Here is a 57,671-nt window from a genome sequence, read left to right as displayed (position 1 = left end):
TGTAGCAGCAACAGAAGATATTACAAAAGCGATGCAAGTAGTGTCGGAGGGAGCAGAATCTCAAGCAACTGATTTAGCCCATTCCTCTAATTACTTAGAAGAAGTATCACAAGGCATACACGAAACAACGAAATCAGTTCAAACGGTAACTGACTTAAGCCTTCACGCAAAAGAAACAGCTCAGTCTGGTAATGCCGTTGTCCAACAAACACTGCAACAAATTCAGACGATTCAACAAACGGTCGATCATGCTAATAATGTCGTGTCTCACCTCGGCAATAAATCATCGGAGATTAACCAAATTATTTCGATCATCACCGATATAGCAGATCAAACGAATTTACTCGCTCTTAATGCAGCGATTGAATCCGCAAGAGCTGGAGAGCATGGCAAAGGCTTTGCTGTCGTGGCAGACGAAGTCAGAAAACTCGCCGAGCAATCGGCCCACTCCGCTAATGATATTCGATTATTAATCAACGAAATTCAAGTGGAAACAGAAAAAGCCATTCAATCCATGACAGGTGGTATAAAAGCCGTTGAAGTAGGTAGTAATCTTGCGATGAAAACGGGCGATGAATTCCAAAATATCACAAACATTATCGAAGAGATTTCTGGAAAAACGGTGAATGTGTTTGGTGTCGTGGAAGAAGTTAATACAAATACAGCCAGCATTGTAGAAACAATTAACCATATCACTTCGATATCTGACAGCTTAGCAAATAATGCACAGGAAGTTGCAGCAATCGCAACGGATCAGTATGAATCATCCATTGAAATTTCCACATCTGTTGCTCACCTAAACGATATGGCAAAAGATTTAAAAAATACAATTAGTGAATTTAAATTATAGAAAACGCCGCCATAAATGATTCATAGGTACTTTCCCATCTCGTATAAAAGCTGTTATGCCAGCTTTTATACGGGTTTATTTTTATAAATGCGAATCATTTTTCTTATCTCCTCCAATATCCCCAATATTTTTTGAATCCGCACACCTTATAAAACATTTCAACTAGATAAATCTCTAATTTAGCTTATGTAATTTTTTTACTTAATTCTTTTGATTCATTTCTTATGTATCCCCTCTCTCTAAATATCAACAGTGTTATAATTAGATATTATTAGGAATGGAGGGGCGTACAATGAAGCAATGGTTACATATTTTCGTCATTGGTATTGTGCTGTTAAGCTTTGCACCAACTTCTCAAGCAGCTACTCTACAGAATAATGACTCCTTTTATAAAACACAGGTTTTTCCTGATGTAAGTCCATCAGCATCCTACTACAACGCCGTTCAGTGGGCATATCATAATAAAATCATCTCAGGGTCTAACGGGAAATTTAACCCGACCGACACATTAAAAGAGGCACAATTTGCAAAAATGTTTGCAGAGTTTTTCCAGTTCCCTATCTCAACACAACAAAACTCAAATGACTGGACTGCTACTTATTACAATCGGCTCATAGCTTACAATGTTCCTTTAAATGGCTATAACTCTACAGCTGTTCGGAATCAACCGATTAATCGTGGGTTAGTAGCACGCATGATTGCGCATGCATTAGGGCAAAAATCAGATTTAACAAGCGCGGTTACTTATTTAATGGAGACAGGGATTTCAACTGGACAAAATTTAAACGAAACAGATCCCGTAAAACGCTTCGGTGCCTCTAACACATTAACGCGCTCACAAGCGGCTGCCTTTTTATACCGCATGTATGAAAATGGCTATGTTGAGCTAAAAGCAACAGCAACGAGCAATGCTAGCGGTACTGTAACGAACAATCCGACTAACTCAAAAGAATACTTTATGGGCGGTGCTGTTACGGCACGTGTCGTAAACAATGATTATAAAAGTTATGAATTAGCATTTGTTTCAAATCATCAAGTGATTGGCGGCTATTTAACAAAAGATGGGGCAACTTTTGAAGGATACACAATCGGTAGCGCTTTATCTGGCAATAAAAACGTCGAAAAAAATGGTAAAAAGATTACCCTCTTTGTAGATACACACGCAAAAAATAAAATTGATGCGATTTATTGGACAGAAGATTCTAGTTCTGCAGATTTAAAATTAAAAGCTTTACAAAATGATACATCCGCAAAAAAATATGAGCAATTAGCACGTTTAATGGTCGAAATCACTAATATTTCACGCGCAAAAGCTGGCGTTGCTGCACTTACATACGATACGAAAGTAGCCGCCGTAGCAAAAGCGCACAGTGTAGATATGGTGACTCATAAGTATTTCTCTCATAATTCACTAAATGGTTCAACGCCTTTTGATCGTATGGAAGCAGCTGGACTTGATTATCGAACGGCTGGTGAAAACTTAGCAGATGGCCATTCAACCATTTTCCATGCACATAATGGGCTATTTAATTCACCTGGCCACCGAAAAAATATTTTAAATAAAGAATTTAAACATGCCGGTGTAGGGATCGAAAATCGAACGTACACAATGAATTTCATCACCTACTAAGAAAAAATCAGATTATCTCCATGTCTCATATGAACCATCCTTACACATAATGATGGGTTTTTGTATATCGGGGTTTTTACGCGGGTTTCTTATGGTTTTACGCGACTCTGCTATTTTATTCCCCTCTTTCAATTAGAAACAATGTATACTTTCCTATCTTTGAAAGCATAAAAACGCTGGCTACTCGCCAGCGTTTTCTTCTGTGTTTAACTCTTCGCTTACAAACTGTAAAATCAATGCTTCTTCGTCTTCCTCTAAAGCAAAGTCTAACATTTCATTATTTGCTTTATCGATTAAAAAGTAATTCAACATACGAATTTCTTCGTTATGCTGTGCAATAATGACACGTACTTCAATGCCAGCTTCTGAATATAGTTCGTCCTCTTCATCAATTTCCACGTCTAATAAAAGTTCGTACCGTTTCCCTTCAATAATATTCGTTGGATCTTTAATTTCCTCTACAGAAAAAGCTGTAATTTCCATGTTCGTCGCTCCTTATTTGCGCAATCTCTCCTCTTAATGATAAACAAAAAAATGTTGGCGTCAAATGAAGGATTCTTTCAATGTGTGCGATACAATAGCGAGTAAAGGAGTGAGGCACATGAAAGACTTACTATATTATCAAGATGCAACGATTAAACAGTTTTCAGCGGACGTTATTAAAACAGGAAAAGATGAGCAAGGGCCCTATGTTGTCCTATCCAATACCGCATTCTATCCAACTGGTGGCGGGCAACCACATGATACAGGTTGGATCAATGATATGGAAGTCATCAACGTAGAAAAAGTGGACGAAGAAATTCGCCATTACATACAAGAAGAAACTACGTTAAGTGGACTCGTGGAAGGAAAACTGAATTGGGTACGTCGGTTTGACCATATGCAGCAGCATACAGGGCAACATATTTTAACGGCTGCTTTTGTGGAGTTATTTGACTATCAAACGGTGAGCTTCCATTTAGGCACTGAGCTCGTGTCTATTGATTTAAATACAGTAGCCGTGACAGACGAACAATTAGCTGCCGCGGAAAAACGTGTCAATGATATTATTTTAGAAAACCGTCCAATCCAAACAAAGTGGGTAACACAAGAAGAACTGGCACAATACAACTTACGAAAAGATGTCTCCGTCGAGGAAGATATTCGTTTAGTCATTATTCCTGACTATGATTACAATGGCTGTGGCGGAACACACCCCACATCTACAGGCCAAGTACAGCTAATTAAAATTATGGAAATCGAAAAAATGAAAGCGAATATCCGTATCCACTTCGTATGCGGCAACCGTGTACGCGAACAACTAGCGATGCGCAAAACGGTCCTAACCGATGTGGCACGTCAATTAAGCGTCCCTGAAAAAGAAGCAGGCGATGCGCTCACAAAACTGATGAAGGCAGCCAAACAAACAGAAAAAGCGTTAGCAGAGGCGCGCGATGCATTACTTGCTTTTGAAGCAAAAGATTTGGTTCATACAGGGGAAAGCATCATTGCGAAAACGTTTGAAAATCGTTCGATTCAAGAGCTTCAAAAGCTCGCCCGTTCTATAACAACAGAAAAGCCCGATGTGATCGCACTCCTTGTAGCCAACAATGAAGACAAGCTCCAATTTGTTGCCGCGCGCGGTGCCAACGTAGACGTCTCCATGAAATCTATTTCAACAGCAGCCCTTCCTAGCATTAACGGAAAAGGCGGCGGAAATGACGTACTCGTTCAAGGTGGCGGGGAGAAATTAATTACACCCGAACAACTATTAGAAGCAATGAAAAACGCTCTATAATATTAAAAAGGCTAGGTACCATTTGTTATGTATGAAGCAATGGTGCCTGGCACTATATCCCCTAAATTTTTGTTTTATGTAAATATATGGTATAATTTTAATAACAACCACTCTATAAAGGGGGAAGAAAATGAACAAAGGTCCTATTTTTAAAATATTATGGCTAATTGGGTTAATCATACTAGCCTACGGAACTCATCAAGTCCTGAATGATGTAGAAAAGCAGGTCCATTCCGCTTTTAATCCAACCGTCATTTATTGGGTAAAGGTTACATTTGATATTTTGATAGGATGCTATCTTTCTATTTTCTTTGTTCACTCTAGAAATATTAAATTAAATAAACAATTACTCTATTTAATCTCTCTTCCCTGTTTAGTTCTGTCATTTTTATTTCCAATCATTTCTTCATTATCCACTATAAATGTAATCGCTCATTGGCTTAATAAAAGTAATCTCCCATTTTATGAGCTCTATTTCATGAACATTTTTGGGATTGTAGGTGGATTAACCTTCATTTTAAGTATATTCAGCGGTAATAGTAAAAAAAGAAAATGAGTATAACACAACGGATTGTTTGTTTATTTGCTACTTCTACAAAACTAGCCATTTAAAAACCTATGAGCATTTCACGTTGAAATGCCCATAGGTTTTATTGTTACTGCTCGTTTTGTTGTTGCATCATCATTTCCAGTTTGCCTGCATACGGCGGCATAATAAATGCCTCATAATCTGCCGGTACCGCTGTAAATACTGCGCGACTATGTGAAAACTCCTTAAAGCCATGAATGCCGTGATAGCTACCGATCCCCGAACTATTAACGCCGCCGAACGGTAAATTCGGGTGGGTATTATGGGCAACAATGTCGTTAATCGTTACACCACCAGAAGATGTACTTTGTAATATATGCTCGACTAACGCTGGTTGGTCGCTAAAAATATACAATGCTAGTGGCTTCGGATTTTGACGAATATACGCCAGTGGCTCTTCAATATCTGTGTACGGTAAAACGAGCAATAACGGACCGAAAATTTCTTCATGTAAAATGAGCATATCTTCCGTCACATTCGTTAACAATGTTGGTTCGATGCGACGTGTATCATCATCAACATGACCACCCGTTAATACTTGTGCCCCCTTTTCCACTGCATCATTCAATAAGTTTTTCAATCGGTTATAATGCGCCGTATTCACAATTTGTGTACGGTCTTCATTTTGAATCGTGCCATTTGCATCATAATATGCTCGATGCACATGCTGTTCAAAATGTTGGGCAAATACCTCAACATCTTCTTCATGTATACATACATAATCAGGTGAAATACAAATTTGGCCACTATTGATCATTTTGCCCCACGCTAATCGCATCGCTGCTCGCTCCAGGTCTACGCCTTGGTCAATGATGACTGGGGATTTTCCACCAAGCTCTAATGTAACAGACGCTAAATGCTTCGCAGCAGCCGCCATTACTAGCTTTCCGATTTTTGTACCACCCGTAAAGCAAATATGATTGAAAGGAAGGTCTAATAATTCATTCGCAACGTCCACGTCTCCAATGACGACAGCCAGCTCCTGCTCATCAAATGTGGCTGCAATGACTTTCTGCAATGTTTCACCAAACGTTGGCGTCAGTTCAGACGGCTTTAAAATCGCACAGTTTCCTGCTGCGATTGCCTCTGCTAACGGATGAATCAACACCGTAAGCGGTGCATTCCATGTACCTAAAATACACACTACCCCTTTTGGCTCGTACATAATTTGCGCTTTTGTACCTGGCTGACTTTCGACAACATCTGGCTTCATCCACTCTTCTACATTCGCTATAGCATATTCAATGGCGCCGATGACAGCTACCACCTCATTGACTACTTCAAACTGTGGCTTTTGCACATCTTGAATCGTCGCCGCTACAATCTCCTGCATATTGTCTTTTAGTGCCTTCGCGAGTTTTCCGAGTGTCTCTTTACGTGTCGCTGCATTCGTTTTACGTACTTCCCATTGATACGCCTGTTGCTTTTGAAAAATTTCTTGTATGCGTGTTACTGTCGTTTGTTGCATAACAATACCCCTTCCAAATTTGAATTCGCGGCTCCTGTAAGCTTGTCTCCAACATCAACCCTCTATATAAATGTATTACATTAATATGCTAAATATTCAATCAAAAACTATAATTCTCTTATATTAAAAAATTTATTACTGAGATTTACTTCACTCCATCTACGATTAGTCAATATAGCTACTATTAAACAAAATTGATTTATTGTTCTTCGCCATTCGAAAATATGTAGACTTAAGTAAACATACATTAACCTCCTTATGTGCATACGTAATATAATAAATGCCATTCTATCCTGTAGAGGAAAGAACGGCATTTATCGAAAATCTTTAAATGTTTAATAGGTGTATTAGCAGCAACAACCTATATTTCTAGCAATAGTAAATAGAGATACTATTGCAAAATCTTCTGTCCATAATTGCTTGATACCCGTGAAAAGCCAGACATTAGGAGAGGTACTTTTTTTGCACCTTAAAACCCTTGCGACTCTAAAGCGGATATTTATGAAATTGAATAACTATAAATTAATGTCGGTAAAGCCTTCACAAGTAAAACGAACATCTGTTGAGATATAATTTTTAACACCTGTTTCGACATTAATTATCCCGCCCGGCTGATGTATGTGAAATGTGTCCTCTTTACCTTTTGATAAATAAATACCTAATGCGAGACTTCCGGATCCACATGCTTGCTCGAAAAATCTAGATCCCGTTTCTTTAACGCAAACGAATGGCCATATCTCATATTCTTTTTCCCTTAATCTTCTGTAAGGAATAATCCCAATTGCTTTATTTTCAATTTTTTTAGAAACCTCTTCAATAATAAGATTAAAATCATCCTTGGATGGCCAATAGTCCGTTAAGAAATGAGTTATGCCATCTAGTTGCACACAACTACCTGAAATGCTTTTTCCATTAAGATTAAAAACAATATCTTGAATAGAAAGAGGATCTGGCATTTCAGCTTTCGCGTCAAAATGATTAGAAGATTTCGCTTTAACTAAACATGTAAGTGGTGATTCTGCGCCAGAAGTTTCTAACAAGAAATTATTTTTTTCTGTTAGCCCATTGTAGTGACAGTATGCAGCAGCCCCTAAGAGTGCATTTCCGCAAAATTCCCCTCCCGACATTTCTAATCTAATTAGGGATTCCTTACTTTTCGGTGTACCAATAAAGCCTACCTGTTCCGCATTAACATATTCATAGTCCATAATTGTACTGGCGATTTGCGAATAATGAGTAGGATCAACATAGTTAGTTATTAAAACGGTCATATTTTTTGAAGGACTAATCTTTACAAAGTTAAGCTTCATTACAACTAATCTCCTTTTTTATTAAATAGCTATTAGTAAATTTTTTATTTAAATGATGTATCAATCTGCTTAAAATGCTCTAGTAAAAACAATCAGAGGGACTGCCTAGACCTATGGCAAGTCTTGTTAGTTTATGCAAAAGGAAAGTTCACTTTTGAACTGTAGCTGTAATTCCCTATGTGCTATAGCGTTCTTTTATCAGACTTAGTAAATCCATACATTACCAATTTACTGATTATTAAGAAAATTCTTAACATAAAATCCCTTTAATTCCAAGATTATAATCAGTATCGATTAATGTTTTGACTAATGTACACCTTATAACTGGTTTAATCAAATTGATTTTAAAGCACCATTGCAGCAATGAGACCAAAAATAAATAATGGTATGTTATAGTGCAAGAAGGTCGGGACACATGTATCCCAAATATGATTGTGTTTTCCATCAGCATTCAACCCTGAAGTCGGTCCAAGCGTACTGTCTGATGCTGGTGAACCTGCATCTCCAAGCGCTCCAGCAGTACCAATTAATGCGGCAGTCGCCAATGGAGAGAAACCTACGGCTGCACAAAGCGGGACGAACAAGGCTGCAAGAATAGGGATTGTGCCGAATGAGGAGCCGATTCCCATCGTGATTAGTAAACCAACTAGAAGTAACATGGTCGCAATAAACATTTTATTATCCCCTAACATCTCTGTTGAGGACTGTACAAGGCTTTCAACAGCGCCTGTTTCTTTCAAAATCGTTGCATATCCAGAGGCAATCAACATTACAAATGCGATCATCGCCATCATATTAATCCCTTCATTGATAACCTTTTCCCCTTCTTTGAATGGGACTACCGTTAATAAAAACATGAGGACAATACCTGTAAGCGCTCCCAAAACGAGTGAATTACTTACAAGTTGCACAACAAGCGCACAAATAGTTGCAACAATTGTAAACATGTGTCGTGATGTAAATGACAATTCCATCTCTTCAGATGCTGCTATCTCATTTACAACCTCATATTCACTTAAAGACAGTCCCGCGCGTTCACTAACAGGCAGTTCACGATTCTTCCGATAAGAAATAAAAATCGCAACGAATAAACCAACGATCATACCCATTCCCGGTATTAACATCGAAGAAGTAACAGATGTAACAGCGATTTCCATACCGTTTGCTTTCATTTCATCGGCAATAATACCATGGAAAATTAAACCGAAACCTGCAGGAATCATAATATATGGAGCCTTCAATCCAAACGTTAGCGCTGCGGCCACACCTCTGCGGTCAACTTTCATTTTATCAAACAGGTGGAGTAAAGGTGGGATTAAAATCGGAATAAACGCTATGTGTACAGGAACAATATTTTGGGAACAACAAGCTACTCCAGCAATTGTCAACAATAAAACTGAACGCTTTCCTTTTAAAACGCTTACAAGTTTTTTTACAAGAAATCCAGTAATTCCCGAATAGCCAATCATAACTGCGAATATTCCAAGCAAAACATAACTTAACGCTGTATTTGCTTGTCCTCCCATTCCGGAGATTAACATACTCATCGTATCAGACAGCGACAACCCTTCCATCAAACCTGCAACACAAGCTGCAAACAAAATTGTCAACATTACATTAACCCGAAGAAGACTCAATACGACCATGACTATTACTGAAACTACTACAGCATTGAACATCCAATCATCCTTTCTTAATTGAAGCGTTTAGTATTTTTTTATTTTATATAAAGAGAACCATGCTGGTATACTGAACATTAACATCCCATTGCGTAGATTCCTATATAACAGTTCTCATATTTTTTGCAAAACTGTTTAGGTAAAAGAACATTTCCAACCATTACTCTAACTCTTTTTATAGTTTTAATGATTGGATTTCTAGGAGGAGTGTGGCAATAGGATAAGCTAACGAGTTTATTCTTCGTCATGCTCAAAATTCCCACACTTCTCCTACACTTTGTATTATCTTCTATAATTGTCTTGGTCCATTAATCTATCTTTTTAATGATGAGTATTTGATAGATTTTTATCAAACAGGAAAGTACCAACTTTTAACCAATTATTCATTGCTTCAATATCCTTTGAAAACACTCTATCTTCACTAATAAACGGCACGATTTTTCTACCATTTTCTAAAAACCCTCTTGTTGCAGAAGCCATTTTTTCTTTACCGCGAATTTCTGCTGCCTGTATTGCACAAATCGCTTCGATTGCTAATACACGACGAGTATTTGTAATTACTTGATATGCATGTCTTGATCCAATCGTCCCCATACTCACGTGATCCTCTTGGTTTGCTGATGAAGGAATGGAATCTACACTTGCAGGATGTGCGAGTGTTTTATTTTCAGATACAAGAGATGCTGCGACATACTGCATGATCATTGCCCCTGATTGTAAACCTGGTTCAGGGCTTAAAAATGGCGGTAGGTCATTTAATTGTGGATTTACTAAACGTTCAATTCTACGCTCAGATATATTTGCTAGCTCCGCTACAGCAATTGCTAAGAAATCCATCGCAAAGGCAATCGGCTGTCCATGGAAGTTACCACCCGATAATACTTTTTCACCATTATCAAAAATTAATGGATTATCAGTAGCTGCATTCATTTCAATTTCTAATTTCTCTTTTACATAATTTAATGTCTGCCATGTTGCTCCGTGTACCTGAGGAATACAGCGAATTGAGTATGCATCTTGTACACGTATTTCCCCTTGTTTTGTTATTAATAAGCTGTCAGAAAGATGTGCGCGAATTCGTTCAGCAACCTCTACTTGCTCTTTATAGCCACGAGCCAACTGAATATCTTCGTCAAATGCATCAATAATTCCACGTAATCCTTCAATCGTTATGGATGCTATTAATTCTGTTTGATACGCTAATTTTTCTGCTTCCAAATATGCAACTACACCCATTGCGGTCATTGCTTGTGTTCCATTAATAAGCGCTAATCCTTCTTTTGCTGTTAATGTGATTGGGAAAATATCTTCTTTCATTAATGCATGAATCGCTGATGTTTTCTCCCCTTTATAAAAAACTTCACCCTCCCCTATTAACACAAGAGCTAAATGTGAAAGGGGTGCTAAATCACCACTTGCACCTAGTGATCCTTGTTGAGGAACAACCGGATGAATACCAGCATTTAATAGCTCAATCAATTTTTCAATAACGACAGGTCTTACACCTGAAAAACCTTTCAGTAATGCATTTGCTCGAAGCAGAATCATCGCACGTGATACAATTTCCGGAAAAGGTTCGCCAACTCCACAAGCATGTGAACGAATTAAATTTAGCTGTAGTGCTTCAACATCTTCTTTGCCAATAAAAACATCACTAAATTTCCCAAATCCTGTCGTAATGCCATAAACAATACGCTCTTCAGCAACGATTTTTTCAACCGCTTTTCTACTTTCTTGAACTTTTTTCATGCTCTCTTCAGTAAAAGTAACTCTTTCTCCATCCAAAAGGACTTTTCGTACCTCATCTAAAGTAAGCTTATTTCCATTTAATGTGACCATCTTATTGTCTCCCTTCCATTTCCTTTAGTTAAGTAAAGTCATAATAGAAAAGGGGGCTATATCAATGAAATCACACAAAAAATGATTTCACGATATAGCCCCCTGTTAACTAAAAAACTATGGGCAAATTATATATGATTAATTCCTAAACCAATTGTTTCATGCTCCGATCCCTTAACCGGTGCACCAATTGTTCCATATAAAGAAACGGCAACCCAATCTCCCTCTTGCTCATTATCATATGGATTCCCACGTAAAACAGCAAAAGATAAGCCAACAGTTCTAAGTACAGATCCTAATTGTACCTGACCTCTTGTTACACCATGTAGTGCTTCAATAATGGCATGGTATAATGCATGAGATTCACGATAAACGTCCGTCTGGATAATCCCGTTTTTCTTAGCTGCTGTTTCAATTGCAGCAACTATTTTTTGAGAGTCCATCGAACCAACTTTTCCTGTGCATCCCTTCCAATTCCCCTGCTCAAGTTTTGCTAATTGTTGAGTTGAATCATCTGAGAATAAAAGAAGAATGGATAATCTACCTATACAACGATTTTTACTCAATGCCATATTAACACTCTTTCTATTTTTTAGCTTATAAATTCTAATGACTACTAACTAGGTATCGCGTAATTGCTTTCTAAAATGACTACTAACTAGGTATAGTGTAATCGCTTTCTAGAACAGTGTCAATAATATTTTTTGAATAGTAAAACTATTTTGATATATAAAGTTAGAACCTTACTATACTATTGAATATAATAAGAGGAAAACATCTTCTTCAATAATTTTTGGTTGCTAATTCAGAAAAAATAGGCAAAAAACATACCGTTCCTTTTTTGGTTTATCTCATATCCAACAGACAAGAGTGAATTTTAATCCACGTGTATATATGCTTGTAACAGTCGGCGGAGTGCCGAAAAAGTTAAGACCCACTGTTCACCATTTTAGGTGCCTTCACGATTGAAGAATAACTTCGACAGATCTTTCTACTTCACTGTTATTTATTCAAACATTTTATGGATGAAGCTGCTCGCTTTTAAGGTTTACATACATTTGGCTTTAATTAGTTCAAAAACTTGAAAACTTAAGTTTATAACTGCAATTAGTAGGGAGAAAAGATTCAACTACGGTTTCTTAATGCAAAACTATTTATAAACTCTCTCATTTCATAATTTATTTTATTGCATGTTAAAATCAGGTCACCTATAATACCCCTATAGGTATAAAACAAAATGGAGGTACTCTACATGAAAAAATGGTTATTCGTTATGATGGCTCTTTGTATAGTAGCACTTGCTGCTTGCAGTAATGAGGAAGGAAGCTATGAAACGATTGCACTCAATGAAGTCGAGGGAAAAATGAGTGAAGGGTATATTGTACTCGATGTACGTGAACCGAATGAATTTGCGGAAGGGCATATTCCATCCGCCCAAAATAAACCGTTATCTGCCCTACAGCAGGAAGATTTCAGTGAACTATCAAAAGAGGAAAAATACATCGTCATTTGCCGTAGTGGCAACCGTTCCCAAACAGCAAGTGACATTTTAGTCACGGAAGGCTATGATGTCGTTAATGTATCCGAAGGGATGTCTAGTTGGACAGGGGATATCGAATAAAGCAACAGCGAGGGAGCCATCTCAAAATGTCTTTTCAGACAGCTCCTTCGCTTTTTCATTTCCGTGTCAGCCATTCTTTCCGCAACATGCCGTAAACAACGTGATCTACATAGTGATTGTATAGCCATTCTGCACTTCGAATCGTTCCTTCCTGCATAAACCCAAGCCGCTCCGGGATGGCACGACTTTTACGATTCCCTTCTGCTGCGTGAATTTCAACTTTATGCAAATCGTATTCAAATAGGGCAATATCAATCATCGCTTTAACAGCGCGTGTCATAATTCCTCGCCCTTCATATTTCGAACCTAACATATAACCGAGCTGTGCTGTTTTATTTGCGTAGTTAATGACATTAATACTAACTTTCCCAGCCATTTTCCCCTTATAAATAATCGCTGTATCCAATGCTTCGTTCTGGATAAACTTCTGTAAATTCATATCAATCACTTTACGTGTCACACTCATATCAGTAGAAAAATCCAGCCAACCTAGCCACTCTCGTAGATGCTCACGATTTTCCTCTATTAAATCAAACACCTCTTCTGCATCTCGCTGTGTCACAAGCTTTAATGCTACTTCATCATCCACTCGATATGTAAACATGTCCGCTCCCCCTTATGTGAAACTAAAAATTCCCTACTTACATAGTAAATGATTATTTCTACCATTTTTAGAATATACATTGAATTAAAAATAAGAAAAAGCGTACCACTTTTGCGATACGCCCTCTTCTACCTATAATTTAAACTGACTAACGGCTACACGTAGTTCCACAGCCATATTGTTTAGTTGTTCCGCTTGCTTGCCCATTGCTTCTACAGCGTCTCGTTGTAAGCCTGTCGATTTTGTTACTTCTTGAATATACTCTGTGGAAGCATTGGCTGTTGCGGCCATTTCCTCAATCGATGCGGTTACTTCCTCTGTATTGGCACTCATTTGCTGAGCAGAAGAGCTTAGTTGTTCAATTTCACGTGTAATTTTCTCAACAGAATGGACAATTTCCTCAAATCGAGACTCTACTGAATGAATCGTCACCAATCCTCGTTGGACATTTTCTTCACCCGACTCCGCTGCTTTGACGGCTTCCGTCGTATATACTTGCACTTTGCCAATGAGGGCATTAATTTGGGCAGCTGATTGTGCTGTTTGTTCAGATAATTTTCGGACTTCCTCTGCTACGACTGCAAAGCCTTTTCCAGCATCGCCCGCACGAGCTGCTTCAATGGACGCATTCAGTGCAAGCAAGTTCGTTTGATCAGAAATATCCGTAATCATTTCTGAAATTAGGCCAATTTCTTTCGATTCATTTTCTAGCTTCCGAATCACTTCAAGCTCAAGTGTTGTCCCTTGTTGAATGGCAGACATTTGTTGAATAGATGCACTGACTGCTTGATGCCCACTATGAATTTGATTTTCAATTTGCTGTGTATGCTCTGCCACTGTACTCGCCACTTCCGCAACCTGCTGTACACCTAGTGCCATCTGCTCCATCGCATAAGCGCCTTCGTCCGCCATTGTAGACTGTGCTACCGAACCGCGCTCTACTTCCACAATCGCATTAGAAATAGCACTCGTCATTTCTGTTACTTTATTGACTTCGCTCATTAGCTCATTGGAACCGTTCCCTACATTGCTTGCATTATCATTGACTTTTGAAATCATTTCTTTCATGCTACCGACCATTTTAGACAATGAACCCGCCAGTATCCCTAGCTCATCGCCTCTTTTACGATAGCGCTTCGGTACCTCATGTTGAAAATCACCTAGCGCTAAATGTTCACTAATATTCACAAGCTCTTTAATCGGTTTACTAATAGAACGTGATACGAAAACCGCAAAACCAATCGCAATTATTAAAAAGGCAATCGTTGAAATGATTAAACTGCGTGTTAAGTCGCTTAGTCCCTCAAGCATTTCATGGCGGTCTGCTGTCACAGCCATTGTCCAACCATTATCTAACGTATGATACCCGACTAATCGCTGATGCCCCTCTGTATTCTCAAATTCAAAGAACCCTTTGTCATTCGAAATCATTTCTTGGATGGCTGTTGCTTCGCCAACCCACTCCCCTGTTTCCTCCGCCTGTGTCATAAAATTCATTTGATTTTTTACATACTCTCGGTTCGTATGCCCTTGAATCGTTCCTTCGTCATTCACAATAAAGGCATAACCCGTCTCACCAACCTGAATTTCATCGACGACATCCGATAACACATAGCCATCGATACGTGCTAATAAAAGTGCCTTTTCACCTGTCACTGTATCAATCGGTGTAGCAATGATAATAACGGGTTCATTTGTCACACGGCTAATTAAAATATCTGACATCGCTGTCTCACCTTTGAATGCATTGATGACATACTCACGGTCAGATAAATCAGCTGTTGTGCCATCTGAATAATAGGAAGTACCGTTTTCATCAATAATCCCAAACGCTAAATAGTCTGCTCGCTCTGTTAGTTGGGAATTTAAATAAGCAAATTGTTGTTCAAGATTCATCTCTTTTAAGACATTTTGATCAGCAATCGATTCTACCTCTATAAATAAACGTTTAAATACTTCTTCAATATAATGCGAAACATCTTGCGCTTTCCCACCTAGGTTTGTTTCTACTTGTTCTTGTAAAGCTGACGAGCTATTCAAATAACTAGATATCCCCAGCGCTATACAAGTAGTAGCTAATAACATAATAATAGATGCCGTTAGCTTGACACCAATACTTTTAAATTTCATAGCAACCTCCCTCAATCAAAACGTTATTTTTTATTTTTTATTTTTTCTGTAAACTTACTATACATTTATACCTATAATATACAAATAACAGGAAGTAGTAAATGCCGTTTCATAATAGGGGTTCAAAATAACAGGCTTATCCCCGCATGAAATAATTCCTCCTAACTTACTAAAGGGCATAATAAAAAGGAATGTCTGAAAGGCTAAAGCCTTCCAAACATCCCTTTCTACGTATCATCAATCGCTACTAAAATACTTCGGCCCTACAGTAGTACCCGTCTAACAGCAAAGACGTCATCCCACACTCATTACCGTGATTTTAGCTCGACGGCCACGATTTCCGGCAAGTTGAACAATCGCTGTGTGACGATGCTATTCCCGAGCCCTCTGCTAACAATCATCTTTGTCTCTTCTGCTTCATAAATGCCACTTGTATACGTTGGCAACCAGCCTTGCCCTGGTGCCACAAGCCCGCCGATAAACGGTAAACGTACTTGCCCACCATGTGCATGTCCCGTAAATGCAATGTCTATTACATTCTTAACATATGTTTCGAATTTTTCCGGTCGATGCGACAGTAAAATTTTATATGAATTTGGATGAATTGTTGCCATTGCTTCATCTAACATCTGTTGTGGCTCTTTGCCCATTAGCGGATCTTCAATCCCGATAATCGTTAAACGCTCCCCGTCGCGTTGTATTTCCAACGATTGATTCGGCAATATTTGTACGCCAAGACGCTCAAGTGCTTCGTAAATTTCGTCTACCCGATTTACTGCTACTTCATGATTGCCTAGTACATAATACACATCCGCAAATGTCACAAATTGTGCCACCGCCTCTAAACTATTTTGCAAATCATAGCGACGACTATCGATTAAATCCCCTGTTAGAAAAATCGCATCTGGATTGGTAGCCCGTACTTTTTCTACAAGTCTTTGTTGGTTGTCGCCAAATGTGGCATCGTGTAAGTCGCTGATTTGCGTAATTCGGTAACCATCAAACGCTTTTGGTAGTTTCTCCGATTCAACCACATGCTCCGTTACGACCAATAACTGATTATTGGCATATAAAAACAACAAAAAAACAACGACATAACACACTATCTTTACTAATTTTTTCACATCGACCGCTCGATTCTCATTCGTTTTAGGGTATATATATACCGCTACTGTTAATGATATGCACATCAGCCGGAACATTCAAGTATAGAAAACGCATACCGAATGATTGTCTTTCAAAGCCCTCCCCGACAAATGAATGATAACGTTGATTTGCTACCTGAATAGTAGGTTCAATTTGCATATATTGAATCTCTTCTGCAGTAGCAGTTAACCTAAGGGAAAATGTATCATCCGCTAAATCTATTTCGGGTTGCTGTATATAGCTTGATAAATCAACCCCGTAATGTATATACGGCGTTTCATAATATTTCACGACCACTTCTTTTACTTCAGAATCTCGATTTATCTCTATCACGATGTCATAAAAAAGAGACTGATCCTGGATATCCAGTGTTAATGTATCACCTTGCATTTCATAAACGAGTGTTTCCTTTACATATTGTTCATCTAACTTGCTATAAGCTGCTCTGTCTAGCTGTTCTCGGAAGGACCATTCATTTTCTTGCAGCACGTTTAGCTCTTCCTCTGCTAAAATCACAACATCCTGTTCAGATGTTGTTAATACAATCATCGCAATTATGCCCGCTGCCATATATATTGCTAGAAACCAGCCAATTCTTTTCGGCGTCCATATTTTCACTTTCGTTAACAATTTTCGAACGAGCCATATCGAAACACCCACTATACAACTAATTATGATAAATAACATCCAAATACTCGTACTCATCGTCTGCTCACCTCCTGCAGATTACGAATATAAATGGCGACCCCATAAATCACTGCACTAATACTTAGGCACTTAAAAATAAAGGGCCACATGCCTGTATTCGTTGCTAGCGCTTCTTGTGCTATAGGTACGGTAGACGTGTTAGTTGCGATAAATGCATACAATCCAATTACAATCATTACCCCTATACTGGAAATGATCCATTTATTCATCTGTAAAAAAGAACCAGCAAAAAAACCAGCAGCTGATACGATGACAAGTAAGCTAAAAAATAAAAGAACTGTCTCTACTTCAATAATACGACCAATTAAAAATTGTGCGTCTGAATTTCTCAGACGATGGATTAAGGAGGATATATAAAACGAGCTTAACGCTGTCCACGTAGCGATGAAACAAATGACTAATTGGGTAATAACCGTTGAAATCGATGCGGTCAATCGCGTTGTGACAATACTAAAGTTTTCCTGTGTCATCTGCTTACTCGCAAGCATCGTACTAATAATAAATAATGTAAGCATTGAAAACATGAGTATACCGTCCAAAGTATAACCTAAGATTAAGATTCTTAGATGAGAAGAGCCTGAAGTTGATTGAGTTGTTCCATTTGAAAAAATAAGCGATGCGATGATTTGTATAGCAATGATTGTCATAAAAGCGGAACTATAGGAAGAAAGCTTCCATCTGACTTGATTTTTAATATTGTGCATCATCGATACATTATTTAAAGACACGGTCGATGCCCTCCTTCTTCTCGCTCGTAATCAATTGGCATACTTCACTCGCCGACACATTTAACACAAATACACCTTTTGCTTGTAGTGCTTCCACATTGAGCTGTGCTGCTGGCACTACCACCTCATAAAATGGGGCTTCATCATATGCATGCAGTACTTCTAAGTGTTCAATGAACGGTGCAATTTGTGCTTGGTCTCCTCGTAGTCTAACAGCAAATGTCTGGATTTCATCTAGTGGTGCATGTAGCTCTACTACCCCTCGGTGAATACATAAAATTTCTTCTATCAAATGCTCCATTTCGGATAAATAATGGCTTGAAATGATGATAAGTCTCGGATAAGTAATATACTCCTTTAAAATGGCTCGGTAAAAATCTGTACGAATCGCTTCGTCCATACCGTTCATCGGTTCATCCAGTAGCGTGATTTTAGAACGAGTGGCTAGTCCATACACTAAGTTAAAGGTAGCCCTTTGCCCCGTCGATAATTGCTCATGATAGGCATGAAGTGGAATGTTCGCATAAGCAAGCAATTTTTCTGCTAAATCTTGCTGCCAGTTCGGATAAAATGTGGCCCCTTGCTTTAAAATATCTGCTAGTGTAAATGGGGAAGGAAATGTTAGAGACTCTTCTATTAACACCGTATTCGATGCAACTTGTAAACTATTAAAAGGATTTTCACCTAATACCTCAATCTTGCCAGCAGTTGGTTTTAAATGACCGGCAATTAAACGAAGCAATGTCGATTTCCCTGTACCATTTCGACCGATTAACGCCATAATTTTCGGTTCAGTAATTTGCAGAGAAACATTACTTAACACCGTACTCCTACGAAACTTCTTTTTGAGTTGTTCACAACGAATCATTTACGTCACCCCTTTTGCTGTACTTTTTGAATCAGATCCATTAGCTCTTCGTCTGACACAGCTAGCCTTCTTGCCTCCTGCACAACCTCTTCTACAAGCTGTATTAATGTATGTGTCTTTCTCATCGCTAAAATTTTGTCTTTCGCATTTTCCACTACAAACATGCCAAGTCCCCTTTTCTTGTACAAGATGTCTTTTTCAAGCAAAATCGTTAAGCCTTTTCCTGCTGTCGCTGGATTAATATTGAACATTTCTGCTAGTTGGTATTGCGAATAGACCTTGCCATCTGCTACGAGCCGATTGGCTAGTATTTCATTTTCAAGCCATTCTGCAATTTGGATATAAATCGGCGTTTGGCTATTCGGATTCAAAATCAAAGAGCCCCCTCCTTCCACGCAAATCAGTACATTAGTGTTGTAATGTACTATATATTATGCAGCAACCTTTGTCAATTTACCTCATAATGTGGATAACTTTTCACAAATTTTCTAAAACTTATCCACATTCTGTACTTCTCCACAATGTTATCCTCAAATTTGAGCGCTATCCACAAAGCTTGCCCTAAACCGCTCGTTGCCCGCTGAAAACTTATCCACAAAAAAGGCGTGTCCGAGAAGGTATTCTGGGACACGCCCTTTGCGACCACCGCAGGAGCAATCATTTTTAATCAATCATTATTTAACGCGTAAAGGAGGTGTTCTGAAAGTAAAAACTTTCTAAACACCTCCTTCGATTACATATCTGAACGCTTCTCTCGTTCCATTGCCAAGTTTTCTTCTACTGCTTTACACGCTTCGCTTCCATCCTGTCCAAATAATACTGGCTTTAACGCATCATCGCCTGAGCCTTCTGCTAGCGGTACGCGCGAACGGTACGCTGCACGACAAACAAGATGCCCAGCGACGGGAGCTGTAATAAAGGTAAACACAATCCCTAAAATTAACCGAATACTAACAAATCCATCATGACTCCAAAAATAAATAAACGCCCCAACTAAGCAACATAAAACAGAAAGTGTCGCACTTTTTGTGGCCGCATGAGAACGAGTATACACATCTGGTAGCCTCAGCATCCCTAATGCACTAATAACACTCACAATGGCCCCTAAAAGCATTAATAGTACCGCAACCCATTCAATCGCCTGATTTTCGTTCAACGATAACGCCCCTTTCGATATACTTAGAGAACGCAATCGTGCCAATAAACGCCAAAATCCCTAAAATTAAAATCGCCTCTAAAAATGCCTTTGTATTCAACACAATCGATACAATCGCAATGGCCGAAATTAAGTTCACACCAATCGTATCCAGTGCAATCGCTCTATCTGGCATCGAGGGTCCCTTCACAACACGATATAATAATAGGGCAATGGCTACCATAAATAGCGCCAGTGACAGTAGCATTACTTTCTCAATCATTGCGTGTCACCTCCAATATCGCTCGTTCAAACTTGCCAATCGAACGCACAATTGAATCCTGGGCTTCTTCTAAATCCATTGCGTGGATATAAAACAGATCGCCCTCTTCCGATACTTCCATTACGACGGAGCCCGGTGTTAATGTGAGCAGTAACGCCAATATTGTCACTTGCCAATCACCTTTCAGCTGTGTTTTGTATGTGAAAATACCAGGCGTAATCGTTAACTTCGGTGAAAGTACCCAGCGCAGCACAGACATACTAGATAAAACGAGCTCTTGAATAAAAAGGAGGATAAGCTTCAGAATTTTTGCTACTCGCCGCAAATAAAAACGTGTCCCAAAGAAACGATGCATCGCATATAAAATGACGACCCCAACTAAAAAGCCAGCAACAAAATTGGAGAAATCGGCATTTGGATCATCTTTTAATAAAAACCATAATGCCGCAATAAATAAATTTAATATAAATTGTCCTAACATCCACTGCCCCTCCTTTACTCCATATTCCCTAAAACCGCTTCAATATAAATGGCTGGATTTGCTAATGTTTTCGCTGCATTTTCCACATACGGGGCCACACCTTCTGCCGCTATCCCGATACCCACAATACAAATAGCAAGCAATACAAATGATGTCATGGCCAATTTAGGCAGTGGCTTTTGGTGATCTTCACTAATCGTTGTTTCCCCAAAGAAGGAAGCTAAAAAAATACGCAATAATGAGTAGAGTACGATAACACTAGAAGCAAAACCGACTGCTAATAACACATAATTTTGTCCTTCAATAGCACCTTGTCCAATGAGCACTTTCCCAATAAATCCGCTTAATGGTGGAATCCCGGTTAACGCGCACATCACAACAAAGTAAATCCACCCAAATAACGGGTAGTTACGAATGAGACCGCTCATATTTTTTACAATGATTTCACCGGTTAAATAAATCATTGTCCCAATGAGTAAAAATAGTAATGCTTTTGCTAACATATCGTGCATTAAATAATAAATCGCACCGGCAAATCCTGTTTCTGTACCTGATGCAAGCCCAATCAAAATAAATCCTACACCGATAATGACATTATACGTGGCAATCGTTCGCACATCTTTTCCTGCTAATGCCCCCATACAACCGGCTACGATTGTCGCACCTGCCATGATCCCAATGAGTACATGCGTCACGTCTTGATTTAACGGGAACATGAGCGTAAACGTACGGAATAATGCATAGATGCCTACTTTTGTTAAAAGAGCGGCAAACAACGCTTGTACAACCGTTGGCGGCACACTATAAGAACCAGGTAACCAAAAGAATAGAAGTAACCCCGCTTTTAGTGCGAAAACAATTAAAAATAAAATCGCCACTACCGTTAAAATAGGCTCTTGCCCTACTTCGGCTACTCGCTGTGCAATATGCGCCATATTGAGTGTTTTTAATGTGCCATATAAAAAGGCAAGTGCTACTAGGAAAAACCAAGAAGCAACAACATTAATCAATACATATTTTAACGATTCACGTAGCTGAAACTTCTCTCCGCCAAGCGCTACTAATACGTAAGAAGCAAGTAGCATTACTTCAAAGCACACAAATAAATTGAATATATCGCCAGTTAAAAATGAACCGTTTACCCCTGCAATGAGAAACAGCACAAAGGGATAGAAAAACATCCGCTCATGGCGCTCACCAATTGTCGCAAATGCATAAAGTAAGCAAATCGCTGTAACAAGGCTTGCCGTTAGTACAAGTAACAATGCAAACGAATCCGCTACAAATAAAATCCCATACGGTGGTAGCCAGCCACTAAAATCAAGCTTTATAATGCCTCGCGTTTGTACTAAATGCAACATCAGTACTGACATACCACTAACAAACACCATCGTCGTGATACTAATAATCCGTTGTAGCCTTATATGATTTCGTAAAAACACGAGTATAATAGCGGTTATAATCGGTACAATCATCGGTAATACAATCATATTATTCATCAGAAGATCCCCCTAACTTTCGGAAATCGTCTGTTCCATTTGTGTTATACATACGGTACGCCAATACTAGTACAAAGGCTGTTACAGCAAAGCTAATGACAATCGCCGTTAAAATTAGCGCCTGCGGTAAAGCATCTGTGTAAGGACCATCTGACTGGCTCAGGAGTGGTACATCCCCTCTTTTTAATCCCCCTACGGTCAAAATGAGTAGGTGCACCGCATGAGACAGTATGGCCGTTCCTAAAATGACACGAATAATTGTACGAGAGAGGACTAAATAAGTGGCTACGGCTACTAAAATACCAATCAGTATCATCATTAAAGACTCCATGCTATTCATCCTCACTTATACTTAAAATAATCGTCACTAATGTCCCAATAACGGTTAATGCAACACCTGCTTCAAAAAGCATGACAGTGGATACATGTGTTTTTCCAAGGAGCGGTAGATCGAAGTACTGATCTGTTTGCGTTAAAAAAGGTGCATCAAAAAAGAGAGACCCGACCGCTGTACCCGTTGCTAATAAAACACCGAATGCAGCGACATTTTTAAAATCGAACGGCATGCCCTTATGTACGGTTTCAATATCAAATGTGATATATAAAAGCACAATACCTGAGCCTAATACAAGCCCGCCGATAAAGCCCCCTCCTGGCGCATTATGCCCAGCAAAGAAGAGATAGACACCGAGCGTTAAAACAATAAATACAACGCCTTTTACAACCGTTCGCAAAATAACATCATTAATTTTCAACGTCTGCATCCCCTTTCTTTGCCTTTAATTTAATGATGGTGTAAATGCCCAGCCCCGCAATAAATAGCACCACAACCTCTAGCATCGTATCGAATGCACGGAAATCCCCTAAAATCGTATTCACGATGTTTTTTCCACCTGCTAATTCATAGGCATTTTCAAAGTATGTTGAAATGGCTGAAAACTTTTCATAATGCATCACCGCAAGACCGATGAACGTGACCGTTGCCCCAACGCAAATAGATACAATGGCTTTTGACAATACGACTTTTCGTGGTGCTTTTTCCGGTCGTAAATCCGGTAAAAACTTAAAACTAATGAGGAATAGAGCGGTCGTTACCGATTCTACAACTAATTGTGTTAACGCTAAGTCGGGTGCACGGAAAATGACGAAGAAGAATGCCACAGCGTACCCTAGTACCCCGTTTAGTAAAACTGTTGTAATGCGCCCTTTTGCAAATAAAATCATCACTGCTGCAAATATCATGACAAATACTAAAATCAATTCGTAGTAGTCAACCGATGAATCTTGTGTCGGGTCCCAACTAAATGCATTTGATAATAAGAAATAGCCTGCAACAACGGCAACAAAGAAAATATAAATATACATAAAGTAATACGTTAAATGACCATTCATATAACGACGCGTTATGCTGCCTGAAACGGATTCACTCGTCTCAATCACGCGTTCATATATGGCATTAAACGTATAATTTTCAGGAAACACACGATACATTGGTCGCCATTTTTTTAATGTCACATACAGCACAATACCGACAATGACGACACCGATCGTCATGAATAATTCCGGCTTCATGCCATGCCAAGCATGAATATGTGGCGTTAACTGTTCAGCGGATGGAAACGTTGGATAAATACTAGCCATCGCTGGTTGTAAAATATAGTGGCCCAATATATTAGGAAATAGGAATATACCTATAACAAAGCCAACTAATAGAAATGGCGAAATGAGCATGCCAACTGGTGCTTCATGGGGTGGCTTTTCCAAACGCTCTGGCTGTAGTTTTCCAAAAAATGTGCGTACAACGATCATCGTGCAGTAGACAAATGTAAACACACTGGCAATCCACGCCACAATCGGGAATAAGAGCCCGAAAGTTTCCAGGGAGAAAATATCTAACTGTGTCACATGTAATGTCGCGACGAAAAACATTTCCTTGCTTAAAAAACCGTTGAACGGTGGAAGACCTGCCATTGAAAAACTACCAATCACCGCAATGGTAAAGGTCAATGGCATTAATGCCATTAATCCACCTAAACGCCGAATATCACGCGTCCCGACTTCATGGTCTACAATACCGACCATCATAAATAGCGCACCTTTAAATGTTGAATGATTCACTAAGTGGAATAACGCTGCAAAGACTGCTTGCGTATAAATAACAGACTCTGTAGAATAACCGAGGTTTAATGCCGCGGAGCCAAGACCAAATAAACACATAATTAGCCCGAGTTGACTAACCGTTGAAAATGCAAGTACCGCCTTTAAATCAAACTGTTTGACTGCATTAAAGGAGCCCCAGAAAAGCGTTATTAGGCCGGCTAAACTGACGGTCCAGAACCATACTTCATGTCCCCCAAAAAGAGGCGTTGTGCGAGCGACGATATAAATACCCGCTTTGACCATCGTAGCGGAGTGAAGATAGGCTGATACAGGAGTAGGCGCTTCCATCGCATCTGGTAGCCAAATATGAAATGGGAATTGGGCGGACTTTGTAAAAGCACCGAGTAAGACGAGTAGCATCGCAGGAATAAATAACGTATGCACCTGTAATAGTTCAACATTCGCAATCATTTCTCGAACACTAAACGTACCTGCCATCGCATACAGCATTAAAAAACCAACGAGCATCGCAACGCCACCAATCACCGTGATCGTCATGGCCTTACGTGCCCCTGCGCGAGAAGCTTTACGATGATGCCAAAATGCGATTAACAAAAACGAAGAGACACTTGTTAACTCCCAAAATGCATACAATACGATTAAATTATCCGATAAAACAACGCCTAACATCGCTCCCATAAAGAGCAACAAGTAGCAATAAAAATGATGTAAAGATTCTTTTTTGGATAGATAAAAAATTGAATATAAAATGACTAAACTCCCGACACCTGTAATGAGTAAGCCAAATATCATGCTTAAACCATCTAAGTATGTCACAAAGTTTATATGGAACGAGGGAATCCACTCCATTGTATAGGTGTAGGTATTACCCTTCGCAATATGAGGAATATATGTAGCTAATAAGCTAAATAAAAGCACTGGTACCGCTAGCACGAACCAGCCAATATGCAGTTTTGTAAATCGCCTATAGATAAGCGGGATACAAGCTGCAACAAGAAATGGAAGCATAATGGCCAAAATAATTGTCACAAACTAAAACCTCCTAACACAGCTTAAAATATGAATTTTTAAAGAAAAAACGGAAATTCTGAACAGGCTTGACTAACGATATAACTCACTTCATAATAAGGTGTCATATAGATGAAGAAAAACCAATTTCGTACGTAACATTTGGTTATTTATCAAAAATCACAAAAACATTACATACTGTTAATAAGCCATATAAAATATAGTATACAATACAAATGTGCTCGTTGCACTGCAATCGTTCTAATTAAAACGGAAATTTGCTATTTCTATCACATTCTTGCTCATATGAACAAACAGATAGATTTTATTATTTTAAAAGAGGTGCAGACTAAGATGAAGCATTTGAAAGGTCGAATGGATGAAAGTATTTTAGTTTGTGTGTACTACGGATTAAATGGAGAACGTCTTATTCGTAGAGGTCATAAACTAGCCACATTACTCGATTGTCCATTATATGTATTAACGGTAGATCCAAAACCACTTGATGCATTCGATGCTGAAAAATCTGGCTACATTGAACGTTGGAAACAACTTGCCGAAGAGCTTCAAGTAGAAAAGTTTATTCTATTAGATAATGAAAAACGCCCTATCCAAAAAGTCATTAATGAAGTAGCACGCAACTATGACGTTACACAAATTATTGTAGGACAAAGCGCCCAAAGTCGTTGGGAAGAAATCACAAAAGGCTCCTTCTTAAATGTCTTATTAAAAGAAGTACCATTTGTTGATTTTCACATCGTTGCCATTAAACGTCCTACAGAAGACGATTCCTATGATATTTATGAAAAGGGTGTTCGCGCTTATTTAATAGAATCGGAAGAGGACTTTAAAATTGCATTTACATGCCCAAAATTTGCGGCGATTGAAGGGATTTTCTTCAAAGAAATCGGCACAGATTTTGATAATGGGATTTTCAAATTCACTTATGCGAATAAGATGAATGAATTGACTATTACAGAAGGGATTGTCGTGAATCCACAAAAAATCCCGGTCGGTGCTAAACCATCATCTAACCCTAAAATGTAGCTGTTTCCTTATGGAGACAGCTTTTTTAATAGATGGCCCCCCTAAAAAATAAACTGAGGTTTAAGCACATACTTAAGCCTCAGTTCATAATGTTTCTCGTAAATTATCCTCTCGCTACCTGATCTTTCGGTAGCGCAAATGCGACCAGCATAAGAATAGGTAGGAATGAAATCACGATCATCGTTGTTTCTATTCCTATTTTATCCATAAGTGTACCGATGGCGACCGAACCAATGGCCCCCATGCCAAATGCAAGTCCTACCGTTAAGCCCGCCATTGTGCCAATTTTAGATGGTACTAGCTCCTGCGCATAAACTACCATCACAGAAAAGCTAATCATGAGCAGCGAACCGATAACAATTAATAACACGACAACTAGCCATAGTGGAACATATGGTAAAGCTAAGCAAAGTGGGATTGGTGCCACAACGGACAGTAAAATGACATTTTTACGCCCGATCCGATCTGATAAAGAGCCGCCGAAAAATGTACCGACTACCCCAAAAGCCATAAATAAGAAAATGAAAAGCTGTCCTGTCTCAATCGGCAAATGATAGTGATCCGTCAAATAAAACACATAAAAGTTCGTAATATTCGTTGTATAAAATGAACGGGCAAAAATAATGATTAACAGTAAGCTAAGCGCAATTCCTACTTGTTTTTTTGTTAATGGGGCCAGTGAAGAAATAAGCCTCTTTTTAACGTTCGAAAGCTTCTCTTCTTCTAATTGCCCTCGATACCAAACGGCAATTTTAGTCAGCATAAAAATACCGATCGCCGTGAAAACTAATACAATCGATGCGCCATACATACCAAATGGCAAAATTAAAAATGCACTAATTAAAGGGGCGAGCGCCTGTCCAGAATTACCTCCAACTTGATAAATAGACTGAGCGAGCCCGCGTTTATTCCCTGCTGACATAAAGGATACACGTGAACCTTCTGGATGAAATACAGCTGAACCGAGCCCTAAAAATAATACTGCTATTAAAATCATCCAGTAGTTTGGTGCGAAAATAAGCATGGCAATACCGATGAACGAACTCACCATTCCAAGCGGTAACGCAAATGGCATCGGTTTCTTATCCGTTACTGCCCCCACAACAGGCTGCAATACAGAGGCAAACATATTTAATACAAATGAAATAAATCCAAGTTGGGTATACGTTAATCCCATATCACGTTCTAATAACGGAAACATCGCTGGAATAACCGATTGCATCGTATCATTGATTAAGTGACAAACACCGATAGCAATCATCATCGGATACACAGGATTATTCGGTTTAGTCATAGGTATAGCTATCGTCATTTTTTTCACACTTTCTCTACATAAAATATCCGTATAATTTACCTTTTTTCGCTCATGCTACTCTTGAAGGAGGGAGTATTATGGAAATAAACGTTGTTGAAATGCTTCTACGAACAACAGGCGCATTTTTTGCGATATTATTTTTAGCACGGATTATCGGCAAAAAACAGCTTAGTCAATTAACTTTTTTCCATTATGTTACAGGTATTACGTTTGGCTCAATCGCAAGTGAAATTGCTGCACAAGCTGAGACACCTTTTTGGGACGGTTTTATTGCTCTTATTTGGTGGGGAGTATTAACCCTACTTATTAGTTACTTATCCCTTAAATCTGTTAAATTACGTACACTTTTTGATGATAAACCGACTATTATTATCCAAAATGGTACTATTCTTCCTAAAAATCTCAAAAAAGCCCGACTCAGTATTGATGAGCTATTAATGCTACTACGCGAACAAAGCGTATTTTCAGCAGCAGAAGTTGATTATGCTGTGTTTGAGACGAATGGTGAACTGAGCATTATGAAAAAAGTAGCTATGTCCACTGCCACAAAACAAGATGTTAAAGCTAATACAGCCCCCGCACAATATATCCCAATGGAATTAATTTGCGACGGAAAAATTATATCAAAAAATTTAATTGAACTAAATTTAACCGAAGATTGGCTCATGAAAAAATTAAAAAAGAAAAATATTACGAGCGCAGAAGATGTTTTTTTAGCCCAAATATTAGAAGATGGTTCCCTTTATGTAAGTAAAAAACAAAATACACCTCTTAATCTACCTTCATAATATCGAGAGGTGTCACAATCCCAATGAGTTTTTGCTGTGGCTTCCCGTGTTCTGTTATTAGTAGCGCTTCAAAACGGCGACCACGCTCTACGCCTTGCTTAAAAATTTCTTCTGCTTCATAAATGGTTATGTACCTACTTATAAATTTATAGTTTACTTGATTTTTCTCATGGTGCAAAATATCTTGCAGTATCGGTGTTTTTTTCGGTAAACACGCGCCTACCATGGAAGTAGCTAACCAGTTTGTAATACCTACCGTTGTAATAAGACCTTGAAACACGTTTCCTTCATATACCGGAAATTGCGTATACCTACGTTTACGAATGACCTTCAACGTATGTTGCAAAGAATCCGTCGTTTGAAAAGACATGACATGCTTTCTAAACATTTGGCCGACAAGCTTTGGACGAGCAAGGACTTCATCAATATGTTCAATTCTTTCTACGACTTGATTATGTGGCTCTGCGATTACATATTCCGGTGACGTACGATGGTGAACAATCGCGTTTCGTAAATCCGCATAGGAACGTAAATCATCCTCATATTTTCGAATAAGTGGACTTTTCTTCTTCGCCTGATCCACTAACCGATAAAATGGCATAAAATCTTTTGCTCCTATAATATTACGCATTGTATGATCAATCCGATTAAATGCCGTTAAAAACCGATCCGAATTTTTGACTGTCATCACTACTCACCTCCCTTCTGTAAAATCATTAGTAATCTGTACCTAACATTATTATATTCCTAATTTTCTTACATTTAAATATCAATTAAGTCTCAGCGTACTTACGTCAAGAGGGGTCCCTTCATTCAATAGCCGCAGCGCTTATTAATAGTACAGTGTAAAATTAATTTCTTTACTCGTAATGAGCAAAAACACATCCTAAAAATACCAGGTAAATAATAAAAGGTATATATCATAGCCTCCGCGCTTTGCCACAGCCTACACAGGAGCTAAAACAGGCACGGCCTGTTTGGATCTCCTGTTCCTGCTCCTGACGCTGCGCTTTCGTCGCAAAGAAAATCTTGGCTCCTGTGGCTATGGCGCGCTACGGCAAAGTTAAGTGCTTCTTAATATTCTAAACAAGTATTTACCTTCGCTAAAAGAAATCAATTTCTTTCCGTTTAAACGTAGCGTCGTTTATTCTCTATTGTCATCAATGAGAATCTTTTATTATTTTTGAGCAACAGATTATTTTATGGAACAATAGTTGCTTGTAGTGGAGGCACGAGAGTGTAGCTGACGACATGCGCCTTTCGCTACAGAGCAAAGCTTCCTACGGGAAAAGCGAGTCAATCAAGACCCCGCAGGAGCGAGGTACGAGCGACGAGGAGGCTTGATTTCGCCCGTGGAAAGCGAGTGCCGAAGCGGAAAGCAACGGTTACTCAAATGGTAATATATATTTCTTAATTTGCTTGTTATGATTCTTTACTTTAACTACATGCCTTTAAAGCAGCCAACATATTTGATCGTAATTAACTAAAATACACATATCTCCGGTCTTCTTTAGACCAGGGATATGTGTATTTTACTTTTAATGCGATATACTTCAACTGTACTTAAAAAGGACTAGCAATCCAGTCATTTAAATCTACGTGTTATTACATAATCCCGCCCGAGAGCTTTTACGAAATGCAATATATTTTAGTTTCTTCTACGCGTTAATAATTGGAATAAAAATTATTTTATCATCTCAATTAATGAACCTACTACCTCCGATGGATCCTTCTCTCCTTGAGGATTTGCTTCTGATATGACATTTTGAGGGTCAAACAAATGAACTTCAATTCCATTGTCTTTCTCTTCTTCGGCAATAGTTTTCATGAGCGATTCAACACCTGCTTTGCCTGCTGAATAAGCACTAAATCCGTTCATATAAAAATGGGCCATAGCGGAGGTAACAGAAACTATTTTTCCATTTCCATTCTTGCGCAAGGCAGGTAGAAATGCTTTTGTCACTAAAAATTGGCTCGTTAAGTTTTTATCAATAACCTGTTTCCATTGTTCTAACGTCAAATCATCGACCCGCCCCATTGCAGGAACACCCCCGACATTATTCACCAGCACATCTAATTTCCCGCCCGTTAGTTCCAGCAGTCTGTTTCGAAGCCCTTCGACACTTTCTTCGTCTGTTACATCGGCTGGAATAACAATGACTTTGGCTTCCCCCATTTCCTTTTCGACTTCTCTTAGTTTCTCTTCACGTCTGCCGCTTAAAACAACAGTAAACCCTTCATTTACCAAAGCTTTTGCAATTGCTCGACCTAGACCTGTTCCAGCACCGGTGACGAGTGCTACTTGATTAGCTAATTGTGTCATGTTCAACATCCCCTTTATCGAAAAATTGTAAAAATTAACTTATAATGATATTTTAAGATGGAGATAAGAAGAATGTAAGTATGCACATTTTTGTGACCTAGTATCAAAAAGGGTACTAAAAGGAGATGAATAATTTGAAAAAAGATATGGATCCTCATCAATGTGAGGTCGTAACTGCCCTTAGTACATTTGTTGGTAAATGGAAACCCCTTATTCTGCTACATTTATTTGTAGAAGGAACGCTTCGATTTAATGAATTAAGAAGACGGATACCTGATATTAAACAACGCATGTTGACACTTCATCTCCGTGAGCTTGAGGAGCAAGATTTAATAAAACGTGTTGTGTACGCACAAGTCCCGCCCAAAGTTGAATATTCACTTACTGAATATGGTAAAACACTTGGTCCCCTTATGGAGGCTTTACATGAATGGGGGGAAAATCACATTAAGCACCTTGAAAATAAGAAAAGTTCACCTTTCACTAAAATGTAAACTCGCACCCAGTGATGCATAATTATTAACAAAAGGCGTCATGTGATTGATGTAACGAATTGACATTATACAACATGGTACAACTAAAAATATTCTCCAGTATAATGCTAACCTCAAGATATTAACTCACCATTGAACTTTTATATAAGACAAGAGAAAAAGGTGCTTATATTCCGTAAGCACCTCAAAGTCATTTATTATATTTTCGTTGTGGCAGCATTCTTTTTCGTAAATACTATTCCGATAATCATCGCAATCACCATTAATATACATGTGAAAATGATTGTGGTTGTATAATGTTCACTTGTACTACCACTAATAAATTGTACACCGTATGTGGCAAGTTTCCACGGCGTCACGCTCCAAAAACTGCCGATGAGTGAATCGATTATTAACCCAATCGGTAAGAATACAATTGCCACCGTGATTGCAATCGCTGTTTTAAACATGGCGCTTAACGCTAGCGTGACTGCCGCTACAAATAAAATCCACACACAGTATGTGAGCACCATTTTGATAAATGCATCTATTTCCACCGTGCCGTACAAAATCGCTGTATAGTACATACTCCCTGCATAACCAGCAATAGCACTCATGATGCCGAGTAGGCTAGCAACTGCCCACTTACTCATAAAAAATGTCGCAAAGGATATCGGTCTTACATAGAGTAGTGTCGCTGTACCATTTTGTCGCTCCCGGCTAATAGCACCTGCAAATGTTACGACAAGAACAATTAATCCAATAGATTGAAACTGACCAGTAGAAGCATATAAAAGATCAATCGGTAAATAATTCGGCAATGTAATCGAAAAACCTTCTGGTACATTACCAACTGTATTCAAAATATCTTCCATGAAATAATTCATGAGCGGATCACTTATACCTAAAACAATAAATAGTAAGGGCATCCATAAAAATTTAAATCCACGCCATGCTTCACAGCATTCTTTGCTAAATAATGTAATAAAATTACTCATTGTCCCGCCACCTTCATAAAAATTTCTTCCAGTGTGACGGTTACACGTTTCACTTGTTTCACATGAAACGGTGATGCTACTAATTGTGCCATTAATTGCTGCATCGTTGGACGTTCTTCATTGATTTCAACATAAACACTATTGCTCACTGCTGTGGCAACAAATTCAGATTGGGAAGCAAATTGCAAGGCCTCAGTTTCTGTTTCAAATTCAACTTTGTAGCGTGGCACATCAAATTGCTCTCGGATGTCTGCTAGCGAGCCTTGCTCAACAATCGCCCCTTTTCGTAGAAATAACAGCTGGTCTGTCATTTCCTCCGCATCATTTAAAATATGCGTAGAATATAAAATCGTCGTTTGCTGTTGTAACTCTTTTAATAAATTCATCATCTCACGGCGACCGACTGGATCGAGCGCTGATACTGGTTCATCAAGTAATAATAACTTAGGCTTATGGACAATGGCCTGTGCTATTCCTAGTCGTTGTTTCATACCACCTGAAAATGTCGATGTTTTTTTACGCATTGCCTCTTCAAGTCCAACAAATGATAGTACCTTTTGTGCTTCTTTTTTTACCTCTCGACCTGACATACCACTCAATTTGGCTACCATCTCTGTAAATTCAAGTGCTGTTAACCACGGGAAAAACTGTGGGTACTGTGGAAGAAAGCCAATTTCTTTTCGAATATCCTTTATCCCTTCCATTTCAACTGTACCATTTGTTGGTGCCAGTAACCCTGTTAACATGGATAAAATCGTTGTTTTTCCTGCCCCATTCGGACCAATTAATGCTGTCGATGTGTTTTGTTCAAGCGTGAATGACACATTGGATACCGCGGTTTGTGTACCAAATGTTTTAGTTAAATCACGTACCGTAATCATGACGTTTTTCTCCCGAAAATAAAGTAAACGATTGGACCGATCGTATTAATGAATAATACAACTAACACCCATACCCATTTTGGACCATTCGTAGCATGAATACGTGCTAAGTCAATTAATGCCACGATGGCTAAGATCACTTGGATTACAATTAACGGTGCAATCAGTCCCCAATTAATATTCGCTAATTCCTCTAACATTCATTTTCCTCCTCTATTTTTAAATGGTGTTTCAAATTCGCTATTATCGCCTTATATTTTGGATCATCGTATAACGGTGCAAACACAGGTTGCTGCGTTAAACTATTGACTAAATCCTTTTTAATGGAAAGATTATCACGCGGTGCTTGCCCGCCTAGCTGTATATGTTCTTCCATCCAGTCGGATAGTAAGTAAAAATAAGCATCCCCTTGAAGTTGAATTGGAAATTTTAATTGATAACAAATACGACAATACGCTTCAATCATTTCAAGTGCACGTTCTAAACGATTTTGCATCACATAGCCCGCTGCTGCTTTTAAATAAAAAACAAGCGGGGCATTTACATTTAAATGTTCCACGTGAAAAATTTGGATAAAACTTTTCGTGCGGTGTACAGTTTCATCAAAGTTCTCTACATGCCCTACTTCCAACATTAAATTTTCTGTTGCACATGAAATCATATGCATGACATGTTGATACATACTGACTTGCAACGTTTCTTTTGCTTTCGCTGTATCCCCAAGCATCGTGTGTGCCATGGCAATGAGTTGTTCCGTACCAAATTGAATAGGCACATCCTTCCCTAAAATATGAAGAACCTCTTGTGCTTGCCCCTGCATGAGCATAGCAGATGCTTCAATCATCACGGCTGCATTGACTAACTGATAGTCTTCACTCAATTCCTTTACTCTTCCGCAAAGCTCCTGCACCCTTGTTAAAATCGTATTCGGCTGTGTTGCTTGTGTATGATAATTCAAGTAAAGCTGGGCCATTTTTAAGACGAATGGAAAACAAGCGTAGTACTCTGTTAGTAACTGCTCTATTTCTTCTTGCACGGTTTCAAATGACTGCTGACTAAATTGGTTAGCAAGTTCACGATACATCATCGTAATCCGTTCTTTCGTCAGCTGTGGCTCATATCCAAGTAATGTATCGATTGACACATTGAAATATGTCGCCAACTTCGGTAATAACGTAATATCAGGATAGCTTAGTCCCTTTTCCCATTTGGAAACAGCCGCTCTTGATACGCCTACATACTCCGCAATTTGTTCTTGTGTCACCCCAAGTTCCTTACGCCTTGTCGAAAATACAGATGAAAATTGAAAGTGTTTCATATGATCAGCTCCTCTTACTAGTACTATATCCAAAAATACACGAGGAAAATAGCGATTGATCGTTTACTTTATTAGCATTTGTCAACTAACAGTTTACTTGTAATATGTAAGTTAGGATGAATATAAAAAAGCAATGACGTGTGCTCTAATACGTTCATTGCTCCTGTAAGTTGAGATTTATTGTGTTGTATAGCCACCGTCAAGTACAAGCGATTGCCCTGTCATCCCTCTCGCCTCATCGCTCGCCAAAAATTTAGCAACAGCAGCGACTTCTGCTACATCCAGTAATCTTTTCTGAGGAATTAATGGATATAACACTTCCTCTAATACTTGCTCGGCAGTCATATTTCTTGTTCGTGCTAAGTCCTCAAATTGACCACGTACTAGCGGTGTATCTACATACCCTGGACAAATGGCGTTTGCCGTAATATTATAATGCGCTACTTCTAACGCTGTTACTTTCGTTAAACCGATAACCCCATGCTTGGCCGAATTATACGCTGACTTCCCCGCAAACCCAATCAAACCATTAATGGAGGCAATATTAATAATTCTTCCGAAATTGCGCTTCTTCATATAAGGCAGAGCGTGCTTAATCGTTAAAAATGGGCCAACTAGCATAATTTTAATCATTTGTTCAAACTTTTCAGCAGGAAAATCTTCAATGAACGCTACATGTTGTAACCCTGCATTGTTAATTAAAATATCAATTGTTCCAAATTGCTCAATTGTATAGGAAATGGCTTGTTTTACCTCTTCTTCTTTTGAAACATCACATACGACCCCTTTTGCATTTCCAGCAAGTATTTTGACAGCATGATCTAACTGATCCGCATTTATATCTGAAAGCATCACCTTTGCTCCAGCCTCTAAAAAAGAGGTAGCCATTTGATAACCAATGCCCCCTGCAGCACCTGTAATGAATACAACCTTACCCTTCACCTATTTCCCCTCCCTTTGTATACCTACAATAAATTGCTTACGTTTGTCATGTATGTGATTTAACATTTCTTGACTTCATAGACAAAATCCTTGCTCATTCCTAATTTCTTTTTAGTAGGTAGCTTGCAAACAAAGGAAATAATTTTACGAACTAAAAAATCCATCATAAAAAACAATGGGGACTTGCTAACTAGAAAAGAGGTAGAAATGGAAGCATACTACTTCGGCAAAGTATTTCAAACAGAGGATGTAAAAGAAGGCGTTTTTGCTTTTCTTGAAAAACGTAAACTTATTTTTAAAAATAAATAAGAAATCTGCATTTCCGTTTAAAAGACAAATCCTAATCAAAATTGATAATATCAACGAACAAAGCCGCCCATCAAGGGCGGCTTTGTTCTAATTTATTTATATAATTTTTCTAATGCTTCACGCATGTTGGGGCGAATGTTTACTTTTGGTCTCGCCTGTTTAGCGATCGCCTCTGCTTCATCCAATGATTCCGCTACCCCTAGCTCCATTAACGTGGCAACAGCCATGACACCTGCTCGTCCACCGCCACTACCACAGTGAAAGTAAATTTTTTCTCCAGCTTCGTAAGCTTTTACGACTTCCTCGACCCCTATTTTAATCGAGTCTGCAATGTGTTCACTTTCATCCGCAATTGGCTGATGAATATATGTGTACTCTACCGGCTCTACTCGACCGTTTAAGCGTACATCCATCACTTTATCGACCTGTTTGTCACGGATGACTTGCTCTGTATCATCCGCACCTCCAAAATAGACGCGTCCTGCAATTAGTTCATCGTACATATGACCACACCTTATAATAAGTTTTTAATCTCATCATAACGTGGAAGCGCTGTTAATGCACCTGGTTTTGTTGCAGCCATTGCCCCAAGCTTGTTCCCAAAGGACACGCAGTTATCGAGAGATTCCTTCGTTGTTGGTAAACCATTATAGTGAACGTAGCGCATGATGCCTGCCATAAACGCATCACCTGCTCCTGTTGTATCCACTGGTACGATTTTTTCAGCGGGCACATGCATTACTTCTCCGTTTAATACGGCGTACGTACCGTCTGCGCCAACCGTAATCAGAATAATGGGGATATTTAATGGCTTTAACATTGCTAACCCCGCCTCAATCGAATTGACTTCGGTTAAGAAAAATAATTCTTCATCTGTTAGTTTCAAAATATGGGCATCTTGAAAGAATGATACAACGGTTTCACGGCAATAGGATTCACTGCTCCAGCGAAGCGGACGGATATTGGCATCAATGGCAATAATAGCATCATGACGCTTAGCCATTTCTACTGCAGCACGTGTTGTGGCAAGGGCTGTCGGATGGAACATGGTGCCCGAACAAAAGTTAAAAATAGACGCCCGTTTAAATGCTTCTTCATGTAAGTGTTGTGCTGTTACTTGTAAATCCGGTGCCTCATCTACATAATCCTTAAAAACGCGTTCACCATCTTTTTTTAAATGGACATATACACCACTCACCCGTTTTTCCGGTACAAATACAGCGTAATCTAGATTTACTCCCTCATTTTTAATTTCATGTCGTACAAATTGGGATGTTTCATCATCACCCGTAATCGTAATGAGTGCTGATGGTGCACCAATCCGACTAATACCAGCTGCGACATTAATCGTTGCGCCTCCTAAGAACTTTGTGAATGAAGTGTTTGTCGCATCATTCGCTATATAATCAACAAAAGCGTCTCCGTAAACTAAAATAAAATCCTTGCTTAACTGAGTCATCAGTTGTCTAACCTCCGAAGATAATGTTCTATCTAGGTTATCATAAAATCCTAAGGTTATTAAAGTTTTGTACTATTCTAACATTGAGCATATGTCGGCACATTGTTCATAGTTTTGTTATACTTTGTTCGAAAGGGAGCGATCAATAATGAATATAGATCTGAATATCCGACAAGCCACACCTCAGGATGCACCACATATTGCACCGCTCATTTATGATGCAATTGGCGATATCGCAGGCCGACTCACGGGCGAGCATCATCTACAAAATATCATGACGGAACTAGAAGAGCTTGTACGTGCTGACGATAACCGTCACACATATCGCAATACATTTGTTGCTTGTGCCAATGAACAAATTTTAGGGATCATTGTTTTATATGATGGACAAACAGGGAAAGAATTAGATGCACTGTTAATGGAGAAGCTGCAACAAAAGCATGCCTCGTCTCTTCAAATTGATTTAGAAGCACATGACGATGAATATTATATTGATACAATTTGTGTAGCATCACATGTACGTGGACTGGGGATCGGTACAAAACTGCTACATTTTGCTGAGGAGCAAGCCGTAAGATGCGGCTACAAAAAAGTGTCCTTAAATGTAGACGAAGCAAAAATAAAAGCACGTCAATTATATGAACAACAAGGTTTCGCCGTGACAGAACCGTGGGAAATCATCGGCGAAAAATTCTATCATATGGTAAAGGAAGTATCGTAACATGCCATTAAATATAATTTATCCCCTTATGATTGTCATTGCATCTAGTAGTTACGGCATATTATCTACTATCGTGAAATTAGGGATGCAAGATGGTTATACTTCCTCAGAGGTAGTTTCAAGTCAATATATTTTTGGCTTTTTACTAGCATTGCTTCTAGTATTGGTAACACAACGTAAGTTACCGCATATTCAACTAAAAGGCTGGGCGATACTAGTACTCGCTGGGATTTTTACCGCTACTACAGGGATTGTATACGGACAGTCGTTAAATTATTTACCTGCATCACTTGCTGTTGTCATGTTATTCCAATTCACGTGGATAGGGTTATTATTAGATTGTGCACTGAAAAAACGCCTTCCGACACGAGCTGAAGTGATTTCACTCCTGTTTTTATTTGCAGGAACGATTTTAGCAGCAGGGATTTTAGATGTTGACTTAACAGCGATTGCTTGGCAAGGTTGGGCGCTCGGTTTAGCTGCTGCACTGACCTTCTCTATTTTTATTCAAATTAACTCGCGCCAAGTAACAGGGATGACCAACATCACACGAACATTTATCGTATCCTTTGTCGCGCTCATTGTGATTAGTATCTTTTTATCTCCAGAGATTCTGTGGAACGGACAGCTTACAAGCGGACTTTGGAAATACGGGCTAGCACTCGGGCTATTCGGGATTATTTTGCCGATTTTACTATTCTCTATTGCGGTGCCGAAAGTTGGAGGTGGCTTAACATCCATTTTAAGCGCAATGGAACTACCTGTAGCGATTCTTGTTTCTGTCATCTTCCTTCATGAGGTCGTGACAGCACTTCAACTGCTTGGCATTGTGCTTGTACTAGTCGGGATGATTCTGCCATCCTACCTATCGATGCGTAAACAGTCACTTAAAAATAATAGGTGACCACACCTCAGCATAATAGATATAAGGCGATTTTTTTAATGAACATTAGGGGGGCTTTTCAATGGAGAAACATGCAAAACTGTATATGCTCGCAGCGTTTGCAGTAGCCATTATCGGCTTTACACAAGTGTTACATTATTGGGAATCAGATATTTTAGTGTCAACGATTTACTTAGTCTTTAGTAGTGCATGCGCATTTATCGGGCTAGAACGATGGCGCGCCATGAAAAAAAATCAGCAACAACAAGCAGAGAAATAATAATGCTTACATAACTTCACCGTTCGTACGGTGAAGTTATTTGGTATTTAAGATGGAGGAAATAGATGATTATTGATGATACCTCACAAGATATGCAGAGCTTGAAAAATAAGCACTTGTATTTAGCAATCATGATGCTGATTTTTTGTATATTCTTAACTGATTTAGCTGAATACGTTCTAGTAAACATATTTCATTTTTTTTATGTAACGTATGATGAATCACTCAAACAGCTCATTTTATTTTTATCAATTTTGTTAATGGGGATAATATATTTCTTTAAAAAAAGCAAACAGACTATTATTATTTGTGTATTTTTCCTTGTCTTATTTAATGCCCTTTTATTACAGTCTTACACTGCAATTAATGATACGGGAATCAAAAGAAATCATTTTTTCTTTTTTCACAATCAATATGTTCCTTGGTCTGAAGTATCGGTCGTCAATATTTCAACTAGAAGTAAAGTAAAACTTGCTCATATGCCCAGTACGATTCGAATAAATCCATTTAAAACAGTGATAGAGCCGCAAATTGAAATACATACTAAGCAACATGATATACTATTAAATGATTTTTCTATATCCGAAATCATTCACTTAAAAAAGTGGCTAATTGAACAAGAATCGATGTCGCTTCAAATCTATCCAATACCAGAAAAGTATCGAGATACATATTTTTTAATGAGTCATTCCTACCAAGAGCAGCTGAATGAATTATACGAAATGAAAGAGTCATTCAATGAAAAGATCATTCAATATTAGGCGCTAATGTTATTCCATAACCCAAATACATATTTTTGATATTAAAAAATAACCTTTTTGACTGAATACTGTAGTGTTTTGCCCTTTTACTATGGGCTTTTGCTAGCATACAGTTGGGTTTTGACCGAATACGGTACTGTTTTGCTCGTACCAGTTTGTTTTACCCGGATGCAGCGTGTTTGCGAAGCACGAAGATAACGATATGAACGCTACAAATAGCGGAAGTTTTAGGCTGGTTTATAGGATTGAAGCCGTGCTTGCTTCTTCCACTTCGCTTTCGTAGAAAATCAATTTGAATTTACACACATTCTGATAACTTCACCGTTCATACGGTGAAGTTGTTTTTTATGCTTAACAGCTTATATAACTATTCGGAAATAATACTTCACTGTTTTGTATTGATATACACTTTCCAATTTTTTTGTTGATACAGGGATAAACGTCGACTTATTATTATAAGATTCTAAGAAGCGCAAATATCCGCGCTTGTCGGTGCAACTTTAAAACAAGGAGGTTTTTAGTATGAAAAGATGGGGACTACTTTCTTTATTACTCGTTGTACTCCTCGTATTTTTAACTGCCTGCAACGATGCATCAGATGACACAACGACGAAGAACAATGAAGAAAATGATGCCAATGAAACAGAAACAACAGAAAATGTAGAACAGAGCCCTTCTGGTAAGCTCGTCATTTATACCGGGCGAGATGAAGGATTAGTGCAAGACGTCATTGCGAAATTCAACGAGCGCTACCCTGACATTCAAGTGGAATACATGACAATGGGTGCCCAACAAATTTTAGAGCGTACACGCGGTGAAAAAGCAAACCCACAAGGTGATTTTTGGTGGGGTGGTACACAAGCAGCGATGATGGTCGCGGCCAATGAGGATTTATTAGAATCTTGGGAGCCGTCCTTTGTAGAAGCCATTGATCCACTACATCGTGATCGTGAAAATCGTTGGATTGGTGAAATGTTATTACCGGAAGTCATTATGATTAACCGCGATGTTTTAACACCAGAGGAAGGACCGCAAGACTGGGATGAATTATTGGACCCGAAATGGCAAGATGACATTTTAATTCGTGGTGTTTTAGCATCAGGGACAATGCGTACGATCTACTCCTCTATGATTTACCGTCAAGGGCCTGATACACCGGAAAAAGGCTATGAATGGCTCGCACAATTAGATAAGAATACAAAAGAATATACACAAGATCCAAACGCGCTATATTTAAAATTAACACGTCAAGAAGGTTCGATTTCACTATGGAACTTACAAGATATTTTATTGAAAAAACATACAACCGATTACCCATTCGATTATATTTATCCAGCAAGTGGTGCCCCTATTTTAGTCGATGCAGTCGGGGTTATTAAAAATGCCAAAAATGTAGAAAACGCCAAGCTCTTTGTGGAATTTTTATTTGATAAAGAGATGATGACGGAGCTTTCACATGATTATTATCAAATTCCAACACGAACAGATATTGATTTGGCAGCGATGCCTGATTGGTATCAAGCGCTAGAGCTAAAGACATTCGATATTGATTGGCAAGTCATGGCCGACAAAGAAGCGGAGTGGATGGAATACTGGGATACAAATATTAAAGGAAAAGGCGATAGCTATTAACGAAAGGTCATATTCCGACTGACGATGTAGATGTTTGCACATGTAAGGGTTGCTCCGTGTATTCGGACCAACCCTTTTCTCTTCATTCAGACGGAATGAATTGTATATACCTCAACATAAAGGATGGTGCCTATGATGAAAGGTGTTCGCATTGAAAATGTCACAAAAAGGTTCGGTAATGTACTTGGCGTGAGTGAATTGAACCTTGCGATTCAACCAGGCGAATTTTTCACATTTTTAGGACCAAGTGGTTGCGGGAAAACAACCACTCTTCGAATGATTGCAGGCTTCTATTACCCGACGACAGGGAAAGTCTATTTCGATCAACAAGATGTTACAACATTACAGCCACATAAACGCAATATCGGGATGGTGTTCCAAAACTATGCCCTCTTCCCGCACATGACGGTCGATGAAAATATTGCATTTGGTTTAGAAGTACGGAAAATGTCAAAACCAGCAATCAAACAAAAAGTCGACCGTATCCGAAGTCTCGTTCATCTGACCGAGTATGGTCATCGCAAAATTAATGAACTGTCGGGTGGCCAGCAACAGCGTGTCGCACTTGCACGCGCACTTGTCATTGAACCGGATATTTTATTGTTAGATGAACCCCTTTCCAACCTAGATGCCAAATTACGTGAAGAAACACGGGTGGAAATTAAGCGTATTCAATCCGAACTCGGCGTAACGACGATTTATGTGACGCATGATCAAACAGAAGCGATGTCGATGTCTGACCGCATTATGGTCATGGAAGCAGGTGTCGTCAAACAAATCGGCACACCGCAAGAAATTTATCATCAACCAAATAACCGTTTTGTGGCAACGTTTATCGGGGAAACTAATATGCTAGAACTAAAGGTGAAATCGATTGACCAGGATGTGATCACCGTTGAACATGCGAATGGGCTTATCCTACATGGGCTCACAACAAACTACGCCCAACATATAACACCCGTTTTTGGTGAAACGGTTTACGTCTCTATACGACCTGAAGGCTTTGCAGTAGGTCCTGGTCATAATACGGTCAAAGGGCGTATCGAATTTTTAGAATTTACGGGACTGAGCGTTAATTATATCGTCAATGTACAGGGACTCTCACTTAAAGCGATGATTATTAATGGCGGTAATCAGCTGAAACAAGTGGGAGACGAAATGGAGCTACATATTCCACCGAGAAATCTTTATTTTCTCGGAGAATAGGAGGCGATCACAATGAAGCAGCAAACAGCATCTCACACAAGTTGGTGGTCACGTGCGACACAGTCACCGTATTTTGTTTACTTATTGATTTCGCCATTATTCTTCATTTTATTCGCCTATGTTGTGTATCCATTTTACTCGACATTTTTACAAAGCTTTGCTGGAGACAATCGATTAGCGAACTATGCGAAGTTTTTCAGCTTAGAAAGTTCAGCTAATTTAGAGGCACTATGGAATAGCGTGTATATTTCGGTTCTTAGTGTCATTAGTTGTGCGGTTGTTGGCATTACAATGGCCTTTTTACTTGAGCGCTATGAATTTCCAGGGCGTAGACTATTAGCTGTCCTCGTACTCGTACCAATGGCCTTACCACCACTTGTAGGTGTCCTTTCCTTTACGTTTTTATACGGGGAAAGTGGTATATTTCCACGCTTTTTCCAACAGCTATTCCACTTAGATGAAGTGCCTTTTGCGTTAAAAGGCATATGGGGCGTAGTCATTGTACACACATTTACGATGTACACATATTTTTATTTAACAGCATCTGCTGCGATTAAAGGCCTCGATCCATCACTGGAAGAAGCAGCAACAAGTCTTGGTGCTAGCCGTATTCGTGTATGGCGAAAAGTAATTTTACCAATGCTCACCCCTTCCATTGTTGCATCCTCTCTCCTTGTATTTATGGTATCGATGGCTTCTTATACAGCCCCTCTTATGTTTGGGGTAGAACGTACGATGACGATGCAAATTTACTTAGCACGCACAAACGGGAATTTAGATATGGCCGCAACACAATCCACGATTTTATCGATTGTATCGATTCTATTCTTATTACTCATGCGTTGGTATCAAAATAGGCGCAATTATCAAAACTTGAGTAAAGGCATTAGTGTGCATCGTTCAGAAGTAACATTCAAGCCGTTAAAATATATTTCTATTTTCCTGTCTTTTTTAGGAACATTAATCCTAATTCTGCCGATATTAGTATTAGTACTCATTTCCTTCTCAAAAGACGGGACATGGACTGTACAAATTTTACCGACCGAATATACCTTGAATCATTATAAAGCGCTCTTTACAGATGAGCGTACGTGGCGACCTATTTGGAATTCCATTCAAATGGGGGCCGTCGCAACTGTTGGCAATATTCTTTTTGGTGTCGCTGCTGCCTATGCAATGGTTCGACTAAGCTTTAAAGGGAAATCTTTACTCGATGTATTAATTATGATTCCTTGGGCACTTCCAGGGACTGTTGTTGCCGTCAACTTAATTGCGGCATTTAGTACAGAAAGTGTATTTACGTTTAATCAAGTGTTGATTGGGACGTTTTGGATTTTACCACTTGCCTATTTTGTACGCCACTTACCACTTATATTTCGTTCTACATCCGCTTCTTTAATGCAGCTTGACCAATCGGTTGAAGAAGCCTCTCGTAGCTTAGGTGCATCGTGGTGGTATACATTCAAAAGAATTGTTTTACCATTAACACTTTCTGGTATTATTGCTGGTACACTACTTGCATTTGTGCACAGTATTGGCGAATTTGTTGCATCTATATTGCTCTACAGTACATCTACGATCCCTTTATCTGTCGCCATCTTCCAAAAGCTTTACGCATTTAAATTTGGAACGGCCTGTGCATACGGTGTGCTACAAATTGTGTTAATTTTACTTGTACTGCTAATTTCAGAGAAACTTTCGAAAGGTTCGGCCGGTTCCGCAATATAACTATTTTTATAGCATGTAATGGAGGCAGGTTAAATTATGTTTTTCCAAGATTACAAAAATCATATCAACGAAGTAGAAGGCACTCACTTCCCATCCAATAGCTACCGTCAAATGGTCTTGCAACCTGCATACGACGAAGCAAAACGACACTTTTTAACATCGATGGTGCAAATTCATATTGCCCATTTAAAAATGTTAGAAGAACAAGGGATTGTATCAACGGAAGACGCGAAGAAAATCGGTAAGGCAATCAAAAAATTAGATATCGAATATTACAAAACGAAGGACTATAATCCGCAATTTGAGGATTTATTTTTCCGTATTGAAAATAAACTAATTGAGCTTGGCGGTGATGTAGCAGGGAATCTACACATTGCTAGAAGCCGCAATGATATGGGCATCGCGATTTATCGTATGACTCTACGTAAAAAATTGCTATCACTCATGCAAGAGCTGTTAGATTTATGCTCCTCAATGATTGCATTTGCCGAGGAGCATGTCGATACGATTATGATTGGCTATACGCATACACAGCAAGCACAGCCAACAACGTTTGCACACTATTTAAAAGCGGTCATTAATCAGTTAACGCGTGATTTTGGTCGCTTACAAGCCGCCTATAGTACGATTAACAAAAGTAGTATGGGCGCTGCAGCATTAACCACAACAGGCTTTAATATTAGCCGCGAGCGTATGCAAGAGTTGCTTGCCTTTGACGGCATTATTGAAAATGCTTGGGATGCCGTTGCCGGTGCAGATTATATTGCAGAGGCTGCAAGTGTTGTCCAGCTTGCCGCACTCAATCTTGGTCGTACGTCACAGGACTTCTTATTATGGGCTACGCAAGAATTCAACGCATTCCGCCTAGCAAGTCCGTACGTACAAATTAGCTCGATCATGCCACAAAAACGAAACCCGGTATCGATTGAGCATACACGTTCCCTCTTATCAGCGGTTGTCGGTGATACAGACACGGTGTTAAAAATGATTCATAACACACCATTTGGCGATATTGTCGATACAGAAGATGATATGCAGCCTTATTTATGGCGTGCCATTGACCGACTAATTGGGGTTTATAAGTTATTTGGTAGCTTAGTCATTACGATGAATGTAAACAAAGACAATTTATTAAAGCGTGCGCAAAATAGCTTTGCCAATGTGACAGAGTTAGCAGATACACTCGTACGCTCTGAAAAGATCTCTTTCCGTCAATCCCACAGCATTGTTAGTCGCTGTGTTCGAACATTAATGGAGGCAGACGAAGAATCCCTTGCCAATTTAACATGGGAAATGGCGAATGATAAATCGATTGAAGTAACAGGGAAACCTCTTCATATTGCTAAAAACGATTTCTACAACGCATTAAAGCCGGAGTATTTCGTTCATGTGCGGAAACTTCTAGGTGGGCCAGCGCCTGACACAATGCGCCATTCACTCAAAATAGCAGAAAAGGATGCGACCACAATGGCAGAATGGGTACGTGATAAAGTAGATGCCATTTTACAAGCCGAACAAAAACTTGACGACATGTTACAAGGTTGGGATACAAATTGAACCAAATCATATTAGCTGTAGATGGTGGAGCAACGAAGACCACTTTAACAATTCGTACAACGGATGGGCAGGAGTTATTTGCTGCTACATCCACTGGCTCAAACTATCAAGCAATTGGACGGAATCATGTCCAACAAGTTTTTGAGCAGTTATTAGCACAGGCGAGTACTGCCATTGCCGAACGTGACCTTGTCGTAGCGGTATTTGCGATCGCTGGTATTGATACGAAAGAGGATGCCCGTATCGTACGTGAAATCGTCGTAGCAAGTATGGAAAACTCTATTTTTACTGCACAAAAGCTCATTATCGAAAATGATGTGGAAGCAACTCTTCTAGGGCTTGCAAATGGGCAACCTGCTACCTTACTCATTTCAGGTACGGGTGCCATCTGTTTTAGTTATACAGGTGTAAAGATTGTGCGGGCAGGTGGTTGGGGCCACCGTGCGGGCGATGAAGGAAGCGGCTACTGGCTTGGACAGCAGGTCGCAAAGGCCATTTTCCGTGCTGCAGATGGTCGTGATGAACCGACACTTTTAACAGATATGGTGCTCCGTGATCAGCAGTTAGCCGATGTGGACGCACTCATGAACTGGCTATACCATGCTGATTATACAAATGCGCAGTTGGCCAGCCTCGGGGCTTATGTACAGCAAGCCATTGTGCAAGGTGATCATATAGCCGTGAGAATTGCTCACGAAGCAGCACAGGAACTAACCTTACTCGCAACAACCACATTAAAAAATGCAGGCTATCATACGGGTGCACATACCTTTTACGTAAACGGCGGTGTATTGAAACATAACCCGATCATTTACGAAAAGTTCGTAGAAAGCGTACACGATGTATTTCCTGAAGTACAATTTGAGCTATGTAAAGAAAAGCCGATTGAGTATATCGTCAAAAGAGCCTATCATACAGCTTGCATAGCGACAGATGAATGACGATCCTTGAGATTCTTACTGCAAAGGGGGTGTCCAGAAAGTAAAAACTTTCTGAACACCCCTTTATCCCTTAATAATTATCCATTAAGAAATATTGCTCCTGCGGTGGTCACATCAAAATGCCACCATCCTCGTCGCAAAGGTTCCGTCTCAAAATGTCTTTTCAGACAATCCCTTTGTGTAGAATCTCTTTTTTATCATTTTATAGCAAACACCAAAAAAACTTACTAAACAAAACGCTTAGTAAGTTTAAAGATCTGCTTTTTTTAATCCATCTGCTGTTGTAAAATACAGCATATTTTCTTCGATGAATAAATTGTTCACTTCTTCTTTATGCAATGTTGTGAGTTCGGTTCCGTCTAAGCGCACTTTAGATAAGTATGCACCATTTGAATAATTACTAAAGTACAACCAGTCCCCTGCACCGACGATAAACAATGCTCGGACATCCGCTACACGCTCACTCTCACCTGTCTCTTTATGCACTTTATACAATTTGTTATTATCAGCCGTATTACTGAAATAAATATAGTTGTCCTTTTCATAGCTATCTTGTACAACATGCATATAACGATATTTTGTACTTGTCGCCTTTGGATAATCTACTGCTTGCCACGTATGATCAATCCCCATATCTGCATCATTTAATAAGAAATAATCATACTGTACACCATTGCCACGATCCGGTACAGGATCATTCCATGTGGTATCTAAATGGTACCACTCGCCATCGACTTTCACGAGGTTCCATGCATGTCCACCTGTATATACTTCACCGACAACATACATCGATTCCATACCAAGTGCCTGTAGCAATCTTTGCGCAAATAATGCGTAGCCTTGGCATACCCCTTTTCCTTCATAAGCCACTGCATACGCACTATGTGAACTGGTCGCACTGTCTTCACTATATACAGTATTTTGCACAATGTAATCGTTAACAAACTTCACCTTTTCAAAATCTGTCATTTGTTCAGGTTGGAGTGTTGCCACAATGGATTCAACTAGTCCATTGACACTTTGCTCCTGTGATGGGTTCGTTAAATAACTTTGCTTCACACGAATTGTCGCATCCATTTTTCGATATTCATATTCCATTTCTCGATTGCTTAAATGCCCTTCAATGTACGTATCACGTTTTGCTGCATCTTCTGTTGCGCGTGTTAACATCCGCTCAATATCTGCTGTACTTCCCTTATACTCAATCGTAAAATTCGTTTCAAAACGGCTAAAATAATAGTAAAATGCATCTGCCATCTGTTCTACAGATGTTACTTCAGTTGGTAATGTAGCTAGTTGTTTGGATTGTGTTGTTATTTGTGCGTCTTTTGTAATTTGTCCTGTTGTTACAGGCATCACTGCCTCGTCAACGGTGATTGTATTCGTTTCCAAAAAATCCCTTGCCACGTCATATGCAGGCTTTGCAAAGACCAGTAAAATTACAAGAATCGTTATTCGCTTTAACATACACTCTCCCCAATCCATCCATGTTAGCGGCTTTTCACAACGAGATTAACGGCTTCCTTGATCACTTCATCTACTTTTCCATCATCGCCTTCTGCTTGGCGTACACATTCGACTAAGTTTGTGCTTACAATGACGCCAATTGTACGATCAACTGCTGAACGTACTGCGGATAGTTGTGTAATTACCTCTTTACAATCCTTTCCATCTTCCATCATTTTTAAAACACCTCGAAGTTGTCCTTCCATTCGCTTCACGCGATTTTTCATTGGATCTGTATATTCCATTTTATTTACGCCCTCCTGACACTATTTATTACTACGATAACCTATTTTTTTTAAAATAAAAAGATTTCGCCCTATTAGCGAAACCTTACTTGTCCTATTGCATATCAACTATATCTGTTTTTTCATATACATACCGTTCACCAAACGTTTTCTTTAATAACGCATGGGCATCATTTTTCATGTCATCATCAATACTCATAAACACTTTGGCTAGCGCGGTTGTTAAGACGACTAAATCATCGGATAAACCTACAACCGGTAAAATATCTGCTACCACATCTAACGGTAAAATGAAATAGCCTAATGCCCCAAGGATAATCATTTTATTGCCTTTTGACATATTTGGACTTTTTAGTGCTGTATATAAGGTAGCTGCTGTGTGCAGTCCTTTAAACCCGAGTTTAGTTCCATATTTTTTTAGCGTTTTGAAAAAATCTTTCTCTGAATAATGTTGCTCTTTATCTTCAATCATTTGTTCCATCGACTGCTTTTCATCCATACAAAACGCTCCCTTCACACCAAAATAAGTACTACAGTATTAGGAATTCCCTGCAAGGATTATAAATGGTAGCCCTGTAGTACTTATTAATATGTACGAAAAACGGCAAAAAAAGTTTCACTCACAATCAATTTGGTCTATTTTTTAGAAAGATACCGGTGGGTAAACTTATACTTTCCGATTTCCTAAAAAAGTCGTCCATATTTGCTGCAGCATTTTTTTCGGATCAATAATTTCATCGTAATTCATAATAGAGTTTTTACGCACCTTAGCGTGACCAATCGGAATCTCATAAATCGGGACATCTCGACGAAGTGCCTCGACTAACATATTCGTATCAAAATTAAAGTGTTCTCCAGGTACTTTTTGTAGCCAGCTTAATTCACTCCTTGGAATATAGCGGAGCCCTGTTTGAATATCGAGCAATCTGCGACGGAATAACAATTCAAACAACATAGACGCTGCTCGGTTACCAAGAAAGCTAAACATAGGCATTTCTCTGGAGCCAAAATGCCTTACCCCTAACACAATCCCATCTGAAAACAATTTTGCCGATTCAAGCATCAATTGTATATCGCTTAACGTATGTTGCCCATGTGCTCCTACTGTTAATACACCCGCTATGTCTTTTTCATGCTGCAAAATATAATGAAAACCTGATTTTAAAGCGCTCCCTTTTCCTTTATTTTGTAGATGATCAATGACAATGCATTGCAGGTCTTGTCGAAATTCATTAAAAATAGGTGCATATTTTTCTTCACTGCCATCATTAACAATGACTATTTTGGTCACAGCTGTTTTTTTCAACTGCTCCACAAAGGAAATAAATGACTGCAAAGGATTTAATGCAGGTATAACGACAATCACATCTTCCACTATGTATGCCCCTCTCCCAAATACAAACCCGATTATTTACTTAAAATTGTATAGTTGTTGGAAAAAGAATTCAATGGGCTTCCATTTTTATACGGCTTTTATGCGCACATATTTGGGAAATCATACTAATTTACATTGAATTTATCTTAAACTACCCGATAAAAAGAATACTTATCGAAAGAGAACGTTGTGATACAAGGGGGGATTTCTATGGCGATTGACCGGGATGTACTAACACAATTATGCAATACTATACCAGATTCACATCGACCATTAGCTGAACACTTACAAGCAGCTGCTCGCTATACGATTTCGAATCCTAGCTTGTCTCTGCAAAAATCAAAAATTGCACTCGGCATTATAATCCGAGATTTATATGAAAAAGAAATGAAGAAACATGTATCCCATACAGCGATTCGACTTTTATTAAACAACAAAAACTTTATCGCAAAAATTCATCCACGTCGCATCTATTTACTCATGAATTTAGTATATAAAATGACGGCTACACCTTCGAATGACATTGTTCATTCCAAAGCATCGAAAATCGTTATTGAATATTTAATTGATATTTGTGAATGGTATTTACATCGTATCAAAAAAGGAGAACAGTTGGCTGCTTCTGCTTTTTTTAACATCGATGAACCGAATGAAACAATATCGAATCATACTATGATGGATGTAGACTTTGCGGCAGATGATTTCGAAGCAGCCGCCCAGTGGTTTTTAGTTGCGGCTAATAAGGGAAATGCGAGTGCACAATACAATCTTGGGGTGCTCTATAATCACGGGCGCGGGGTGAAGCAAAGCTATGAGGAAGCCGCTAAATGGTACACATTAGCTGCGGAGCAAGGGGATACGAATGCACAGTACTCACTTGGTGTACTGTATCAACTTGGTCAAGGTGTCACACAAGACTACGAGCAGGCCGCGGCATTATATGAAATGGCTGCTAAACATGGCAATGCGGACGCGCAGTATAATCTAGGCTCCTTATACAATCAAGGAAATGGGGTTTCACGTGACTTTTATGAAGCTGCTAAATGGTATCAGTTAGCAGCTTCACAAGGTAATACGAGTGCACAAAATAACTTAGGCTTCCTATACCATAACGGCACAGGTGTCACACAAAGCTTTAAAAAAGCAAAGGAGCTGTTTGAACAAGCAGCAAACGCTGACGACCCGAGTGCCCAGTACAACCTGGGCTACTTGTATAGTAAAGGGCGCGGGGTCGAACAAAATATGCCAAAAGCCGCGCAATGGTTTTTAAAAGCGGCGATGCAAGGACATACAAATGCACAATTTCAACTGGCTCTTTGTTATAAAGCTGGAAACGGTGTCGAAAAAAATGAAAAAGAAGCGATTAAATGGCTCACTGTCGCGGCAAATGAAGGGCATACGAATGCACAATATTCACTCGGTCTTTTCTATAAACAGCAATCATCGAAAAAATCAAGTCAGCATGCAATTGAATGGCTATCGAAAGCGGCCGCCAATGAACATATTAGTGCAAGCTTTGATTTAGCACTCCTTTATAAAGCAGACAATCAATTAGAAGCCGCCTTTAAATGGTTAAAAAGAGCAGCTATTAAAGGACACACGGAAGCACAGTATGAACTGGCTCTATTTTATTTACACGGTGAATTTGTTCCACAAAACTACGCAGAAGCATTGAAATGGCTACGTGCTGCGGCCAATCAAAGTCATACACAAGCCGAATTCGAGCTCGGATTATTGTACGAAAATGGACTTGGCACGACGCGTAATTATGATGAAGCACGTCAATGTTATCGCCTAGCCGCTGAGCAAGGACATATTGAAGCCAAATACAAGCTCGGCAATATTTACGATAAAGGCCTAGGTGTAAACGTAGATCACACAGAGGCAGCAAAATGGATTCAACAGGCTGCCCATGCTGGATTCGCAAAGGCACAATTCCAACTTGCCCAAATGCATACACAGGGTGAAGGTGTGCCACAAGACTATGTAGAAGCGGCAAAATGGTATAAACTTTCCGCTAACCAAGGACATACCAAAGCACAATTCCAACTCGGTATGCTCTATAAAAAAGGGCTCGGAGTGGCACAAGACTATGTAGAAGCCACTCGTTGGTTAAAGCAATCGATTGGTGGAGAGTAAGTTATAAACAACAAACAGGCGCCCCGTGCTGTATATGGGACGCCCATTCTTTACTTTACATAAATAGTGAATTCTTGATGTAGTATATCTACTGCCTGTTCAATATCCACCTGCACACCTTGCTCCATTAGTACTTCGCCAATTAAACGAATCGCTTTTTCAAGTTGCTCTGGTGTCGTATTCCCCATATGGCCGATACGGAATGCTTTGCCTGCTAAATGTGCGAGCGAACCTGCAACAACAACGCCGCGGCTCGCTAAGCTACTGCGGAAAGCAGCATCTTCTACCCCTTCAGGATATAACATACAGCTGAGTGTCGCAGCTGCTACCTCTTCATCTGCTAATGGCGTCATACCATAGCTACGAAGTGCCTCACGTACTGCTCGTCCATACATGATATGACGTGCCTCGCGCTGTTCCATCCCTTCTGCTAACACCATTTCCAATGCCTTATCATACGCATAAATTAAATTGACCGGTGGCGTTGCAAAATAATTGGCTGGGTTGTCCATAATAGGGCGCCAGTTATGAATGTCTGCGTAATAAGCACGTACTGTCTCTAGTGCTTCACGCGCAGCTAATGCCTGTTTGCTAAATGCAATAATTGCTAAACCTGGTGGTACACCAATCGCCTTTTGTGAACCAGTTAACGCGATATCAATTTTATAGGCTTCATTGCCACCATATGCTTTACTCATATCTTCTTGCAGGGCTGCCGTTGCGACAACACCATCTACAATAGCTAACGCGCCTACTGCTTTAATAAGTGGAATCAGTGCCTCTAAGTCAGATGCTACCCCTGTTGACGTATCCGCATGTGTCACTGTCACAGCTTTGTATGTGTGACTGGCTAGCTGTTCACGTACTGCGTCCATTTCAACACGTTTCCCCCACTCAGCCTGCAGTACATCGACTTCAATCCCATATGCTTTCGCAAGCGGCGTGAATCGATCACCAAAATAACCATGACTAATGACAAGTAGCCTCTCCCCTTCTGCTACTGTGTTCACAATGGCCATTTCCATCGCCAGTGTACCAGAGCCTGCTACTACATACACTTCGCCATCTGTATTAAATAATTTCTTTGTATTTTCAATCGCACGTTTATAAATAGCCACAAAGCGTGCATCTGTATGTCCTCTTGTTTCACTTGCAAGCGCTTCATAAATTTCATCGACAACAGGTGTCGGTCCTGGAACGAGTAGAATTTCTTTATTTTTCATTTACGATTGCCCCCTCTTGGTAATCTCTCCCACAACCACATCATATAACTTTCTGAAAATTTTATCAATGGAAAGAAGATTTATAGATTTCCACCATATTCTCTATACAAAAAAATGTCTCCCTAGTCCCATCATGACTAGAAAGACATTCTCCCCTTTTATAAGAATCTTACACAATTCTTTATAATAGACCCCTTGTTTAAACGCTATATACTTTATTTAATGGGAGGCAAAACCCATGTTCAAAAGTCTTCTCCTATCACAACTCCGTGAAAATTATGGTAGGAAATGAATAAAATTTACGAATTATTATAGTAGAGTTTTCATGTCTAACAAACAATGAATTAGCTAATCTTTTTCATAACCAGGTAATGTTAGAAAAGCGACAAAGTCATCTTGCTCGATTAAAGGTTTGAAAAGTGCAGTCGCTTCGGCATAACGACTACTTTCATCAGCTTGTTCCCCAACAGCTTCTTTAATTTTTGCAAGTTCTTCGTCTAGTACTTCAAGTACGGTTTATATCATTACTTTGCATCGCTCTTCTGTAATGCTACCCTCTGGAATGGCTTAGCCGTTACAGAAGTTCAAGATGCTTCATTTATTAGATACACTAATACTCTAGTAAATAGAGTATTAGTGTACAATCATTACAATTTGTTTAAGCAATCGCTACTCTTTGTAACAATCTCTTATGCGAATTGTTCAGTTTCTGTAGAACCAGCCATTGCAGTTGTTGATGATTGACCACCTGAAATTGTTTGTGATACTTCATCAAAGTAACCAGTACCAACTTCACGTTGGTGACGAGTTGCTGTGTAACCTTTAGACTCTGCAGCGAACTCAGCTTGTTGTAGCTTAGAGTAAGCAGCCATACCGTTGTCTTTATAGTCATGCGCAAGCTCGAACATTGAGTAGTTTAAGCTGTGGAAACCAGCTAATGTGATGAATTGGAACTTGTAGCCAAGTTTACCTAATTCGCGTTGGTATTCTGCGATTTCTTCGTCAGAAAGTTTTGCTTTCCAGTTGAATGATGGAGAGCAGTTATATGCTAACATCTTCCCTGGGAATTTAGCGTGGATTGCCGTAGCGAATTCACGAGCTTCTTCTAAAGATGGGTGAGATGTTTCACACCAGATTAGATCTGCGTATGGCGCATATGCTAAACCACGAGCGATTGCTTGCTTAATACCAGCATTTGTACGGAAGAAACCTTCTGGTGTACGTTCGCCAGTGATGAACTCTGCATCGCGTGGATCGATATCTGAAGTTACCATGTCAGCTGCATCTGCATCTGTACGAGCGATTAAAACTGTATCAACACCCATTACGTCAGCTGCAAGACGAGCTGCAACTAAGTTACGGATTGCATTTTGAGTTGGAAGTAATACTTTACCACCTAAGTGACCGCATTTTTTCTCAGAAGCTAATTGGTCTTCTAAGTGAACGCCTGAAGCACCCGCTTCAATCATGCCTTTTACAAGCTCGAATACGTTTAATGGACCACCGAAACCAGCCTCAGCATCTGCTACGATTGGTGCGAACCAGTCAAAACCATCTTCACGGCCCTCTGAATGGTCGATTTGGTCTGCACGTTGTAGCGCTTGGTTAATACGTTTAACTACAGCTGGTACAGAGTTTGCTGGGTATAATGATTGGTCAGGATACATTTGACCAGAAAGGTTTGCGTCTGCTGCTACTTGCCACCCCGATAAGTAGATTGCTTTTAAACCTGCTTTAACTTGTTGAACTGCTTGGTTACCAGTTAGGGCACCTAAAGCGTTGATGAATGGTTCTGTGTGTAAAGAATTCCAAAGACGAGCTGCACCACGTTTAGCTAATGTTTGCTCTAGTACTACTGAACCTTGTAATTTTACTACCTCTTCAGCTGAATATGCACGTTCGATGCCTTTCCAGCGTGGGTTTTCTGCCCAATCTTTTTGTAGAGCTTCAATCTTTTCTTGACGAGTTGACATGTTACATTTCCACCTTCCCAATTGTCTAATAAGATACTCTGCTAAGAAAACATTTTAAATACTGTTCCATAACAGGTATACTTGTTGTAAATTAATATATAACAGACTTCATTTTTTTTCATTATTTTCTGACAAAACACCTGAAATTAATGATGAAATAGTTTATAGTTGGGATGAAATGTAAAAATACATATAATACAGAGGGGGAATGTTTTATATGAAACAAGGGGATATCATTATTGATCGAAAAGTCTTGGACCAATATAAAACTATATTAGAAGATTGGATTCCAAAAAGTGCAGCCATTGCGATAGCTGTAGAGAATACGTATGTATATTTTGAAGGTGGTAGCCACGATCTTCAATTAGAGGTAGGTACAGCTGTCAAGCAAGATAGTCTCACATACCGTGTTTTACAATCACAAAGTAAATTAGACGCCGTAATGGATAATTCTTTATTTGACACACCTTATTATGCTATCGGTTATCCCATTACAATTGATGGTCGAAATGCTGCGCTTGTCGTCGTATTACCATCAACATTTTCACCAAAAAAACAAGAGCCTTATCGTTTTTTAACAGGAAAACAGAATGAAGATTGGAGTCCCATACCGATTGGGGAAATTTCACATATTGAGAGCTTACAAAAGCGTACATGGTTTTATCGAAACGGGGAGCAATATAAAACATCGGTGACATTAAAAGAACTAGAAATCCGATTACCACATATGTTTATTCGGATTCACCGATCTTACATTATTAACATTCACTTTATTAAAAAGATTTCACGCGATATTACATCGAATTTTATTATTTTAATGAAAGATGGCACCGAGCTACCTGTAAGCCAATCGTACATGAACAGTATTCGTACAATATTGGAATTTTAACTGCTTTCAGCTGAAGCAAAATACGCATATATTCCGTAAGAGGGCCCCTTTACGCTAAAGTGAGAGTGAATTTTTATGCTATGATTAGTAATTCAAACACATCACTGATAAAGGAATATATCAAAAATTCATTTGCTCATAGACTAACAACAAAAAGAGGCGACCGATGATTTTTTCATCAATTGCCTCTTTTCATATTCATTTCCTTAATTCGGTACCGAATGTATTTGGTTTTTAGCTCCATATAGAAGCTCCCTGTCCGAGTTAGAATTTATCAAGACACTGATGAAGAATCACATAGCTTTAATCTCCATCGTTAGCACTAGTATGGGGAACATCCAAATTTATTTTCGAAATTAGACCAGCCATAACATATCAAAATTACCGAATCCTTTATTCTGGAATTTACTATGGAGGGAATAGAAGATTACATTTTACTTTAGCATTACATCCCTATTAATGATATATGGCTAGGTAATTGAAAGAGGAGGTGCTCATATGAGAAACAGATGTCACACTTCATTCACTTACTGGACTAGGAAATCCCCCTATGAGAGATAAACTTTTACCTAGCGTTACGAAAAAAATTTCACTAAAAACACAATACTAACTGAAAATCCTATTTCAACAAATACGGTTGTCAATAAATTTGAAGTAGTCGCTTCAGATCCTCTAATTTTATGTACAAATGTAAGTAAATATATTGAAGTTATGCTTCATAATACACTAAAGACAAATTCCATCATGAGGACTACTCTGATTATCTCGATGTACCGATGTCGTCTTCATCTCCTCCTTCACAGCGCAATGTTCTTATATGACCAGCTTACAGTCTATAATATCGTAGCTACAGTTGGGTTCAGCCTAAACACCCCTGATGAGAGTATCAAGTATATATGGCAGCTAGATTCGAGAATAAGGAGTAGATAACGTGTAGATATGGCAGATATAAGAAAGCATCATCACAGGGTATTTGGAATGATAATAGCTGAACCACATGACTCAGAGCACCTCCATCCTAAAAAGAATGGAAATAAATAAAAAACACCCAATAATATTTATCTCAGCTCTGAAAATAGATAGCATGTATTATTATAGAACCGTATTTTATTATATTTATTAAAGACAAAAAAAAAAAGTCTGAGAAATTCTCAGACCTTTGATTGTGCCTAGCGACGTCCTACTCTCACAGGGGGAAGCCCCCAACTACCATCGGCGCTAAAGAGCTTAACTTCCGTGTTCGGTATGGGAACGGGTGTGACCTCTTTGCCATCATCACTAGACT

General features: G+C 39.1%; 55 protein-coding genes, 1 rRNA gene and 1 pseudogene (1 of these 57 running past the window's edge). 19 read left to right on the top strand and 38 right to left on the bottom strand.

Features of this window, described 5'->3' with window-relative positions:
- Together AAGS61_RS13665 and AAGS61_RS13660 are read left to right on the top strand one after the other, a co-directional pair.
- Window positions 1-850: the 3' portion of a methyl-accepting chemotaxis protein gene (locus AAGS61_RS13665; RefSeq protein WP_391372847.1), read on the top strand. 836 nt of this gene lie to the left of the window's left edge; only the last 850 of its 1,686 coding nucleotides appear in the window; the start codon falls outside the window, past its left edge; the stop codon is at window positions 848-850.
- Between the two features lie 292 nt (window positions 851-1,142).
- Window positions 1,143-2,480: a CAP domain-containing protein gene (locus tag AAGS61_RS13660; protein WP_391372844.1), complete on the top strand. Its 1,338-nt coding sequence runs from the start codon at window positions 1,143-1,145 to the stop codon at window positions 2,478-2,480.
- Between the two features lie 180 nt (window positions 2,481-2,660).
- Here AAGS61_RS13660 and AAGS61_RS13655 read toward each other — a convergent pair whose 3' ends face one another.
- Window positions 2,661-2,963: a DUF6509 family protein gene (locus AAGS61_RS13655; protein WP_391372842.1), complete on the bottom strand. Its 303-nt coding sequence runs from the start codon at window positions 2,961-2,963 to the stop codon at window positions 2,661-2,663.
- 64 nt (window positions 2,964-3,027) lie between these two features.
- Here AAGS61_RS13655 and AAGS61_RS13650 point away from each other — a divergent pair, with 64 nt between their 5' ends.
- Window positions 3,028-4,257 carry an alanyl-tRNA editing protein gene (locus AAGS61_RS13650; RefSeq protein WP_391372839.1) on the top strand — a complete coding sequence of 410 codons (1,230 nt, stop codon included), beginning with the start codon at window positions 3,028-3,030 and terminating at the stop codon, window positions 4,255-4,257.
- A 130-nt stretch (window positions 4,258-4,387) separates the two neighbouring features.
- Entirely contained in the window at window positions 4,388-4,813 is a 426-nt protein-coding gene (locus AAGS61_RS13645) for a hypothetical protein (protein ID WP_391372837.1), read from the top strand.
- A gap of 100 nt (window positions 4,814-4,913) precedes the next feature.
- Here the strand turns inward: AAGS61_RS13645 and AAGS61_RS13640 are convergent, their stop codons facing one another.
- From AAGS61_RS13640 to hutP, 5 genes are all read right to left on the bottom strand, one after another.
- Window positions 4,914-6,314 (bottom strand): aldehyde dehydrogenase family protein, encoded by a 1,401-nt coding sequence (locus tag AAGS61_RS13640; protein ID WP_391372834.1) that lies wholly within the window; start codon window positions 6,312-6,314, stop codon window positions 4,914-4,916.
- 515 nt (window positions 6,315-6,829) lie between these two features.
- The gene (locus tag AAGS61_RS13635; protein WP_391372831.1) at window positions 6,830-7,624 is read right to left on the bottom strand and encodes a hypothetical protein; all 795 of its coding nucleotides are present in this window, start codon (window positions 7,622-7,624) and stop codon (window positions 6,830-6,832) included.
- Between the two features lie 344 nt (window positions 7,625-7,968).
- Window positions 7,969-9,303, bottom strand: a complete 1,335-nt coding sequence (locus tag AAGS61_RS13630; protein ID WP_391372829.1) for a Na+/H+ antiporter family protein — start codon at window positions 9,301-9,303, stop codon at window positions 7,969-7,971.
- A 321-nt stretch (window positions 9,304-9,624) separates the two neighbouring features.
- Window positions 9,625-11,142 carry a histidine ammonia-lyase gene (gene hutH, locus AAGS61_RS13625; RefSeq protein ID WP_391372826.1) on the bottom strand — a complete coding sequence of 506 codons (1,518 nt, stop codon included), beginning with the start codon at window positions 11,140-11,142 and terminating at the stop codon, window positions 9,625-9,627.
- 128 nt (window positions 11,143-11,270) lie between these two features.
- Window positions 11,271-11,714: a hut operon transcriptional regulator HutP gene (hutP, locus tag AAGS61_RS13620; protein WP_391372824.1), complete on the bottom strand. Its 444-nt coding sequence runs from the start codon at window positions 11,712-11,714 to the stop codon at window positions 11,271-11,273.
- A gap of 680 nt (window positions 11,715-12,394) precedes the next feature.
- On the opposite strand from hutP, the gene AAGS61_RS13615 reads away from it, so the two are divergent.
- Window positions 12,395-12,763 carry a rhodanese-like domain-containing protein gene (locus tag AAGS61_RS13615; RefSeq protein ID WP_391372821.1) on the top strand — a complete coding sequence of 123 codons (369 nt, stop codon included), beginning with the start codon at window positions 12,395-12,397 and terminating at the stop codon, window positions 12,761-12,763.
- A 55-nt stretch (window positions 12,764-12,818) separates the two neighbouring features.
- On the opposite strand, the gene AAGS61_RS13610 is transcribed toward AAGS61_RS13615, so the two are convergent.
- The 14 genes from AAGS61_RS13610 to AAGS61_RS13545 form a co-directional block, all read right to left on the bottom strand.
- A complete protein-coding gene (locus AAGS61_RS13610; protein WP_391372818.1) occupies window positions 12,819-13,367 on the bottom strand; it encodes a GNAT family N-acetyltransferase in 549 nt (182 codons plus the stop codon).
- Window positions 13,368-13,499: 132 nt separating this feature from the next.
- Window positions 13,500-15,497, bottom strand: a complete 1,998-nt coding sequence (locus tag AAGS61_RS13605) for a methyl-accepting chemotaxis protein (RefSeq protein ID WP_391372815.1) — start codon at window positions 15,495-15,497, stop codon at window positions 13,500-13,502.
- Window positions 15,498-15,805: 308 nt separating this feature from the next.
- Complete coding sequence (locus AAGS61_RS13600; protein ID WP_391373097.1) at window positions 15,806-16,621, bottom strand: metallophosphoesterase; 816 nt, start codon at window positions 16,619-16,621, stop codon at window positions 15,806-15,808.
- A gap of 25 nt (window positions 16,622-16,646) precedes the next feature.
- A complete protein-coding gene (locus AAGS61_RS13595; protein WP_391372812.1) occupies window positions 16,647-17,348 on the bottom strand; it encodes a hypothetical protein in 702 nt (233 codons plus the stop codon).
- Window positions 17,345-18,079, bottom strand: a complete 735-nt coding sequence (locus AAGS61_RS13590) for a hypothetical protein (protein WP_391372810.1) — start codon at window positions 18,077-18,079, stop codon at window positions 17,345-17,347. Before AAGS61_RS13590 ends, AAGS61_RS13595 begins: the two co-directional genes overlap by 4 nt.
- Window positions 18,066-18,947 (bottom strand): ATP-binding cassette domain-containing protein, encoded by an 882-nt coding sequence (locus tag AAGS61_RS13585; RefSeq protein ID WP_391372807.1) that lies wholly within the window; start codon window positions 18,945-18,947, stop codon window positions 18,066-18,068. Before AAGS61_RS13585 ends, AAGS61_RS13590 begins: the two co-directional genes overlap by 14 nt.
- A 5-nt stretch (window positions 18,948-18,952) precedes the next feature.
- Window positions 18,953-19,324, bottom strand: coding sequence for a GntR family transcriptional regulator (locus tag AAGS61_RS13580; protein ID WP_391372804.1), 372 nt, complete (start codon window positions 19,322-19,324; stop codon window positions 18,953-18,955).
- A 356-nt stretch (window positions 19,325-19,680) separates the two neighbouring features.
- Window positions 19,681-20,103: a Na+/H+ antiporter subunit G gene (locus AAGS61_RS13575; RefSeq protein WP_391372801.1), complete on the bottom strand. Its 423-nt coding sequence runs from the start codon at window positions 20,101-20,103 to the stop codon at window positions 19,681-19,683.
- Window positions 20,081-20,365, bottom strand: a complete 285-nt coding sequence (locus AAGS61_RS13570) for a Na(+)/H(+) antiporter subunit F1 (RefSeq protein ID WP_391372799.1) — start codon at window positions 20,363-20,365, stop codon at window positions 20,081-20,083. Before AAGS61_RS13570 ends, AAGS61_RS13575 begins: the two co-directional genes overlap by 23 nt.
- Window positions 20,358-20,846 carry a Na+/H+ antiporter subunit E gene (locus AAGS61_RS13565; RefSeq protein ID WP_391372797.1) on the bottom strand — a complete coding sequence of 163 codons (489 nt, stop codon included), beginning with the start codon at window positions 20,844-20,846 and terminating at the stop codon, window positions 20,358-20,360. The genes AAGS61_RS13570 and AAGS61_RS13565 overlap by 8 nt, the downstream gene beginning before the upstream one ends.
- Window positions 20,847-20,860: 14 nt before the next feature.
- Entirely contained in the window at window positions 20,861-22,345 is a 1,485-nt protein-coding gene (locus tag AAGS61_RS13560) for a Na+/H+ antiporter subunit D (protein WP_391372795.1), read from the bottom strand.
- Window positions 22,338-22,676, bottom strand: a complete 339-nt coding sequence (locus AAGS61_RS13555; protein ID WP_391372792.1) for a Na(+)/H(+) antiporter subunit C — start codon at window positions 22,674-22,676, stop codon at window positions 22,338-22,340. The genes AAGS61_RS13560 and AAGS61_RS13555 overlap by 8 nt, the downstream gene beginning before the upstream one ends.
- 1 nt (window position 22,677) lies before the next feature.
- On the bottom strand, window positions 22,678-23,100 hold the full coding sequence (locus AAGS61_RS13550) for a Na(+)/H(+) antiporter subunit B (protein ID WP_391372790.1): 423 nt from the start codon (window positions 23,098-23,100) through the stop codon (window positions 22,678-22,680).
- Window positions 23,090-25,495 carry a Na+/H+ antiporter subunit A gene (locus AAGS61_RS13545; protein WP_391372787.1) on the bottom strand — a complete coding sequence of 802 codons (2,406 nt, stop codon included), beginning with the start codon at window positions 25,493-25,495 and terminating at the stop codon, window positions 23,090-23,092. Before AAGS61_RS13545 ends, AAGS61_RS13550 begins: the two co-directional genes overlap by 11 nt.
- Before the next feature lie 333 nt (window positions 25,496-25,828).
- On the opposite strand from AAGS61_RS13545, the gene AAGS61_RS13540 reads away from it, so the two are divergent.
- Window positions 25,829-26,521 carry a universal stress protein gene (locus tag AAGS61_RS13540; RefSeq protein WP_391372784.1) on the top strand — a complete coding sequence of 231 codons (693 nt, stop codon included), beginning with the start codon at window positions 25,829-25,831 and terminating at the stop codon, window positions 26,519-26,521.
- 103 nt (window positions 26,522-26,624) lie between these two features.
- Here the strand turns inward: AAGS61_RS13540 and AAGS61_RS13535 are convergent, their stop codons facing one another.
- Window positions 26,625-27,833, bottom strand: coding sequence for an MFS transporter (locus AAGS61_RS13535; RefSeq protein ID WP_391372781.1), 1,209 nt, complete (start codon window positions 27,831-27,833; stop codon window positions 26,625-26,627).
- A gap of 80 nt (window positions 27,834-27,913) precedes the next feature.
- Here AAGS61_RS13535 and AAGS61_RS13530 point away from each other — a divergent pair, with 80 nt between their 5' ends.
- Window positions 27,914-28,624, top strand: a complete 711-nt coding sequence (locus AAGS61_RS13530; protein ID WP_391372779.1) for a YetF domain-containing protein — start codon at window positions 27,914-27,916, stop codon at window positions 28,622-28,624.
- On the opposite strand, the gene AAGS61_RS13525 is transcribed toward AAGS61_RS13530, so the two are convergent.
- Both AAGS61_RS13525 and AAGS61_RS13520 read right to left on the bottom strand, forming a co-directional pair.
- Window positions 28,608-29,312, bottom strand: coding sequence for a CBS domain-containing protein (locus AAGS61_RS13525; RefSeq protein WP_391372776.1), 705 nt, complete (start codon window positions 29,310-29,312; stop codon window positions 28,608-28,610). The genes AAGS61_RS13530 and AAGS61_RS13525 overlap by 17 nt on opposite strands.
- Window positions 29,313-30,308: 996 nt before the next feature.
- On the bottom strand, window positions 30,309-30,947 hold the full coding sequence (locus AAGS61_RS13520) for an SDR family NAD(P)-dependent oxidoreductase (RefSeq protein WP_391372774.1): 639 nt from the start codon (window positions 30,945-30,947) through the stop codon (window positions 30,309-30,311).
- 146 nt (window positions 30,948-31,093) lie between these two features.
- Here AAGS61_RS13520 and AAGS61_RS13515 point away from each other — a divergent pair, with 146 nt between their 5' ends.
- Window positions 31,094-31,441, top strand: coding sequence for a winged helix-turn-helix transcriptional regulator (locus tag AAGS61_RS13515; protein WP_391373094.1), 348 nt, complete (start codon window positions 31,094-31,096; stop codon window positions 31,439-31,441).
- A gap of 197 nt (window positions 31,442-31,638) precedes the next feature.
- On the opposite strand, the gene AAGS61_RS13510 is transcribed toward AAGS61_RS13515, so the two are convergent.
- The 7 genes from AAGS61_RS13510 to AAGS61_RS13480 all read right to left on the bottom strand — a co-directional run bounded on the left by AAGS61_RS13510 (window position 31,639) and on the right by AAGS61_RS13480 (window position 37,327).
- On the bottom strand, window positions 31,639-32,418 hold the full coding sequence (locus tag AAGS61_RS13510) for an ABC transporter permease subunit (RefSeq protein ID WP_391372771.1): 780 nt from the start codon (window positions 32,416-32,418) through the stop codon (window positions 31,639-31,641).
- Window positions 32,415-33,299 carry an ABC transporter ATP-binding protein gene (locus AAGS61_RS13505; RefSeq protein WP_391372767.1) on the bottom strand — a complete coding sequence of 295 codons (885 nt, stop codon included), beginning with the start codon at window positions 33,297-33,299 and terminating at the stop codon, window positions 32,415-32,417. Before AAGS61_RS13505 ends, AAGS61_RS13510 begins: the two co-directional genes overlap by 4 nt.
- Complete coding sequence (locus AAGS61_RS13500; RefSeq protein ID WP_391372766.1) at window positions 33,296-33,499, bottom strand: PLD nuclease N-terminal domain-containing protein; 204 nt, start codon at window positions 33,497-33,499, stop codon at window positions 33,296-33,298. The genes AAGS61_RS13505 and AAGS61_RS13500 overlap by 4 nt, the downstream gene beginning before the upstream one ends.
- Window positions 33,493-34,617 carry a helix-turn-helix domain-containing protein gene (locus AAGS61_RS13495; RefSeq protein WP_391372763.1) on the bottom strand — a complete coding sequence of 375 codons (1,125 nt, stop codon included), beginning with the start codon at window positions 34,615-34,617 and terminating at the stop codon, window positions 33,493-33,495. The genes AAGS61_RS13500 and AAGS61_RS13495 overlap by 7 nt, the downstream gene beginning before the upstream one ends.
- A gap of 177 nt (window positions 34,618-34,794) precedes the next feature.
- Window positions 34,795-35,505 carry a 3-hydroxybutyrate dehydrogenase gene (locus AAGS61_RS13490; RefSeq protein ID WP_391373091.1) on the bottom strand — a complete coding sequence of 237 codons (711 nt, stop codon included), beginning with the start codon at window positions 35,503-35,505 and terminating at the stop codon, window positions 34,795-34,797.
- A 455-nt stretch (window positions 35,506-35,960) separates the two neighbouring features.
- Window positions 35,961-36,371, bottom strand: coding sequence for a protein-tyrosine phosphatase family protein (locus AAGS61_RS13485; RefSeq protein ID WP_391372760.1), 411 nt, complete (start codon window positions 36,369-36,371; stop codon window positions 35,961-35,963).
- A gap of 11 nt (window positions 36,372-36,382) precedes the next feature.
- On the bottom strand, window positions 36,383-37,327 hold the full coding sequence (locus AAGS61_RS13480; protein WP_391372757.1) for a carbohydrate kinase family protein: 945 nt from the start codon (window positions 37,325-37,327) through the stop codon (window positions 36,383-36,385).
- Window positions 37,328-37,475: 148 nt separating this feature from the next.
- Here AAGS61_RS13480 and AAGS61_RS13475 point away from each other — a divergent pair, with 148 nt between their 5' ends.
- The 9 genes from AAGS61_RS13475 to AAGS61_RS13435 all read left to right on the top strand — a co-directional run bounded on the left by AAGS61_RS13475 (window position 37,476) and on the right by AAGS61_RS13435 (window position 47,036).
- Window positions 37,476-38,048, top strand: a complete 573-nt coding sequence (locus AAGS61_RS13475) for a GNAT family N-acetyltransferase (protein WP_391372754.1) — start codon at window positions 37,476-37,478, stop codon at window positions 38,046-38,048.
- A gap of 1 nt (window position 38,049) precedes the next feature.
- Window positions 38,050-38,952 carry an EamA family transporter gene (locus AAGS61_RS13470; protein ID WP_391372751.1) on the top strand — a complete coding sequence of 301 codons (903 nt, stop codon included), beginning with the start codon at window positions 38,050-38,052 and terminating at the stop codon, window positions 38,950-38,952.
- 61 nt (window positions 38,953-39,013) lie between these two features.
- A complete protein-coding gene (locus AAGS61_RS13465; protein WP_391372748.1) occupies window positions 39,014-39,211 on the top strand; it encodes a hypothetical protein in 198 nt (65 codons plus the stop codon).
- Between the two features lie 65 nt (window positions 39,212-39,276).
- Window positions 39,277-39,972: a hypothetical protein gene (locus tag AAGS61_RS13460; protein ID WP_391372746.1), complete on the top strand. Its 696-nt coding sequence runs from the start codon at window positions 39,277-39,279 to the stop codon at window positions 39,970-39,972.
- Window positions 39,973-40,494: 522 nt separating this feature from the next.
- Complete coding sequence (locus AAGS61_RS13455) at window positions 40,495-41,604, top strand: extracellular solute-binding protein (protein WP_391372743.1); 1,110 nt, start codon at window positions 40,495-40,497, stop codon at window positions 41,602-41,604.
- Window positions 41,605-41,739: 135 nt separating this feature from the next.
- Window positions 41,740-42,810, top strand: a complete 1,071-nt coding sequence (locus AAGS61_RS13450) for an ABC transporter ATP-binding protein (RefSeq protein ID WP_391373088.1) — start codon at window positions 41,740-41,742, stop codon at window positions 42,808-42,810.
- A 12-nt stretch (window positions 42,811-42,822) separates the two neighbouring features.
- Window positions 42,823-44,538 carry an ABC transporter permease gene (locus tag AAGS61_RS13445; protein ID WP_391372741.1) on the top strand — a complete coding sequence of 572 codons (1,716 nt, stop codon included), beginning with the start codon at window positions 42,823-42,825 and terminating at the stop codon, window positions 44,536-44,538.
- A 36-nt stretch (window positions 44,539-44,574) separates the two neighbouring features.
- Window positions 44,575-46,095 carry an argininosuccinate lyase gene (gene argH / locus AAGS61_RS13440; RefSeq protein WP_391372738.1) on the top strand — a complete coding sequence of 507 codons (1,521 nt, stop codon included), beginning with the start codon at window positions 44,575-44,577 and terminating at the stop codon, window positions 46,093-46,095.
- Window positions 46,092-47,036, top strand: coding sequence for an N-acetylglucosamine kinase (locus AAGS61_RS13435; protein ID WP_391372735.1), 945 nt, complete (start codon window positions 46,092-46,094; stop codon window positions 47,034-47,036). The genes argH and AAGS61_RS13435 overlap by 4 nt, the downstream gene beginning before the upstream one ends.
- A 249-nt stretch (window positions 47,037-47,285) precedes the next feature.
- On the opposite strand, the gene AAGS61_RS13430 is transcribed toward AAGS61_RS13435, so the two are convergent.
- The 4 genes from AAGS61_RS13430 to AAGS61_RS13415 form a co-directional block, all read right to left on the bottom strand.
- Window positions 47,286-48,503, bottom strand: a complete 1,218-nt coding sequence (locus tag AAGS61_RS13430) for a DUF5050 domain-containing protein (protein ID WP_391372732.1) — start codon at window positions 48,501-48,503, stop codon at window positions 47,286-47,288.
- A 23-nt stretch (window positions 48,504-48,526) separates the two neighbouring features.
- Entirely contained in the window at window positions 48,527-48,787 is a 261-nt protein-coding gene (locus AAGS61_RS13425; RefSeq protein WP_391372730.1) for a metal-sensitive transcriptional regulator, read from the bottom strand.
- Between the two features lie 94 nt (window positions 48,788-48,881).
- Window positions 48,882-49,286, bottom strand: coding sequence for a YkvA family protein (locus AAGS61_RS13420; RefSeq protein ID WP_391372727.1), 405 nt, complete (start codon window positions 49,284-49,286; stop codon window positions 48,882-48,884).
- Between the two features lie 168 nt (window positions 49,287-49,454).
- Window positions 49,455-50,162, bottom strand: coding sequence for a glycosyltransferase family 2 protein (locus AAGS61_RS13415; RefSeq protein ID WP_391372725.1), 708 nt, complete (start codon window positions 50,160-50,162; stop codon window positions 49,455-49,457).
- A gap of 210 nt (window positions 50,163-50,372) precedes the next feature.
- Between AAGS61_RS13415 and AAGS61_RS13410 the strand changes: the two genes are divergently transcribed.
- Window positions 50,373-52,301 (top strand): SEL1-like repeat protein, encoded by a 1,929-nt coding sequence (locus tag AAGS61_RS13410; protein ID WP_391372723.1) that lies wholly within the window; start codon window positions 50,373-50,375, stop codon window positions 52,299-52,301.
- A 50-nt stretch (window positions 52,302-52,351) separates the two neighbouring features.
- Here AAGS61_RS13410 and AAGS61_RS13405 read toward each other — a convergent pair whose 3' ends face one another.
- The 3 genes and pseudogenes from AAGS61_RS13405 to aceA all read right to left on the bottom strand — a co-directional run bounded on the left by AAGS61_RS13405 (window position 52,352) and on the right by aceA (window position 55,497).
- Window positions 52,352-53,524 (bottom strand): pyridoxal-phosphate-dependent aminotransferase family protein, encoded by a 1,173-nt coding sequence (locus AAGS61_RS13405; protein WP_391372720.1) that lies wholly within the window; start codon window positions 53,522-53,524, stop codon window positions 52,352-52,354.
- A 348-nt stretch (window positions 53,525-53,872) separates the two neighbouring features.
- A pseudogene (locus tag AAGS61_RS13400) lies at window positions 53,873-54,022 on the bottom strand (hypothetical protein); the annotation flags it as partial.
- A gap of 191 nt (window positions 54,023-54,213) precedes the next feature.
- On the bottom strand, window positions 54,214-55,497 hold the full coding sequence (gene aceA, locus AAGS61_RS13395) for an isocitrate lyase (protein WP_391372717.1): 1,284 nt from the start codon (window positions 55,495-55,497) through the stop codon (window positions 54,214-54,216).
- A 217-nt stretch (window positions 55,498-55,714) separates the two neighbouring features.
- Between aceA and AAGS61_RS13390 the strand changes: the two genes are divergently transcribed.
- On the top strand, window positions 55,715-56,386 hold the full coding sequence (locus AAGS61_RS13390) for a LytTR family DNA-binding domain-containing protein (RefSeq protein WP_391372714.1): 672 nt from the start codon (window positions 55,715-55,717) through the stop codon (window positions 56,384-56,386).
- 1,167 nt (window positions 56,387-57,553) lie between these two features.
- On the opposite strand, the gene rrf is transcribed toward AAGS61_RS13390, so the two are convergent.
- Window positions 57,554-57,669, bottom strand: a 5S ribosomal RNA gene (gene rrf, locus AAGS61_RS13385).
- Window positions 57,670-57,671 lie beyond the last annotated feature (2 nt).

It is taken from the genome of Lysinibacillus sp. KU-BSD001 (genome assembly GCF_042920265.1).
Classification (GTDB): Bacteria; Bacillota; Bacilli; order Bacillales_A; family Planococcaceae; genus Lysinibacillus_B.
The sequence above is the reverse complement of the archived record's forward strand: the minus strand, read 5'-3'. Positions and strand labels throughout refer to the sequence as shown.

Coding starts and splice junctions, on each gene's coding strand:
- AAGS61_RS13660 (WP_391372844.1), top strand. CDS start 1,143: ATGAAGCAATGGTTACATATTTTCGTCATTGGTATTGTGCTGTTAAGC.
- AAGS61_RS13655 (WP_391372842.1), bottom strand. CDS start 2,963: ATGGAAATTACAGCTTTTTCTGTAGAGGAAATTAAAGATCCAACGAAT.
- AAGS61_RS13650 (WP_391372839.1), top strand. CDS start 3,028: ATGAAGGATTCTTTCAATGTGTGCGATACAATAGCGAGTAAAGGAGTG.
- AAGS61_RS13645 (WP_391372837.1), top strand. CDS start 4,388: ATGAACAAAGGTCCTATTTTTAAAATATTATGGCTAATTGGGTTAATC.
- AAGS61_RS13640 (WP_391372834.1), bottom strand. CDS start 6,314: ATGCAACAAACGACAGTAACACGCATACAAGAAATTTTTCAAAAGCAA.
- AAGS61_RS13635 (WP_391372831.1), bottom strand. CDS start 7,624: ATGAAGCTTAACTTTGTAAAGATTAGTCCTTCAAAAAATATGACCGTT.
- AAGS61_RS13630 (WP_391372829.1), bottom strand. CDS start 9,303: ATGTTCAATGCTGTAGTAGTTTCAGTAATAGTCATGGTCGTATTGAGT.
- hutH (WP_391372826.1), bottom strand. CDS start 11,142: ATGGTCACATTAAATGGAAATAAGCTTACTTTAGATGAGGTACGAAAA.
- hutP (WP_391372824.1), bottom strand. CDS start 11,714: ATGGCATTGAGTAAAAATCGTTGTATAGGTAGATTATCCATTCTTCTT.
- AAGS61_RS13615 (WP_391372821.1), top strand. CDS start 12,395: ATGAAAAAATGGTTATTCGTTATGATGGCTCTTTGTATAGTAGCACTT.
- AAGS61_RS13610 (WP_391372818.1), bottom strand. CDS start 13,367: ATGTTTACATATCGAGTGGATGATGAAGTAGCATTAAAGCTTGTGACA.
- AAGS61_RS13605 (WP_391372815.1), bottom strand. CDS start 15,497: ATGAAATTTAAAAGTATTGGTGTCAAGCTAACGGCATCTATTATTATG.
- AAGS61_RS13595 (WP_391372812.1), bottom strand. CDS start 17,348: ATGAGTACGAGTATTTGGATGTTATTTATCATAATTAGTTGTATAGTG.
- AAGS61_RS13585 (WP_391372807.1), bottom strand. CDS start 18,947: ATGATTCGTTGTGAACAACTCAAAAAGAAGTTTCGTAGGAGTACGGTG.
- AAGS61_RS13570 (WP_391372799.1), bottom strand. CDS start 20,365: ATGATTGAGAAAGTAATGCTACTGTCACTGGCGCTATTTATGGTAGCC.
- AAGS61_RS13565 (WP_391372797.1), bottom strand. CDS start 20,846: ATGTTAGGACAATTTATATTAAATTTATTTATTGCGGCATTATGGTTT.
- AAGS61_RS13560 (WP_391372795.1), bottom strand. CDS start 22,345: ATGAATAATATGATTGTATTACCGATGATTGTACCGATTATAACCGCT.
- AAGS61_RS13555 (WP_391372792.1), bottom strand. CDS start 22,676: ATGGAGTCTTTAATGATGATACTGATTGGTATTTTAGTAGCCGTAGCC.
- AAGS61_RS13540 (WP_391372784.1), top strand. CDS start 25,829: ATGAAGCATTTGAAAGGTCGAATGGATGAAAGTATTTTAGTTTGTGTG.
- AAGS61_RS13535 (WP_391372781.1), bottom strand. CDS start 27,833: ATGACGATAGCTATACCTATGACTAAACCGAATAATCCTGTGTATCCG.
- AAGS61_RS13530 (WP_391372779.1), top strand. CDS start 27,914: ATGGAAATAAACGTTGTTGAAATGCTTCTACGAACAACAGGCGCATTT.
- AAGS61_RS13525 (WP_391372776.1), bottom strand. CDS start 29,312: ATGACAGTCAAAAATTCGGATCGGTTTTTAACGGCATTTAATCGGATT.
- AAGS61_RS13520 (WP_391372774.1), bottom strand. CDS start 30,947: ATGACACAATTAGCTAATCAAGTAGCACTCGTCACCGGTGCTGGAACA.
- AAGS61_RS13515 (WP_391373094.1), top strand. CDS start 31,094: ATGGATCCTCATCAATGTGAGGTCGTAACTGCCCTTAGTACATTTGTT.
- AAGS61_RS13510 (WP_391372771.1), bottom strand. CDS start 32,418: ATGAGTAATTTTATTACATTATTTAGCAAAGAATGCTGTGAAGCATGG.
- AAGS61_RS13505 (WP_391372767.1), bottom strand. CDS start 33,299: ATGATTACGGTACGTGATTTAACTAAAACATTTGGTACACAAACCGCG.
- AAGS61_RS13500 (WP_391372766.1), bottom strand. CDS start 33,499: ATGTTAGAGGAATTAGCGAATATTAATTGGGGACTGATTGCACCGTTA.
- AAGS61_RS13495 (WP_391372763.1), bottom strand. CDS start 34,617: ATGAAACACTTTCAATTTTCATCTGTATTTTCGACAAGGCGTAAGGAA.
- AAGS61_RS13490 (WP_391373091.1), bottom strand. CDS start 35,505: ATGGCTACCTCTTTTTTAGAGGCTGGAGCAAAGGTGATGCTTTCAGAT.
- AAGS61_RS13485 (WP_391372760.1), bottom strand. CDS start 36,371: ATGTACGATGAACTAATTGCAGGACGCGTCTATTTTGGAGGTGCGGAT.
- AAGS61_RS13480 (WP_391372757.1), bottom strand. CDS start 37,327: ATGACTCAGTTAAGCAAGGATTTTATTTTAGTTTACGGAGACGCTTTT.
- AAGS61_RS13475 (WP_391372754.1), top strand. CDS start 37,476: ATGAATATAGATCTGAATATCCGACAAGCCACACCTCAGGATGCACCA.
- AAGS61_RS13470 (WP_391372751.1), top strand. CDS start 38,050: ATGCCATTAAATATAATTTATCCCCTTATGATTGTCATTGCATCTAGT.
- AAGS61_RS13465 (WP_391372748.1), top strand. CDS start 39,014: ATGGAGAAACATGCAAAACTGTATATGCTCGCAGCGTTTGCAGTAGCC.
- AAGS61_RS13460 (WP_391372746.1), top strand. CDS start 39,277: ATGATTATTGATGATACCTCACAAGATATGCAGAGCTTGAAAAATAAG.
- AAGS61_RS13455 (WP_391372743.1), top strand. CDS start 40,495: ATGAAAAGATGGGGACTACTTTCTTTATTACTCGTTGTACTCCTCGTA.
- AAGS61_RS13450 (WP_391373088.1), top strand. CDS start 41,740: ATGAAAGGTGTTCGCATTGAAAATGTCACAAAAAGGTTCGGTAATGTA.
- AAGS61_RS13445 (WP_391372741.1), top strand. CDS start 42,823: ATGAAGCAGCAAACAGCATCTCACACAAGTTGGTGGTCACGTGCGACA.
- argH (WP_391372738.1), top strand. CDS start 44,575: ATGTTTTTCCAAGATTACAAAAATCATATCAACGAAGTAGAAGGCACT.
- AAGS61_RS13430 (WP_391372732.1), bottom strand. CDS start 48,503: ATGTTAAAGCGAATAACGATTCTTGTAATTTTACTGGTCTTTGCAAAG.
- AAGS61_RS13425 (WP_391372730.1), bottom strand. CDS start 48,787: ATGGAATATACAGATCCAATGAAAAATCGCGTGAAGCGAATGGAAGGA.
- AAGS61_RS13420 (WP_391372727.1), bottom strand. CDS start 49,286: ATGGATGAAAAGCAGTCGATGGAACAAATGATTGAAGATAAAGAGCAA.
- AAGS61_RS13410 (WP_391372723.1), top strand. CDS start 50,373: ATGGCGATTGACCGGGATGTACTAACACAATTATGCAATACTATACCA.
- AAGS61_RS13405 (WP_391372720.1), bottom strand. CDS start 53,524: ATGAAAAATAAAGAAATTCTACTCGTTCCAGGACCGACACCTGTTGTC.
- aceA (WP_391372717.1), bottom strand. CDS start 55,497: ATGTCAACTCGTCAAGAAAAGATTGAAGCTCTACAAAAAGATTGGGCA.
- AAGS61_RS13390 (WP_391372714.1), top strand. CDS start 55,715: ATGAAACAAGGGGATATCATTATTGATCGAAAAGTCTTGGACCAATAT.